The organism is uncultured Citricoccus sp., assembly GCF_937871995.1.
Taxonomy (GTDB): Bacteria; Actinomycetota; Actinomycetes; order Actinomycetales; family Micrococcaceae; genus Citricoccus.
Genome location: NZ_CALMQR010000072.1, coordinates 57,309 through 102,535, shown reverse-complemented (window position 1 = coordinate 102,535; position 45,227 = coordinate 57,309). Strand labels below are relative to the sequence as shown.

Below are 45,227 nucleotides of genomic sequence, written 5' to 3'. Positions count from 1 at the left end.
ACACCATCGGTCGCGCCTGCCGACATCGATGTAATCACCGGCGCGCCCGGCCACGGCCCGGGCACGGCGCTGGGTCCGGGAGGCGCGCAGCAGGGCCATCCCGCCGGTACGCCACAGCACCAGGACCGCGACGCCGGCCAGGGCCAGGACCAGCGCGGCGGCGGCCCAGGGACTGGCCATGGCGGTGGTGATGACGGCCCAGACCACGGCCATGCCGACGGTGCCGTAGATGACGCCCCAGATCAGTGCGCCCACGAGCATGGCGGGGATGAACCGGCGCCAGCGCATCCGGGTGATGCCGGCGGTGCTGATCACAGCGGTCTGGAGGCCGACGGTCATGAAGCACAGGGGGATCGCCCACGGGCCCCAGCGGTCCACGAACCTCATGGCGCGCAGGTAGAGCGGCCCGGACAGGTGCCGGCGCAGGGACGTGCGCTCGGCACCGGCGGCGATCCCGCGCGCGAGGGCATAGGTGGTGGTCGCGCGGACGATCGCCAGGGACCAGAACAGCAGGATGGCCCAGCCGAGCGGCAGGGAGGCGATCCAGTCCATCATGGTTCGAGTCTAGGCGCGGCGCTCGTCTAGGCTCAGGGGCATGAGCTTGACGCGAACACCACGCCGACCCCTTCTCGCCGTCGCCGGCCTGGCCGCGGCGCTCTCCCTCGGCCTGACCGCCTGCCAGGTCGCCGACGTGCCCACCGAGACCCCGGCCCCGGCCTCCTCGCCTGCCAGTTCGAGCGCGAGCTCCAGCGCCAGCCCGTCAGCCTCCGCGTCCAGCCAGGCCGCGTCCCCCACCGAGACGCGGGCCGCCTCCGCGTCGGCGTCCGAGTCACCATCGGCGTCGGCCGCACCCACGTCCGAGGCCCCGGCCTCGTCGTCCCCCACGGCCTCGACACCGGCCGCGGCCCCGTCCTCCGCCGCGGCCGCAGCCGGCGAGGCCACCGTCTACTGGGTGTCCCCGGCCGGGTCCGGTCATCAGGGCGTCGAGTTCCCCGGGTGCGGTGAGCTGCTGGTCGAGTCCACCGTGAAGGCGTCCGGCTCCGGTGAGGTCGGTACCACCGAGCGCGTCGAGGCCGGCATCGAGGCCCTGCTGGAGGACCGGACGTACGAGCACTCCAACGGCCTGATCAACGCCCTGTACCAGTCCGAGCTGAGCGTGGAGGACGTCTCCATCGAGGGTGACACCGTCACCGTGGACCTGACCGGCCAGCCGATGTCCGCCGGCAGCTGCGCCGATCCGCAGATCATCGGCCAGCTCGAGTACACCGCCACCGCCAACGCCGGCACCTACACCGCCGAGGTGCTCGTGGACGGCACCCCCATCCAGGAGTTCATGAGCCAGAAGGGCTGACCCCCCAGCTGGAGACACGACGAACGCCCCGGGCCCTGGCCCGGGGCGTTCGTCGTGTCAGCCCGTCCGGGGGCCGGCCGTTCAGGCGCTGCGCAACCCTGCGGCGGCGTAGCGCGCGTAGTCCTTGGCGGCACCGCTCGAGAGGGTCCGGGTGACCTCGGACGCGGCCTGCTGCAGAGCCTGGACCCACTCCAGCACGGTGGCCCCGCCCACTCCCGAGGGCAGGTGGCACAACCGCAGCACCAGGCCGGAGTTGGTGGGTTCCCCGGCGCCGGGGGCGAAGACCGGGACCACCACGCTCGCCAGGTCGATCGAGTGGTCCGCCGCGCTGACGGACCCGCCGAAGAAGTGCCCCGCCCCCGCGATCGTGGTGCGCACGGCGCGGTCCCGCACCGGCGTCAGCTCGCCGTGGGCGTACTCGCTCAGGGCCTCGCCCAGGGCGGCGTACCCCTCCGGGTCCTGGTCCACCCGGGAGATGGCGTATCCCTGGGCCCGGACGCGCTCGGCCGCCTCGCGGTAGCCGGCGATCACCTGCTCGTCCTGCGGGAAGATGCGGGAGACCCAGCGGTCCACCTGGTCGGGGCTCCAGGCCACTGCGGCCTCACCCAGCGGGGGCAGGAGCGGGACGCGCACGCCGATGCGCTCGTCGGCGTCGGTGTCCCCGCCGTACGAGGTGGCACCGATGGTCTGGTCCACGGCGCTGATCTGCACGAGGGCGGCAGCGGTGCAGCCGAACTGCTGGGCCAGCCGGTCCAGTTGCGGGCGGGCGGCCTCCGCCACGCGCACCGCGGAGATGAGGGACTCGTCGACGTGGGCGGACAGTCCCGTGGCGGAGAAGCCGCCGTAACCGCCCTGGAAGAACAGCAACGGGGTGACCGGGCGGTTCACCGCGATGTCGTCCACCGCGACGAGGGTGATGTAGTGGTCCCCCGCCTCGACCTCCCGGTCGATGCGGCCGTGGATGTGGGCCACGGCGCCGGAGATCATCGGCGCACCCGCCTCCGAGAGCGTCCAGTCGACCTTGTCGAACTTCTGCGGGTCCTTGGAGGCCAGCGTGCGGCAGGCCTGGAGCTGGTCGTGGGCGAAGACGCTGATGCACACCCGGTCGGCGGCGCGCAGCCTCGGGTAGGTCGACGAGGTCGTCATGGGCATGAAGGAGACCAGCGGGGGTTCCAGCGAGACGGAGCTGAAGGTGCCCACGACCATGCCCACGGGGGTGCCGTCGACCATGGCGGTCACGACCACCACACCCGTCGGGTAGTGCCCCATGACGTCTCGGAACGCCCGGGGGTCGAAGGTGGTCGGGGTGTCGAGAGTCGTGTCGCTCACGGGGTCCTCCTCGAGGCTGGTCGTCGCCGGCTATCCGGGCAACATTTTGCACTGTCGCAGTAAGAATATATTTGTGGCGACGATCACGCTACCCCTCGAGTCGAGTTTTTTCAGCAGGCGTCAGGACGGGCCCGTCTCGAGAAATGTTTTCCGTACATATTTTACAAACTCGTTGACAGTGTCTGAGATCACATCCAGTATGGATTCTCAGTCCCCCCGCTCGCGCCGCCCACGGCGAGCGTCCGCCCGTTCCCGGAGAGCCCTCGTGAATCGACTCAGGTCCGCCCAGCCCGCCCTGCTCCTGTTCCTGTTGTTCATCGCCGCGTTCTTCGGCTACCCGCTGCTGATGCTGGTCTACGGTGCATTCCGCAGCGGTCAGCCCGGGACCGCCGGGGAGTTCGGGCTCTCCGGTTTCGTCAACGCCTACGGCGACCCGGCCACCTGGAGCACCCTCTGGGCCTCGGTCCTGTACGCCCTCGGGGTGCAGGCCATCGGCATCGTCGGCGGCTTCGTCCTCGCGTGGCTGGCCACGCGCACGAACACCCCCGGGTCCCGCACCATCACGATCACGATGGTCACGATCTTCGCGATCCCCACGCTCTTCTTCGCCATCAGCTGGGGGATGCTCACCGGCCCGACCGGACTGGTGACCCAGGTCCTGGGCACCGGGCCGGACGGCCAGGTCCGCTTCGACGCCCTGTCCTGGGCGGGACTGATCCTCGTGAGCGGCCTGAAGAGCGTGGCGGTGATGTACCTGCTGCTCATGGGCCCGGTGCGCGCCCTGAACCGCTCGATGGAGGAGGCCTCGCTGCTCTCCGGTGCCGGCAGGGTGCGGACCTTCCTGGAGATCAACATCCCGATCCTGCTGCCCACCCTGTCCGGCCTGGCCATCCTCGGGTTCGTGAACTCGCTGGGCCAGCTCGACGTCGCCCTCATCCTGGGCGTGCCGGCCGGCATCTACGTCTTCCCCACCCAGATCTACGACTTCCTCGCCACCACGCCGATCCGCTACGACTCCGCGAGCGCACTGGCCCTGCTGCTGATCGCGATCATCTACCTGCTGGTGATGATCCGGTCGAAGGCCCTCGGCAACCGCAACTTCATCACCGTCACCGGCAAGGCCTACCGCGTGGAGCGCGAGGACATCGGCCGCTGGAGGTGGGCCGGCCTGGCGCTCTTCCTCGTGTACGCCGCCGTGGCCCTGATCCTGCCGCTGGTGCAGCTGGTCATCGGGTCCTTACAGCCCATCCTCGGCGTCACCGGGTTCACCCTGCGGCACTACACGGAACTGCTCACCACCCCGAGCGTCCTGCGCGCCCTGCAGAACACCTTCTTCGTGGGCATCCTGGCCGGGTTCTTCGCCACGGTGCTGGCCGTGGTCATCAGCTACGTGGCGCTGCGCAGCAAGCACCGGTTGTCCAAGGTCCCGGAACTGATCGTCTGGGCGGTGGTGGCGGTGCCCGGCATCGTCCTCGCCCTGGCCATCACGTGGGCCTACCTGAGCGTGCCGGGCCTGCGCACCCTCTACGGCTCCGTCTGGATCGTGCTGATCGCCCTCGTCATCGTGGTGACGCCCATCGCCCAGCGCGCCACCAGTGGACCGGTCGGCCAGCTGGCCGTCGAGCTGGAGGAGTCGGCCCGCGTCAGCGGCGCCTCCCCGGTCCGCATGATGACCAGCATCGTCGTCCCGCTCATCGGCCCCACGTTCCTGGCCTCCTGGTTCATCACCGGCGTGATGGCCGCCGGCAGTCTCGACATCCCGATCCTGCTGTCCAGCACCAAGACGGAGACCGTGTCCCTGCTGGTCTACAACTACTACACCCAGCTCGGCAACGGCTCCCGGGCGGCCGCACTGCTCTTGCTCCTGCTGGCCCTGCTGGCAGTGGGCGGCGCGATCCTGCTCGGCGCCGGGCGCCTGCTGCGCTGGCGGTCCGAACGCCGGACCCGTTCCCGCGGCGACCTCGTGGCCGCCGTCCGGCCGCCGTCCGGCACCGCCCGGACCGCGGCCCTGCCCCACCCGACCCCCACCCCCGACGACGCCCGCGCGGTCAGCGCGGCCGGCACCCGATAGGAAGACCCATGGCAAGAGTCAGCATTGAGTCCCTCGAGAAGCGGTACTCGCCCCAGGCCGTCCCGGCCGTGCCCTCGCTGGACCTGCAGATCGAGGAGGGTGAGTTCCTGACCCTGCTGGGTCCCTCCGGCTGCGGCAAGACCACGACGCTGCGCTGCGTGGCCGGACTGGAACGCCCGACGGGCGGCCGGGTCTCGATCGGCGACGAGGTGGTCGACGCCCCCGCCCAGCGCACGCACGTCCCCCCGGAGAAGCGGGACATCGGCATGGTCTTCCAGAGCTACGCGCTGTGGCCGCACATGTCCGTGGCCGCCAACGTCGGCTACCCCCTGCGCATGCGCAAGGTCAGCGTCCCGGACCGGGCGCGCCGGGTCCGCGACGTCCTGGAGCTGGTCGGGCTCGATGAGTTCGCCGGACGGATGGCCACGGACCTCTCCGGCGGCCAGCAGCAGCGCGTGGCCCTCGCCCGGGCGCTGGTCGCCAACCCGCGGCTGCTGCTGTTCGACGAGCCGTTGTCCAACCTGGACGCCCGGTTGCGCCAGGACATGCGCACCGAGCTGCGGGACATGCACCGCCGCGTGGGCACCACCTCCCTCTACGTCACCCACGACCAGGAGGAGGCGGTCTCGCTGTCCACCCGCATCGTGTTGCTGAACAAGGGACGGATCGAACAGGTCGGCACCCCGCGGGAGATCTACTGGCACCCCGTGTCCCACTTCGTGGCCGACTTCGTGGGCTACGACAACTTCCTGCGGGCCACCGTGGTCACCGCCGACGACCACGGGATCTCGGTCCGCCTGGACGACACCGAGCTGCGCCTCGACTGCCCGGCCCGCACGGGCCTCGCGGCCGGTGACGCCGTGGAGGTCGCCATGCGCTCGGCCTCGGTGATCATGGGCGAACCGGCCACGGCGATGCCCAACCGGTTCACCGGCACGGTGACCGACATCGTCTACCTCGGCGACGAGTACATCTACGCGCTGGAGGTGGGGCCTCAGCGGTTCTCGGTCTCCCTGCGCACGGCCGAGGTGGCCAACATCTGGCCCAACGGCTCGCCCCTGGTCGGCCAGGACGTCATCGCCGGGATCCCGGTCGACTCCCTGGCCTGCCTGCCGCTCTGACCGCACTCCCCTTCCCCCTTCCCCCGCATCCCCCGCGGGAATCCCCCATGAAAGGTCGATCCATGAAATCACGCACCCTCCTCACCACCCTCGGGCTGGCCTCAGCACTCCTCCTGACCGGTTGCGGCGGTGACGCCCCGGCCTCCGAGGGACTCGGCGAACGCGACGGGGTCGAGGCCGCGGCCGGGCTCGGCGGGGCCGAGGCCCAGGCCCAGTTCGAGCAGATGTACGCCGAGGCGGTGGAGAGCGGTCAGACCACGGTGAACGTCTACACCCCGCTGACGGCGACCTGGCCGGGCGTGTTCGAGGCCTTCCAGGAGCGCTTCCCCGAGATCCGCGTCGAGCCGCTGCAGGTCGTCGGCGCCGAGCTGGACACCAAGGTCTCCCAGGAGCAGGCCTCGGGACAGCGGATCGCCGACGCGGTGATCACCGGTGACGCCGGGGCCGTGGCACTGGCGGGCCGGGACTACTTCGCGGAGTTCCGTCCCTTCAACGCGGAGGACCTCACGAGCGATCCCCAGTTCTCCCTCGAGGCGGGCACCCTGACCGCCGTCTCCGCCTCTCCCCGCGGGTTCGTCTACGACACGCGCCAGGACGTCGGCCTGGTCCCGGCCAGCTGGCAGGACCTGCTCGACCCGGCCCTGAAGGGCAAGATCACCATGACCGATCCGGCCACGGACGGGGGCGGCATGCAGTGGGCCGACCTGGTGCTGCACGACGAGTCCCTGGGCGAGGACTACCTGACCGACCTGGCCGCCCAGGACGTCGTCATCTCCTCCAACACCGCGGAGTGCCACAACGCCGTGGTCCAGGGCCGCGCCTACGCCTGCATCATGGGCGCCATGGGCAATTACCTGAGCCTGACCGGGGACGGGGCCCCGGTGGAGATCACCTACCCCGTAGAGGGCGGCAACTGGGCGACCTACTGGTACGCCGGGGTCATCGACGAGGCGGAGAACGCGCAGGCCGCCGAACTGTTCACCACCTGGCTGAACACCCCGGAGGCCAACGAGGTCAAGGCCGCGGCCGGACACGGCCCGGTGGCCAACGCCGAGGACATGGACCTGCCCTTCGAGAACCCGGTGGACGTGCCGCTGCTGCCCCGTCCGGACCTCGCCGACGTGACGGACCGGCAGAAGTCCAGCCAGTCGGTCATCGCGGGCATCTTCGGCTGACCCCTTCGCACGCGGCCACGGTGGGGGTCACCGGTCAGCCGGTGGCCCCCACCGCCGTCCCCCGACCAGCACCAGCACCAGTGGACAGGACACCCATGGACCAGCATCGGGCGCAGGGCATGCGCGTCGTCACCCTCGGCACGGCGGGAGGCCCGCTGTTGCGCCCGGACGGTGACCCCCGGCACCGCAGCGGGATCGCCACCGCCGTCATCGTCGAGGGCGCCGTCTACCTCGTGGACTGCGGCCACGGCGTGGCCCTGCGCATGGCAGAGGCGGGGCTGCACCCCACCGACCTGGCCGGGATCTTCATCACCCACCACCACTCCGACCACACCATCGACCTGAACTCCGTCATGGTGCTCGGCGGCCTCGCCTTCCGCGGCCAGGGTGAACGCACCGTCCCCGTGCTCGGCCCGGGCCGGCGGGGAGTGCTGCCCCCGGCGAACGGCCACGACGGGACGGCACCGGAGCCCATCTTCCCGGACGCACCCACCCCGGGCACCGCGGACCTGGTCGAGTCGCTCCTGCGGGCCCACGCCACGGACCTGAACGACCGGCGCCGGGACTCGCGCGCGCCGGACCTCTCACGCATCTTCCGGGGGGTGGACATCGCCATCCCACCCCACGCCGGGTTCCATCCGGACGCGGCCAACCACCCGGTGATGGAACCGTTCGAGGTCTTCGCCGACGAGCGCGTGACGGTGACGGCCATCCTGGTCCAGCACCAGCCCATGGCGCCGGCCTTCGCGTTCCGGTTCGACTCCGTCCACGGCTCGGTCACGGTCTCCGGGGACACCGCGCCCAGTGAGAACCTGGTCCGCCTGGCCGCGGGGTGCGACCTGCTCCTGCACGAGGCCATCGACCTCGCATCGGTCGCCGCCGGGTACCCGCAGGCGACCCCGCGGGACCTCGAGGCCAGCATGGGCCACCACCGGCGCGCGCACACCACGCCGGAGGACGCCGGGCGCCTCGCGACCTCCGCGGGCGTGCGGACCCTGGCGCTGCATCACCTGGTCCCGGCCCACGCCCCGTCACAGGCGTGGCAGCGGGCAGCGGACACCTTCGCCGGTGAGCTCCTGGTGCCCGCCGACGGCGAGTCGATCGAGATCGGCGCCCGGCCCGCCGGTGCTCCACCACGGCCCACGGCGGAGGAGGCCCGCCTCCGCTGACGGGGCGCCCACAGCTGGCGGTGTCAGAATATATTCTCTATTGACCTATGCATACACAGCGCATTAGTGTGCTGTATCAAGTGATATGCATTACTTTCCGTCCCCGGGCGGTCCCCTGGGGGATCGGCGCCAGGGGGCAACCGGCACCCCGCTCGGGGCCTGCCGACAGCAAGGAGGCGACAGTGATCAACCGATTCGACCCTGAGCGAGAGGTCATCGTGGTGGGGGCCGGCCCGGTGGGCCTGACCGCCGCCCTGCTGCTGGCCGACGCCGGCGTGCGGACCACCGTGGTGGAGAAGGCCACGGCCCCCGGTGACCTGCCCCGCGCGATCAGCCTGCAGGACGAGTCGTTCCGGGTCTTCGACCAGCTGGGCATCGCCGACGCCCTCAAGGCCGAGTCCCTCCTGGACACCGGCAGCCGCTACTTTGGCCTCGGTGAGTGCCTGCTGGCCGAGGCGCGCCCCATGCCCTCCCGGCTGGGCCATCCCGCCAAGACGCAGTTCGACCAGCCGATCCTCGAGCAGCTGCTCTTCGACCGTGCCCTGGCCCACCCGGGCCTGGAGGTGCTGCTGGGCACCGAGGCAGTCCGGTTGTCCCAGGACGCCGACGGCGTCACCCTCGAGGTGGACTCCCCCGAGGGGGCCCGCACCCTGACCGCCAACTGGCTCATCGGCGCCGACGGCGGGCGCAGCTTCACCCGCTCCGCCCTGGGCATCGAGCTGATGGGCTCCACGCAGCCGCAGCGCTGGATCGTCATCGACCTGCTCAACGAGCCCGTCCAGCGTGACCCGTTCGCCGAGTTCCACTGCGACGGCGAGCGCCCCTACGTCCTCGTGCCGGGCCTCAACGGCCGTCTCCGGCTCGAGTTCATGCTCTTCGACCACGAGGACGGGGACGAGATGACCTCCCCGGACATGATCCGGGAGCTGCTCCGCCCGTTCCGCCCCTCGCTGGACCCCGCCGATGTCCGCCGGGCGGCCGTGTACGTCGCGCACCAGCGGGTCGCACGGTCCTACCGCTCGGGCCGGGCGTTCCTGGCCGGCGACGCGGCGCACCTGATGCCCCCCTTCGCCGGGCAGGGGCTCAACGCCGGTGTCCGCGACGCCTCCAACATCGCCTGGAAGCTCATCGAGGCGGTGCGAGGCGGTGCCACGGAACGGCTCCTCGACACCTACGAGACCGAGCGCCGGGTCCACGGGGCCAAGATGATGACGCTCTCGCGCCGCATCGGCGCCGTCGTCATGGCCACGCATCCCCTCGCCACCCGGGCCCGGGACCTCACGGTGCAGCTGCTGCGCAAGGCCCCGGCCGTGCACGCCTACCTCGCCAACATGCGTTTCGTCACCCCGCCGGACTACTCGGAGGGTCTCGCGGTCCGGCCCGACGCGCGGTCGGCGAACCTGCCGGGGGTGACCGTGGGGCGGGCGCTGGGCCAGCCCAGGGTCACCCCCGTCACGGGCGCCCCCGCCGCCGATGGCTCCCCCGGTTCTCCCGGCACCGCCGATCGGGCCGCGGGCCTCGACGCCTTCCTGGGCCGGGGCTGGTCGGTGATCGGACTGGGCGCCGACCCCGTCGGACTGGACCCGTACTTCACCGCGATCGGCGCCACGCTGGTCCGCCTCGATTCCCCCCGCGGCTCCGGGGCCCCGGCACGCCCGGACGGGGCCGGCGTCGTCCGCGTCCGGGAGGACCGCGAGACCCTGACCGCGGGACTGCCCGCGGAACCGGTGTTCGTGGTGGTCCGGCCGGACCACTACGTGGCCGCGGTGTTCACCCCCGGTGACCAGGACCGCGTGGTGCGGGAACTGCGCACCCACCTCGACGACCGCGTCCGCGCGGCCCGCCAGCCGACCGCCTGATCGCCCGCCCCGCCCCAGGCCCCGAACCACGTTTCCAGGAGGACCCATGACCGTCATCAGCACCCCGCCGGCCGCCCAGCCGACGAACGGCGACCTGTACTGGGCGGAGCACTACCCGCCGATCACCGAGGACGACGAGACGCTGCGCCAGATGGTCGCCGGCGCAGAGGCCCCGGTCCTGCTGGCCGCCGTGGCCACCGCCCTGCAGGACACCTCCCTGCTGCTGCCGGAGCTCTCCCCGCCGCTGCCGCCCATGGGGACCGCGCTGCAGCCCCACGGTGGCCTGGACGCCGAGCAGGTGGCCCGCGCCCAGGACCTGGCCCTGGAGGGGTTGCGCCGGCTGCGGGACGAGCGTCCGGAACCGGTGACGCAGCTCAGCACCGAGCAGGCCGACACGGTCCTGACCTGGTTCACCGGTGGCCGCGCCGCGCGGGACCCGAACTGGATGGGCCAGATGAAGCATGAGTTCGCGCTGGCGCCGGACCGCAACGGTTCCCCGGACTGGCACTACGACGACTACCGCTCGGACGCGGACAGGGCGGACACCGACGCGTTCGAGACCCTGATCGTGGGCGCGGGGATCTCCGGGATCGCCGCCGCCTACCGCCTCCAGGAGGCCGGGCTGCCCTACAGCTGGATCGAGGCCTCGCACCGCGTGGGCGGCACCTGGTGGAAGAACCACTACCCCGGCGTGCGCCTGGACACCCCCACCTACGGCTACAGCTTCTCCTTCGCCCAGCGCGTGGACTGGCCGCACCAGTTCGCCCAGGGCCACGAGGTCCTGGACTACCTGGAGACCGTGGCCGAGAAGGCCGGGTTCACCGAGCAGATCGAGCTGAACACCTCACTCGTGCGCGCCGTGTGGGACGAGGACTCGGCCACCTGGCTGGCCACCACCCGCACCGCCGAGGGCCGGGAGCAGACCCGTCGCTACAACGCGATCATGACCGGCGTGGGCCAGCTGGACCACCCGCACATCCCCGAGTGGCCGGGTCAGGACTCCTTCGGCGGCGCCCAGATGCACTCCCAGGAGTGGGACCACTCCGTGGACCTGCGCGGCAAGCGCGTCGCCGTGATCGGCAGCGGTGCCAGCGCCTACCAGATCGTGCCCGCGATCGCCGACGAGGTGGAGCGGCTGTACCTGTTCCAGCGCAGTGCCCCCTGGATGCTGCCGGCACCGACCTACCACGACCCGATGTCCGAGACCGCGGACTGGCTGCACGCCAAGGTGCCCGGCTACGGCCAGTTGTTCCGCCTCTGGGTGACCGCCGGCGGCGTCGAGGGCCGGATGCACATCGCCACCGCCCAGGAGGGCTGGGAGGGTGCGCCACTGAGCGTCTCCCGGGCCAACGAGGAGTTCCGCCAGGCCATCATCCGGCGCATGGAGGGGCAGTACGAGGGCCGCCCGGACCTGCTGGAGAAGGCCATCCCGCACTACCCGCCGTCCGCCAAGCGCATGCTGCGCGACAACGGCGTCTGGGCGGCCGCGCTGAGGTCCCGGCAGACCGAGGTGATCTCCGAGGGACTGGAGTCCTTCACCCCTCACGGGCTGGTGACCGGGGACGGTCGCGAGCTGGAGGTGGACGTGGTCATCTACGCCACCGGGTTCCGGCCCTCCGACTACCTCGACCCGATCGAGATCATCGGCCGCGGCGGCGTGGAGATCCACGACTACTGGGGCGGTGACGCGAAGGCCTTCGCCGGCATCACGGTGCCCAACTTCCCCAACTTCTTCATGCTGATGGGCCCCAACACGGGCGGCGTGGTGGCCGGGGGCCTGCACTTCATGATCGAGCGGGCCGCGGAGTACACGGTGGAGGCCATCCACCAGCTGCTCGAGCGCCGGGTCCGCGCCCTGGACCTGAAGCAGGAGGCCCTGGACCGGCACATCCGCTGGGTGGACGCCGAGAACTCCCGCATGACCTGGGGCCAGCCCTACGTGAAGACCTGGTACAAGAACCGCTTCAACCGCGTCTCCCAGGTGTGGCCCTTCCAGACCACCGAGTACTGGGGGATCACGGCGGGCGTGGCGGCGGACGACTACGAGTTCCTGGCGTGACGGGACCCGCCGGCCCGGTCACCGGACTGGACGCCGTCTTCCGCTACGCCCGCAGGGCGGACCCCGCCGACCGCTTCTCCGAACCGGCACCGGTGCGCCGGGACGGGGCCGCGTCCGGCACCGCGGAGACCGCCACCGCCTTCCCCCAGGCCCCCGGCGCCCTGAACGCGCTGCTGGGCGGGGCCAACAGCGAGCTGGAGCAGTCCGAGTCTGCGTTCCAGCTGCGGGTCCAGGCCCCGGACGGCGCCCGCGGGCTGCCCGTGGTGGTGTTCATCCCGGGCGGAGGGTTCCTCTCCGGCACCGGCAACGCCCGGTGGTTCACCTCCCCCGCCCTGGTCCAGACCGGGCAGACCGTGCTGGTGACCGTGAACTACCGGATCGGCGCCCTGGGCCACCTGGGCCCGCGAGGTGACGCCCACGAGTCCCAGCGCCCGCTGCGTGACCTGATGGAGGCGCTGCACTGGGTCCGGGACGAGATCGCCGCCCTCGGCGGGGACCCGGGCAACGTCACCCTCGCCGGGGACTCCGCCGGCGCCTGGTACGCCTATGCCCTGGCCGCAGAGCCACGGGCCGCCGGGCTGTTCCGCCGGCTCGCGCTCATCAGCCTGCCCTGGGAACCCCCGCTCACCCCGGAGGCCCTCGGTGACCGGTGGGCGCTCATGAGCGCATCGCTGGTCGACTCGGGCGGGCTGTCCGAGGCTCCCCTCGACGCCCTGCTGGGCGCCCAGACGGACCTGGCCCGGGCCTACGCCGGCCGCGGCATGGCCCTCATGCCCGCAACCGGCGGTGCGCTCACCGCGGACCTGCACGACTACGCTGCCTCCGCGGCCCGGTTGCACGTCGAGTCCCTGCTGCTGCTGTCCACCTCGGAGGAGGCGACCGCGTTCCTGCGGCCCGCTCCCGAGCGGGCCTTCCCACCGGAGGCCGTGGACGGCTTCCTGCACGCCCGCTTCGAGGACCCGGCCGCCGTCGCCGCCTGGATCGACCGCAAGCGTCCCGGGGCCTCGGGCAAGGAGCGCATGGCGGAGGCGATGACCCTGCACCAGTTCCGGCTGGCCCACCTCGAACTGGCCGGTGCCGCCAGCGGCGCGGGCCTGGAGGTGCACCTCGGGGGGTTCTCCGTGCAGAGCCCGCTGCCCGGGGCCGGCAGCCCGCACTGCATGCCGCTGCCCTTCCTGTTCGGTGACCGGGCCTGCTGGGCGGACGCCCCCATGCTCGAGGGGCTGCCCCCCGAGGTCTTCGAGGCCACGGCCTCCGGGCTGCAGGAGTGGTTGCTGGGCTTCGTGCGGGACGGCCGGCCCCGCGCCGCCGGGGAGCAGGTGGCACCCTTCGCCCCCGAGGACCCGCGGCGCCTGGAGTTCGACGGCGACGCCCCGCAGGTGCGGGTGCCCGGGGAGGCGGGCCTGGTGGCCCGGCGCTGAGGACCCCGGAGGGCGACCGTGGCCCAGGACCGGGCCGGTCGGGACCACAGGAACGTCACACCACCAGGAGCGTCACACGAAGGAAGGGCGGGGCCGGACGGCCCCGCCCTTCCTTCGTGTGAGGAGGCACGGGAGACGCGGGGAGACGGGGTGCGGATCGCGCCGCCGACAGGTCCTCGGTGTGTCTCGGTATGTCCGCGCGCGTCCCCGCGCGTCGGCTCAGGCGTTCCCGGCGCCGAACAACCCGGTCAGCCGGCCGACGTCGGGCAGGTCCTGGAACGAGGCCACCGCGGCGGCGGCCTGCTCGGCCCGAGCGGCGTCGAGCCGCCCCGAGAAGGCGGCGTTGAGGCGGTACTTCTCCAGGATCTGCCCGTGGTCCAGGGGCGCATGGTGGACGTCCCCGAGCGGGGAGTCCACGCGCTCGCGGTGCACGGTGCCGTCGGACAACCGGACCTCCACCTCCGCGGTGAGGACCTCACCGTCGTCGAGGGTCCCCCGGATCTCGATGCGGTCCAGGAGCCGCTGGACGCGAGGATCAGCCATCGCCTCCGGGGCCAGGTGCTCGGGCCGGACGGTGCCGAAGGCGAGCGCCGCGGCCGCCGTGTAGTGGATGCTGAAGGCGGCGGACACCTCGGGACAGTCCCCCGCCTCGAACCTCTGCCCCACGAAGCCCGCCGCCGTGCGGGGGGTGACGTGGACGACCACGCGCTCGATCCGCTCGGCGCTCACGCGTGCGTCCCGCAGCAACCGGGTGCAGGCGTCCAGGGACGGCTGGGCCGCCCGGCAGCAGGACCACGGCTTGATCACCGCGTCGGCATAGAACGCCTCCCCCAGCCGCTCGAGCATCACCTCCGGGTCGGGGTCCGCGCAATAGGTCTGCAGGAAGCCGAAACGCCCGCCGATCGGGTCCTCGGGGCCGGTCACCCCGGCCGCCGCCATCTCCGCCGCGGTGATCGCGTTGCGGGCCGCGAAGGCCATGGGCAGCTTGAAGGCGCTGGCGTGGTCGAAGATGCTGGCGACGGTCCCGGCCAGCTGGTTCACGGCGAGGCCGAGGGCGTGCCGGGTGCGCTCCTCGTCGAGGCCCATCAGCAGGCAGGCGACGACGGTCGCCCCCACCCCGTTGACGGTGCCGGTGTTGTCCTGCCCGGAGTAGACGTCGAATCCCGAGCCGAAGGCCAGCCGGGCCGCGATGTCCTCCCCCACGAGCAGTGCGGTGAGGACCTCCCGGCCCGTGGAGCCCTGCCGCTCACCGAGCGCCAGGGCGACCGGCACCGTGGTGCCGGTGATGTGCGCGGCGACCTGCCGCCGGCCCGGCCCCTCGGCACCCACCGGTTCGAAGTCGAAGGAGCGCATCAGTGCCGCGTTGAGCATCGCCGCGTGGTGGGCCGGAAGGCGGCGGCCGTCGCCGAGGACGGTCGAGTCCGGCCGGCCGCCCCAGGCGGCGACACCGTCCACCAGCTCCTGCATGCCGGGGGCCCGGTGACCGGCGACGATGTTCCCCAGCCCGTCCAGCAGGCGATGGCGGGCCCGCCGCAGGACGGTGTCGTCGAAGTCCTCGTACCGCACCCGGTGGGCGTGCCGGACCAGTCGGTCCGTCAGGGTCCGTTCCGCCGTGGCGAGGCCCCCGGCCTCGCCCGCACCGGCCGCCATCTCAGGCGTCCGCCTTCGGCCCGTGACCGGCGTCCACGGTCTGGCGGGGCGTGTTCCGGGTGGCGATGCGCTTGGTCACCTTGAAGCGGGCACGCTCCACGTGGGTGTTCTGCATCCCCTCCGCCCCCTCGGGCACCACGCGGATGCAGACCAGGCCGGCCACGAGCACGGCGATCCAGAAGACACCCACCAGGGGCAGCCCGCCGGCGATCATCAGGCCCGTGACGATCATCGGGGTGAAGCCGGCGCCCAGGGTGGAGGCCAGCTGGTAGGACAGCGAGGCGCCGGTGTACCGCACCCGGGGCGGGAACAGCTCGGAGATGAACGCCCCGATCGGGCCGGCCAGGATGCCCTGGACCAGGCCGTTGCCGATGAGGATCGCGACGACGAACAGCCACGGGTCGCCACTGGTGAGCATCACCAGGATGGGCCACGCCAGCACGACCCCGGCCACGGCGCCGACGGTCAGGACGGTCCGGCGACCGATCCGGTCACTCATCCGGGCCGCCATGAAGGAGACGGCCACGGTGACCACCGCGGCGGCGCCCTTCCAGTTCAGGACCCACTCGCGGCTGATGCCGTCGTTGACCGCCTGGGCCACGCCCCAGGAGGTGAGGATGCCCTGGCAGGCGTAGAAGCCGAGGCTGGCGACCAGGGTCAGGGCCACGGTCCTGGAGTGGCGGGTGACGATCTCGGCCAGCGGGGTCTTCCGCGTCTCCTCGAGCTGTTCCGCCTCGGAGGCGAGCTTCTCGAAGACCGGGGACTCGGCGACCTTGAGGCGGACCACCATGCCGATGAGGATCAGCACGGCACTGAGCAGGAAGGGCACGCGCCAGCCCCACTCGAGGAAGGCGTCACCGGTCAGCGCCGACGTCGCGGACACCACCAGGGTGGCCAGCAGGCCGCCGGCGGGGCCGCCGGCGTTGGCGAATGCCGCCGCGAACCCTCGCCGGGAGGCCGGGGCGTGCTCCAGGGCCATCAGCGTGGCACCACCCCACTCGCCGCCGACGGAGATGCCCTGCACCATGCGCAGCAGCACCAGGACCACCGGGGACAGCCAGCCCAGGACCTCCGGGGTCGGCAGCAGGCCGATGGCGATCGTGGCGATGCCCATCATCATCATCGACACGACGAGCATCTGCTTCCGGCCCACCCGGTCCCCGAAGTGGCCGAACACCACGCCGCCCAGGGGACGGGCCAGGTACCCGGCTGCCAGGGTGCCGAACGAGGCGAAGAGCGCCAGCGCCGGGTCCAGGTCGGAGAAGAACACCTTGTCGAAGACGATCGAGGCCGCCGTCGCGTACAGGATGAAGTCGTAGTACTCGATGATCGAACCGAGCATGCTCGACCCGAGCACGCGGCGCAGGTCCTTGGTGTTCAGGGTGTCATTCGGCGCCGGCGGCTGGGCGCCGGCAGGGGTCTTCGGGGTCTGGTGCATGATGTCCAACTTCCGGGCGCCGGTTCGGCACGGGGGTGGCGGCCGCCGCCCGGGGGTCCGGGCAGCGGCCTCGTCAGGCTACGAGGGGATCGCGCCCGGGACGGGGCGCGCGTGAGGACGTGGGTCAGGCCGACGTCAGGCGGCGGACGACCGGAGGGATGCCGAAGTCGCGGAAGTCCAGGGGACGGTACTCGCTCCACATGTTCCACCAGTTGTCCTCGGCGCCCCAGATGACCGGCTCCCGGCCGTCGTCGTAGATCTGCTCCAGGTCCGTGTACAACTCCACGACGGCGCCGGAGTGCTCTACATAATAGGCCGCGATGTTGTGACCCGCGCCATGGCGGACGGGGCCCCAGATCAGGTCCCGGCCGACCTTGTTCAGCCGGTCACCCAGCTTGGCCAGGTCCGCCACCGACTGGGTCTGCCACGCGTGATGGTGGAAGGTGCCCTTGCCGGGCAGCAGCGCGATGCCGTGGTGGTCCGGGTTGCACCGCATGAAGTAGGCGTAGTCGTCACCGATCACGTCGGAGAGCCGGAAGTCCAGGACACGCTGCAGGAACTCCATCATGGAGCGCGTGTCGCGCGGGTGGAAGTTGAGGTGGCCGTAGCGGTCAGGGCCGAAGCCCTTCAGCGGGGCCACGTCCGGCTGGCGCCCGATCGTGATCTCGAAGACCCAGCCCTCCGGGCCGACGAAGCTGAACCCGTCCTCGACCCCGGCCGTGCGGGTCGACTCGACGAGGACCTCCAGGTTCTCGTCCTCGACGCGGCGGCGGATGGTCCGCAGGGCGTCGCCGTCCCGGGCGACCAGCCCGAGGGAGTCCACGCCGTTGACGTCCGACGCCCGGTAGATGAGCTCGTGGTGGACGTCGCCCGCCGCCAGGTAGGCGGCGTCCCCGGACTGCTCGGTCACGCGCAGTCCGAGCAATTGGGTCGCGTCCCAGATGGAGGCGTCGAGATCCGTCGTCTGGATCCCCACGTGGCCCATCTCGCTGATCAGTCCCCAGGACATGTCTGTTTCCTCATTCCTCTCGTGGCGGGTGACACCGGGCGTCACCCGGCCGGTCCGGCGTGGCTCAGTGGGCGACGGCGACGGGTCGGGTGGCCTGGTCGGCGGCCGGGATGCCGGCCTCCTCGAACAGCGCGCGGTACGCGCCGGTCTCGCCCTTGCCCTGCGCCTTGCGGTGGTCGAGCCCGCGGGCGCGCCCGACGGAACCGAGGTAGAACCGCTCGTAGAGCTCGTTGCGCGAGCCCAGTGCCGACCCGGCGAAGTCCCACGCGGTGCGGAAGATCCGGGCGCGCTCCCGGGCGGTGATGCCCTGGGCGCCGGGCAGGTAGCGTTCCACGAGGGGGCCCAGCCGGGGGTGGTCGAAGGCGGCCGCCGTGGGCGTGGCCAGCAGGTTGTGCGAGCCCAGGGTCTTGATGATGTCGTTCACCCGGGCCATCCACAGCGGCATCATGGTGCGCAGCGAGGAGATGTCGTCGTGGCAGAACCAGGCGCCTCCGCCCCAGTCCGAGGAGTTCACCTCGGCCGAGTGGACCACGGCCCGGGCGATGCGCAGGTAGGAGTAGATCTCGCCCAGCATCGCGGCGGTGTCCGGCTTCGTGTCCGTCCCGGTGGCCTTGGCCATCTGCACGCACAGGTCGTACGCGAACTCCAGCTTCACGCAGGCCCGGATGGCGGTCTGCTGCTGGGTGTTGCCCGTCGCCGTGCCCGCGTTGATCCGGTTGTAGACGTCCAGGTTGCCGTCGATGAACACCCGGTGCCAGGGCACCAGGACGTCCTCGAAGATCACCACGGCGTCCTGCTCGTCGAAGCGGGCGGAGAACGGACGGTCCACCACGTCCATGTCCACGGCGTACGGGTCGCGGCACACGGAGACCACGCCCGGGGTGTTCACCGGGATGGCGAAGGAGATGGCGTACTCCTCGTGGCCCGGACGGATCGGCGTGGCGGGGTAGACGTAGAGCTCATCGGCGATCGGGCCCAGGGTGGCGAGCATCTTGGCCCCGCGGACGACCACGCCGGCGTCGGTCCGGTCCACGACCCGCAGGGTCAGGTCCTCGTTGACGCCCTCGAACTCCCCGACGGACTTGTCGATGGCCGCGTGCACGATGGTGTGGGTCAGGGCGAGGTCGCCGTCGATCACCTCGCGTTGGTAGGCCGCCAGGCGGTCGTGGAACACGGGGTCGCCGTACTGCTCGAAGATGTCCCGCCGGGCGACATGACCGGCCAGCACCACGTTGACGTAGTCCGGCGTACGGCCGAGCATGCCCACGGAGTAGCGGGCGAGGCGGTCGAACGCCGCGTGCCGGCGGTCGATGTCCTGGGCGCTGCGCGGCAGCAGGTGCGAGACGTTCATCTGCCCACCGTGGGGGGCCGGCATGAGGACCTCGTCGGCGTGGGCGTGCTGGTAGTCGAAGTACCCCGCCATCCCCTCGACGGAACGCGCCATGGCCGGGTGGGTGGTGATGTCGACCTGCTCATCCCCCAGCCACACCTCGCGCCCGTCGTCCAGGCCTGCCTTGTACTGGGCTCCAGTCCTCGCGGTCATCTCGTCTCCCGTCCCTCTGTAGTGCATTTTGCACCAGATAATATTTTCTCTAGGCATGAGTGTACGAGTTCGATGTGAGCTAGGCAATACTTCCAAGCGAGCCGTGTGCCTCGGATTTGTGAGAATGCATTCTCCACACGGGCGCGCCAGCATATTTTCTGCTGTCCCATATGCAGAGTTCCCGCCTAGACTGGGTCCATGGCCAAGCGAACCGACGCAGAGACCCTGTCCAAGCACATCCGGGACGAACTGCGCACGAACATCCTCAAGGGGCAGTGGGCCCCCGGGGGCCGGCTCCAGCTCAACCAGCTCTCGGAGCAGTTCAACACCTCATCGACCGTGGTCCGGGAGGCCCTGACGCGCCTGGCCGGGGACCGCCTCGTGGTCCTGCGGCCCAATCGCGGCTTCTTCGTGCCGACGCTGTCCCTGGACGAGCTGCGGGACCTCACGGAGCTGCGCGTGGTCAACGAACAGTTCGCCGCCACGCTGGCGATCGACCGGGGCGACCTGGGCTGGGAGGGCGAGCTGATGGCCGCCCACCACCGGATGGAGAAGACCCCGAGCCGCGACGAGGACAACCGCCCGACCGCGGAATGGGCCGCGGCCCATCAGGCCTTCCACGCCCAGTTGCTGGCCGCCTGCGGCGTGCCGGTCCTGATCGACCTGACCAACACGCTGTCCGACCTGCAGCAGCTCTACAACCGCTGGGCCACGAGTGCGACCAACTGGTCCGGCCGCGACCTCTCGGCCGAGCACCAGGCGATCCTGGACGCCGCCCTCGCCCGGGACGCGGAGACTACCTGCAGCCTGCTGGCGGAGCACTACCGCGGCACCATCGAGGCGATCACCCAGCTCGGCGTGGAAGTGGGCCTGCCCGCGGCCTCGGCCTGAGCCGCCGGCAGGACGGGCACGCGCGGCCCCCACGACGATCCCCGCCCGGCCGGACCTGACCGGCCCGCCCGCCCGGACTGCACTACCCGCCCGGACCGCACCAGGGGACGGCGGGGACGGCAGGGGCCGGGAGTCCGTGCTCCCGGCCCCTGCGTTCCGGCTCGACGCGCCGGCCGCCTGCTCCCGGGACTAGCCCTCGGCCCGGTAGCGGGCCGGCCAGACGCCCTGCTTGCCCGGGGCCAGGATACCCGCCGGGTCGACCGCGTCCTTCAGCCGCTCCTGGAACCGGCGCACGGCGTGGTCGTTGTAGTCGAACCCGTCGGCGATGCGGTCCATGTAGTCCACGTGGCTGCGGTACGGGGCGTATCCCCGCCGGCGTGCGGCGTCGAGCAGGCGTTCGTACAGTGCACGCGCGCGGCCGAGCATCTCCTCGTTGCCGTTCTCGAAGTAGATCATGGTCACGTGCACCATGTGGCGCGGGTAGAGGTGGTAGCCGATGTACAGGTCGAACCCGTACTCGGTGTAGAGCTCCTTGACCTCCTGGTAGAAGTCCCACACCTCCTCGCCGCGGGCGGGCAGGATCGGCGCGGCGTCGATGTGCCCGCCGTTCTCCGCGAGGTAGTTGATCGTCCCCAGGGGCTTGAGCGTGGGCACCCCCGCCATCTGGGTGCGGTCCTTCTCGGCGATGTCCTGGTAGGCCACCCGAGCGCCCTCGGCGCCCTCGTACAGCCGGGCCGTGACGGTGAAGCCCTCGAGCCCGGCGAACCGCTCCCGGATGATCTCGAGCCGGCGCTCCGCCAGGCCCTTGTCGCCGTAGATGCCGAACTTCGCGTTCCACTGGCCGATGCCCAGCTCCTGGCGGATCTCCTCCAACCGCTCCGGCGGGATGGAGCCCTCCCCCTCGTACCAGCGGGACCGGGGGCCGTTCATGGTCACGGCACGGACCACGTTGCCGCACAGGGCGTTGTTCTGGATGACCTCCTCACGGCGCAGCTGGGTGAGGATGTCGATCAGCACCGGCATGTCCTCCTCGCGCTCCACGGTGACCTCACCGTTGACGTAGACCTCCGGCCAGGGCATCAGCCACAGGCCGATCCGGGTCACGACGCCGAGGTTGGACTGGGTGAACAGCCCGTCCAGCGTGGGCCCGAAGCCGCCCTGGAAGATCGGGCCGAGGCCGGTCCCCTCCATGGCACCCATACCGGTCCGCAGCAGCTCACCGTCCGGCAGGACGACCTCCATGCCGCAGATCTGCTTGGAGTGGTCGCCGAGCGGCGTCATGCCGTACCCGCGGTCCAGCGCGTTGCCGAGGACCGAGCCCCAGCCCAGCGCGGGCACGGAGAGCCAGACCTTCAACCCGCGCTCCTGGACGTACTCGTACAGGTCGAAGAAGGTGACCCCGGGCTCGACCACGGCATAGCAGAGCCGGTCGTCGACCTCGATGATGCGGTTCATCCGGCCCAGGTCGAGGGCGACCATGCGCTCCCCGCGCGGCTCCGGCCCGCCGTAGCCCAGGTTCTTCCCGCGGGAGAACGTCCACAGCGCCGTACCGGTCTCGGCGGCCAGCCGCACGAGCGCCTGCACCTGCCCGGTGTCCGCCGGACGCACGCCGGGCCAGGTGGAGCGGCCGGGGACCAGCGGGTACGGGTCCCGGTAGCCGTCCTCGGCGCCGGGACGGATCACGTGCTCGGCACCGACGATCTCCTCGGCACGGCGCAGGAACTCCTCCTGGCGGTCCTCGACCTCGGGCCCGCGGGCCACGGTCAGTTCAGTCATCTCCATACCTCTCTTACGGCAACTGGTGCGGGTCGCCCGCCGCGCGTCCTGCAGTTCAGGGGGCCCGGGACCGCGGTCCCGGGCCGGGGTGGGGGTGCGGGCCTCAGGCCGGCAGCAGCGAGGTGGAGACCTCGGGCAGCCCCAGGTTCTCGCGGAACGTGGCACCCTCGTACTCGGTACGGAAGTAACCCCGCTCCTGCAATTCAGGGACGAGCTTGTCGCAGATCAGCTGGAAGCCGCCGGGGTTGAAGGGCGAGTTCAGGTTGAAGCCGTCACAGGCCTTGGACTCGAACCAGTCGACCATGCGGTCGGCCACCTGCGAGGGCGTGCCGGCCATCCACTGGTGGCCCGTGGAGCGCGCCAGGTCCACGATCAGCTCGCGCAGGGTCATCCCCATCTCCACGGACTTCATCCGGTAGATCTGGTAGCGGCTGCCCAGGGACTCGTCGTCGCGGAACCACTCCACCGGGATGCGCTCGTCATAGTCCAGTTCCGACAGGTCCATCCGCAGGTCCGCACCGACCTGCGCGCGCCCGTTCTCCAGGTGCACGTGGCGGCCCAGCTCGTCGGCCAGTTCCTGCGCCTGGGCCTGCGTGTCCCCCAGGATCGGCAGGATGCCGGGGATGATCTTCACGTGGTCCGGATTGCGGCCCTTGCCCTTGGCCAGCTGCTTGAACTTCGCGTAGAACTCGATCGAGGGCTGCTTGTTGGGCTGGGCCGTGTAGATCATGTCCCCGATCGAGGAACCGAGTTCCATCCCCGGGCCCGAGGAGCCCGCCTGCGCGAGCACCGGGTGCCGCTGCGGGCTGGTCGGCATGTTCAGCGGGCCCTGCACGCGGAAGAACTCGCCCTCGTGGTCGAGGGGATGCAGCCGCGTGCGCTCGAGGTACTCCCCCGACTCGCGGTCCACGATCACGGCCCCCTCGTCCCACGAGTCCCAGAGCCGGCGCACCACGTCCACGAACTCCGTGGCACGGCGGTAGCGGGTGGCGGGGTCCGGCGCCGCCTCCATCCCGAAGTTCTGGAAGCCGTCGGAGGAGGTCACGATGTTCCAGCCGGCGCGGCCGTTGGACATGTGGTCGAGACCGCACAACTGGCGGGCCACGTTGTACGGCTCGGCGAACGAGGTGGAGATGGTGCCCACCAGGCCGATGTGCTGCGTGCGGGCGGCCAGGGCCGAGAGCACGGAGACCGGCTCGTAGAAGCCGTTCATCTTGATGTCCCCGCGCAGCAGCGTGTTGGCGTGCACCACGTCCCCGAAGAAGATGGCGTCCAGCTTGGCCGCCTCGGCCATCTGGGTGAGCTCGAGGACGAAGTCCAGGTTGCCCAGTTCCTCCGCCCGGCTGCCCTCCATCCGCCAGCTGTCCTTGTGGTATCCCGCAGGCAGCATGAAGGTCGTCAGGATCATGTGCTGAGCCGGCTTGGAAGTGCTCATCTGGGGGTCGTCCTTTCCTAGACTCTGGTCCGGCACCCGGTCACGCACGGGGTCGGTGTGGCGCACGAGCCGCTGAGACGGCTGTCACACCTCCAGCATGACGCAACGGACGGCATTTTTCCACCCTGTTCGCAATTCTTACTTAAGAATATTTTCTTCTTGCGGAGTGCATGATCCATGGATACCGTGTGTCGGGATGCGCGCGGCAGGACGCCGCGACCGGCGGACCGATGGTGCGCCCCTGGCTCGACTCGTTGGGAGACCCTTGTGAACTACATCAGCTACGTGACCCCTGAAGGCACGGCCACGTGGGGCGTTGCCGCACAGGGCACCGTCCACGACCTCGGCCCCAGCGGGGCGAACCTGGCCGCCTCCCTGCACGAGGCCGTGGTCCGGGGCCTGTTCGGGACGCTGTCGGCCGCCGACCTGGCCTGCGCCCCCACCCATGACGAGCAGGACATCTCCTACCTGCCGTGCCTGACACAGCCGGGGAAGATCATCTGCATCGGCGTCAACTACCGCACCCACCAGGAGGAGTCCGGCAAGACGGGACAGACCGCGCCGACCGTCTTCACCCGTTTCGCCGACACCCAGATGGGCCACCTGGAGCCCGCGATCAAGCCCGCCTCCACCGGCAAGTACGACTACGAGGGCGAGATGGCCCTGGTCATCGGCAAGGAGGCCTGGCACGTGGCCCCCGAGGACGCCTTCGACCACGTCGCCGGCTACGCCAACTACAACGACTTCTCCGTCCGCGACTGGCAGAAGGCGGCCAGTCAGTGGATCCCGGGGAAGAACTTCCCCGCCTCCGGCGGCTTCGGCCCCTACCTGGTCCCGGCGGCGGACGTGGGCGACGTGCGGGAGCTGACGCTCGAGACGCGGGTCAACGGCGAGGTCCGGCAGCACGCCTCCGTGGCGGACCTCTACTTCGACATCCCCACGCTGATCGCCTACGTCACCGGCTTCACCCGCCTGCACCCCGGAGACGTGATCGTCACCGGGACCCCGGGCGGCGTCGGGCTGTTCTGGGGCGAGGACGGCCTGCTGGACGCCGGCGACGTCGTGGAGGTCGAGGTCACGGGCCTGGGCGTGCTGCGCAACACGGTGCAGGATGAGGCCGGCGACGGCGCCGCACCGGCGGAGGGCGCGGCGGCGCTGGCGCACGCCGGCTGACCGCCGCAGGATCACCGAGCGCCCCGGCGGGGCGCCCGGCGGACCACTCCGCCCGGGCGGCTCCCCGCCCGGAGGTCACGGCTCCCGGCGGACCACCCGGTCCAGGAAGTACCGGTGGAAGGACCAGTCGCCGGTGACCTCCGGGTGGAAGCTGGTGGCCAGCAGGTTGCCCTGCCGCACGGCCACCGGCACCGATCCCGTCACCAGCCCGCAGTCCACCCCGGACTCCAGCCGTTCGGACGGGACGGAGGCCAGCACCTCCACGCCCGGCCCGGCCTGCAGCACCGCGGGGGCCCGGATGAACACGGCGTCCACCGGCTCGGCGGACACCGCCGGGGCGGAGAGCCGGGCCTCGAAGGAGTCCACCTGGGAGCCGAAGGCGTTGCGCTGCACCGTGATGTCCAGCCCGCCCAGGCTCTGCTGGCCGGCGATCGGGTTCGCGATCCGGTCGGCGAGCATGATCATCCCGGCACAGGTCCCGTAGACCGGCAGGCCGTCGTCGATCGCGGCCCGCACGGCCGGGGCCAGGCCCAGCAGGCGGGAGAGCTTGTCCATCACGGAGGACTCCCCGCCGGGGATGACCAGGCCGTCGAGCCCCGCCAGGTCCCCGGCACCGCGCACCGGGGACGTGTGCGCGCCGAGGGCCGTGAGCACGCGCTCGTGCTCACGCACGTCCCCCTGCAGGGCGAACACCCCGATCGCGGGGGCCCGCCCCGCGGGGACGTCCTGGGGGCGGGATGCACCGGTGACGTGGGTCATGAGCCGGTCATCCCCGCCCCCGTGGGAGCGAGGGGTCGGACGGGGTGCCCGACGGCGCCGCTCACCACCCGCGTTCGGCCAGGCGGTGGGGAGCGGGCAGGTCGCCCACGTTGATGCCCACCATCGCCTCGCCCAGGCCGCGGGAGGCGTCGGCGACCGCGGCGGCGTCGTTGAACTGGGCCGTGGCCCGCACGATCGCCGCGGCCCGGGCCTCCGGGTTGCCGGACTTGAAGATGCCCGAGCCCACGAACACGCCGTCCGCACCGAGCTGCATCATCAGGGCGGCGTCGGCCGGGGTGGCGACGCCACCGGCGGTGAACAGCACCACGGGCAGCTTGCCCTCGCGGGCGACCTCGGCGACCAGCTCGTACGGGGCCTGCAGTTCCTTGGCCGCCACGTACAGCTCGTCCTTGGACAGCGCGGAGAGCTTGGCGATCTCGCCGCGGATGGTGCGGATGTGCTTGACCGCCTCGGACACGTCACCGGTGCCGGCCTCGCCCTTGGAGCGGATCATGGCCGCGCCCTCGGTGATCCGGCGCAGCGCCTCGCCGAGGTTGGTGGCGCCGCAGACGAACGGCACGGTGAAGTCCCACTTGTCGATGTGGTTGACGTAGTCCGCCGGGGAGAGCACCTCGGACTCGTCGATGTAGTCGACCTTCAGGGCCTCGAGGACCTGGGCCTCCACGAAGTGGCCGATCCGGGCCTTGGCCATCACGGGGATGGAGACCGACTCGACGATCTGGTCGATCAGGTCCGGGTCGGACATGCGGGCCACGCCGCCCTGGGCGCGGATGTCCGCGGGGACGCGCTCGAGGGCCATGACGGCCACGGCGCCGGCGTCCTCGGCGATCTTGGCCTGCTCGGCGGTGACCACGTCCATGATCACGCCGCCCTTGAGCATGTCCGCCAGGCCGCGCTTGACCCGGGCGGTGCCGGTGCGGGGCGAGCCCTGGCCGGAGTCCTCGATGGCCCCGGGGGTGGGGTCGGCGGGGTTGGAGGTGTAGGAGGCCGCGGACGACTCGGTGGTGTTGGACATCTGTTTCCTTTACGGGGGTGTGGGTGGAGTCTGCCGCCGAGGACGGGGCAGCGGGTGGGGGTGCTCGGTCAGGCGTTCCAGAGGCCGTAGGAGTCGGCCAGGTCGGCGATCTTCTGGGCGCGAGCCAGTCGCGGCAGGTACGAGCCGTCGCCCACGGAGGCCCCGGCCTGGTGTGCCTGCAGCATCTCCACGGCCCAGGAGACCTCATCCTCGGACGGGGACAGGGCGCGGTTGATGGAGTCGACCTGGTCCCGGTTGAGGCAGAGCCGGCCGGTCATGCCCATCGAGGCAGTGGTCCTGGAGGTCTCGACCACGGCCTCCTCGCCGTCGGCCGCCGCCGGGGGGCCGTCGATCGCGCCGGGCAGCTTGCCCACGCGGGAGGCGATGACCAGCCGTGACCGCGCGTAGGCCATGGCCATCGGGTCGTCGGAGATGCCGGTGTCCTTGCGGAAGTCGTTGGTGCCGAAGGCGAGCCGGAAGGTGCCGGGGGCACGGGCCACCGCCGTGGCGTTCTCCAGGCCCAGGGCCGTCTCGATCAGGGCGATCACGGGGGTGCCGGCCCGCATCCGCATGGCGGTCAGGGTGACCTGCTCGGGCTCCTCGGCCAGGGCCAGCATGACCCCGCGGAGCCCGGGGGCGCCCGAGAGCGCCTCGAGGTCCTTCTGCCAGTCGGGGGTGTTGATGCCGTTGATCCTGACCCAGGCGTCCATGCCGCCGTTGAGCGCGTCTACCACGGACTGCCGGGCGGCGTCCTTCTTCTCGTCCGGGACGGCGGCCTCGAGGTCGAACAGGACCGAGTCCGCCTCCGAGGCCAGCCCGGGCGCGAAGTCCTCCGGCCGGGCTGCATTGACCAGCAGCCAGGACCGGCTCAGCTTGGCGGGCAGGGCAGCAGCTCGTCGGTTACGCAAGGGCATGGCCTCCAGCCTACCGCCGCCGAAAGTTACTCACCCGTGTTCTGCCTCACGGCGCCGGTAGGCTTCGGGCCATGGCCGACGAGATCCCGATGCTGTCCCGCAGCGCCACCCACGGCCCCCTGCCGGAGGACGAGCTCGCGATCCTGCGGCGCATCCCCGGGCTGGGCCCGGACCGGGATCCGGGCCGGGGCGCCGAGCAGGGCGCAGGGCCTGGCACGGCCCCGGGCCCGACCCCGGATGCGACCGTGGTGCTCGACGGCACCACGGTGCGGCTCGGACCGGCGGCGACGGCGGCGGTGCTGGACCTGCTGGACCGCCTCGCCGCGGGCGGCCAGGTCTCCGTGGCGCAGCAGGACCGCTGGCTGAACACCTCGCAGGCGGCCCGGCTGGCCGGGGTCTCGAACACCTACCTGCGCCAGCTGGCCGATCGCGGCGAGATCCCCGTCACCTACCGCGGCACCCACCGCCGGATCCATCCGGACGACGTCCAGTCCTGGGTGCGCCGCCGCGCCGAGGCCCGCGCCGGCGAGGCAGGGCAGGACGCCGCCGCCGACGCCGGGGAAACGGACGACGCGTCCCAGGACTGAGGGTCCGCGCAGGTCAGGGCGGGGTCGCCGCAGAGGCCCCGGGAAGGGGCCGCGCAGGGGGCGGGGACACGCCCGCGCCGTGGGTTCCGCCGAGGGCGGACGACCCCCTCCACCCGGCGGAAGACCTTGGCCGGCGGGCCTCGGCATGAGAGGATTGATTTCTCAACCAAGTTTCCGCAGGCCACCGGCCCGCGGTACAGAGTCTGGTGAGAAAGCCGGTCTACTCATCCCCCCTCCGAGGGCCGGATCGCCGCCAGACCGGCCGGGGCCCACCCCGTTCTTGGGCCCCGGCCACCTCCTTGCCCGTGCCGTGCCCCGCGCCGGAGTACGATGGTCGGGTCATCCCGCGGACGCCTGACCACCCGGCCCGCGACCTTCCGCAGCACAGGAGTTCCATGAGCGCGTGCCGACCCCTGCGCCCCGTCGCGATCGCACTGGGCGCCGTGACGGCCTCCGTCGCCCTGGCCGGCTGCAACCTCTTCCCCAACCCCGCCGAGTCGCCGGCCGGTGGTGACGGCCCCCTGCCGACCGTCTCCGCCGAGGGGTACGTGGAACTGCCGCTGTACTTCGTGGCGCTGAACGGCGACTTCCCGCCGAACACGACCGGTCGCGACGTCGCCTGCCAGGACCTGCTGGTCCGCGTCACCTCCGTGCCGGTGCAGACGGAGGATCCCGTGGCCTCGGCCATCGGCTTCCTGCTCACCGATGAGCAGTACAGCCACGGGGACCCGGCCGTCACGAACTCCCTCGACCCCTCCGAGGACGACCTCGCCTACGCGTCCCACCGCGTCGAGGGGGACACCGTGGTGCTGGAACTGACCGGCGACCTCGTCAGCCGCAGCCAGTGCGAGTCCTACCGCATCCGCGCCCAGCTCAACCAGACGGCCGCCGCGGCCGCCGGGGTGCCGAACGCGGAGGTCTACGTGGACGGGGTGCTGATCGAGGACCTGTTCGGCCTCACCCCCCTGGAACTCGGCGAGGAGATCACGACCCCGGCCCCGGATGCGGAGCCGACCGACGAGGTCACCGAGGGCATGGGGGCCACCGGTTCCTGAACCGGCCCGGCCCTTCTCACCGGTGCGGTGGCGTTGCTAGCATCGGCCCGGTGATGGATCCTTCAGCGTTCCTTTCAGACCGCGCCCGCGGCGTGCGCCAGTCCGCCGTGCGGGACGTGTTCGACCTGGCCATGTCCCCCGGGCTGGTCTCCCTGGCCGGCGGCAATCCGTGGCTGGACGACCTCCCGCTGGAGGAGCTGGGACGCGTCGCCGACGAGCTGGTCTCCCGCCAGGGCCACCTCTCCCTGCAGTACGGGGCGGGCCAGGGGACCGCGGAGCTGCGGGACGCCGCCTGCTCGGTGATGGCCGCGGACGGCATCGAGGGCGCGGACCCGGAGCTCGTCGTCGTGACCCCCGGCTCCCAGGCCGGGATCGACACCGCGGCGCGGATGCTCGGGAACCCGGGCGACGTCGTCGTGGTGGAGGACCCGACCTTCGTGGGCGCGCTGAACACCTTCAACACCTGGCAGCTGGACGCCGTCACCACCCCGACGGACGAGGAGGGGCTGATCCCCGCCTTCCTGCGCCAGACCCTGCAGCGGCTGCGCGCCGAGGGGCGCCGGGTGGCCTTCCTGTACACGATCCCCTCCTACGCCAATCCCTCCGGTGCGCTCATGCCCGCGGCCCGGCGGGACGAGGTGGCGCGGATCTGCCGCGAGGAGGGCGTGCTGATCGTGGAGGACAACCCCTACGGCCAGCTCGGCTTCGAGGACGCCCCGGTCCCGCCCATCGCGGCGGAGCACCGGGACCAGGTCATCTACCTCGGCACCGCCTCCAAGATCTTCTCCCCCGGCGTGCGCATCGGCTGGGCGCTGGTGCCGCCGGCGCTGCTGCGCGAGTTCTACCTCTCCGCGGAGTCGGCGTACATCTGCCCCTCGGTGCCCAGCCAGATGCTCGCCACGGCCTTCCTCACCCGCTTCGACTGGCAGGGCCACGTCGCCCGCTGCGCCGTCGAGTACGCGCGTCGGTGCGACGCCCTGGTGGACTCCATGGAGGAGTCGCTGGACCCGCGGATCATGTTTGCCCGGCCCGGTGGCGGCTTCTTCGTCTGGGCCCGCATGCCGGACGGCATCGACACGCTGCCGCTGATGCACACCGCCGCGGAGGCCGGCGTCGTCTTCGTGCCCGGCGCGGCGTTCACGCCCGACGTCGGCCCGAACCCGCACTTCCGGCTCGCCTTCTCCTTCGTGGCCCCGGAGGTGTTGCGCGAGGGCATGCGCCGGCTGGCACCGGTGCTCAACGCGGCCCTCTAGCCCGGGGACAGGACGGGCCGCCCGTCCGGCCGGGGGCCGCCGCCGGGCCCGACTCTTACCTATCCTCATAGTGGCGTTCCCCGGGCGGGCGGTTACAGTGGAGCGGACCGGCTGCCCCAGCGGGAAGGACCCACGCCATGTCCCTGCGCAATGCACTGCTGGCCCTGCTCGTCGTCGAGCCCATGACCGGCTACGACCTCGCCAAGAGGTTCGGCTCCTCGGTGGGCAACGTCTGGCACGCCCCGGACTCCCAGATCTACCCGGAGCTGCGACGGATGACCCAGGACGGCCTGCTCGAGGCCGAGGAGGTCCCGTTCGGGCGCAAGGGCCGCAAGATCGCCTACACCATCACGGACGCGGGGCGGGAGTCCTTCCGGGAGTGGATGGACTCCGACCTCCAGTGGGCGCGGGACCGCGACCCCATGCACCTGCGGGCCGCCTACTTCGAGTACGCCCATCCACAGCGGGCCCGCGCCCAGCTGGAGGCCTACCGCGAGCACACCCGGCAGATCCAGGCGGCCTGGCAGCAGCAGATCGACGAGATCGACGCCGGCACCTCCGAGACCCTGGCCCGCCGCCTGCGGTCCGTGCCGCCGGAGGAGCACCACCGCACCGCGGCGTTCAAGCGCTACACCTACGAGGGGCTGGTCGCCCGGGCCGAGACGGAGATCGGCTGGGCCGAGCGCGGGCTGAGGCTGCTCGAGGAGCTCTATCCCCAGGAACTGTCCCAGGAGTCCTCCGCCGGCGCCCCGGCCTGAGCGGTCAACCGGCGGGCTTCACCGTGACGGCGCGGCGCCCGCCCGTCGCCCGGTAGGCCCCGGGGTCCACGGGGACGAGCCACCCGGGCCGCAGGGGCGAACCACCCGGGCCACGGGGACCCGCGCCTCAGCCCCCGTAGCGGCGGCGCAGGTCCGGTTTGCGGATCTTGCCCGAGGCGGTGCGGGGCATCTCGTCCACGAACACCACGGACTTGGGGACCTTGTACCGGGCGAGCCTGCCGTCCAGGTGCCGGATGACCTCGTCATCGGTCAGCTCGTGGCCCTCCCGGACCACCACCACCGCGCGGGGCACCTCGCCCCACCGCTCGTCCGGGACACCGATCACGGCCACCGCCGCCACGGCCTCCAGCTGGGCGATCTCCTGTTCGACCTGCGCCGGGTAGATGTTCTCCCCACCGGAGATGATCATGTCCTTGAGCCGGTCAGAGATGAACAGGAACCCGTCCTCGTCCCGGTAGCCCATGTCCCCCGTCTTCAGCCAGGTGCCGTCCTCGGCCTGCTCGAAGGACTCGGCGGTCGCGTCGGGCCGGTTCCAGTAGGCGGTGATGACGTTGGGGCCCTGGACCTGGATCTCCCCGACCTCCCCGGGAGGGCACACCTGCCCGAGCGGGTCGACCACGCGCACCGCGGTGTGGAAGTGCGGCAGTCCGCCGGACCCCTGCTTGGCACGCGAGTAGCGCGCCGGCAGGACCGTGGCGCCGGGCGAGGTCTCGGTCATGCCGTAGCCCATGGCGATGGACAGCCCGCGCTCCTCGTAGGCCTCCAGCACCCGCATCGGCACGGCGGACCCCCCGCAGGTCAGGATCCGGAGCGAGGACAGGTCGGTGGCCTTCCAGTCGGGGTGCTCGGCCAGCAGCTGGTAGGTGGTGGGCACCCCGGCCATGCTGGTGATCCGGTGCCTGCCGATCAGCTCGAGGACCCGCCCGGGCTCGAACCGGGGTTCCAGGACGAGGGTCCCGCCCTTGAGCAGCGTGGGCAGCGCTCCCATGCCGAGGGAGGCCACGTGGAACATCGGGGCGATCATCAGTGCCCGGGTCTCGCTGGTCACGTCCAGGTCGGTGAGGACGTTGAAGGCGTTCCACGTCAGGTTGCCGTGCGTGAGCATGGCGCCCTTCGGTTTGCCCGTGGTCCCGGAGGTGTAGAGGATCAGCGCCAGGTCGTCGAGGTCCACCGCCACGTCCGGGCGCACCGGGTCGCCGCCGGCCAGCAGTTCCTCGTAGTCGAGGGCCTCCAGGTCCCCGTCGCGGCGCTCGACGGCGGCCGGCGGGCCGTCCTGGACGGTCGCCAGGGTCCCGACGCCGGCCCCGCGGCTTCCGGCGACGGCCAGCGGTTCCAGCGTGGCCGAGGCGATCAGCACCGTGGCCCCGGAGTCCTCCAGGGCGAAGGCGATCTCCGGCGGGGCCAGGCGGGTGTTCAGGGGCACGAAGACGGCGCCCAGGGAACCGGCCGCGAACAGGGTCTCCAGGAACGAGGGGTGGTTCTCGCCGAGGTAGGCCACGCGGTCACCGCCCCGCACGCCGCGGTCGGCCAGGGCGTTCGCCAACCGGTCGATCCGGGCCGCCCACTCGTCATAGGTCAGTTCGCCGGCCGCGCTGATCACGGCGGTGCGCCCTGCGGACTTCACGCGCCTTCGGTGGATCCAGTCGCCGATCCCACGGTTGAACATTCCCGACTCCTCTGCAGCTTGACGTGCCCTGTCCGCACTCCCCTCAGTGTGGAACATTTAGTTGAGTAATTCAATAGTTATTGTGGACATTCAAGCGTCGCCCAGGGGGACACGCAGGCGTTGGGCACCACCCCTGACACCACGGTGCGGGTGGTCCTGCCCGGCGGCCGAGGCCACCGGGCAGGACCACCCGCACCGTCGGGGATGGGTCGTCGGGGATCGGCCGTCAGGGATGCACCGTCCGGGCCGTGCCACCGGTCACTGGCGGACCAGGTCCTCCACGGACGGCGCCTCGTCGATGAGGCCACCCTCCACGGAGAGGTCGATGACCTTCTGGAGCGACTCGATGTCATGCTCCTGCGGGAAGCGCGGCATGGTCAGCTGCTCGATCACGTCCGCCTCGAGGGAGGTGTACTCGGGCAGGATGGCCTTGGCCGCGTCCGGGTTGTCGGTGGCGTACTGCTGGGACTCCTTCATGGCGGTCACGAAGGCGTCCACCAGCTCGGGGTCCTGCTCGATCATCTGGTCCGTGGTGAAGTAGCCGGCCACCGACAGGTCCGGGATCGGGTCCGCGTACTGGGCGAAGATCCGGCGCGCACCCGCGGCCTCGGCGATGGTCACGAAGGGCTCCACGGCGCCGATGGCGTCCACGTTGCCGGCCTCCAGCTGGCCGACCATGTCCGGGAAGGCCATCTCCACGTACTCGATGGTCTCGGCGTTCCCACCGTCCTGGCGGATGCCCTCGGAGATCACGGTGTCGTTGATGTTGTTCAGGGTGTTGACGGCGATGCGCTTGTCGTCGAGGTCGGCGGCGGTCTTCACGTCCGAGTCCTCGGGGACCATCACGGCGGCGAAGTCGTCCTCGGAGTCGCCCGTGGTCTGCGGGCCGGTGGCCACCAGCTTCAGCGGCAGCCCCTGGGCGCGGCCGATGGCCAGCGAGGTGACGTTGGAGAAGCCGAAGTCCATCTGCCCGGACTGCACGGCCGGCACGATCGCGGCCCCGCCCTGGGCCAGGGTCAGGGTGACGTCGAGGCCGTGCTTCTCGAAGATGCCCTCCTCGACGCCCAGGTAGATCGGCGCGACGTCCACGATCGGGATGACCCCGACCTCGACCTGCTTCAGGTCACCGGCGGCGGCGGACTCGCTGCCGGACCCCTCCGTGGCGGCCCCGGTGGTGGCGCCACCACCGGACGGCGAACCGGATCCACAGGCGGTCAGGGCCAGCAGTGCGGCCGCGCCCACGGCGGCCAGTCGGACATTCCTCATCATCGGGTGCTCCTGGAGTGTGACATGCGGTGATCCGCGACCGCAGGAGCGGCCGCGAGGCTGGGGCGAGGGGGTCGTCCAGCCTGTAAGGTGACTCACACTCTACTCAGCCGTCACAATGGCCAACAAGAGAATTCCATTAACGATCTCAACTGTTCTACGGATGGAGAGCCATGCAGGACGACGGTCAGACACTCGCCACCGCCGAGGAGTTCCACAGCCTCGCGGTGCGGCGGTTGCTCAGCCGCCACGGCCGTCTCTGGACACAGCAGGTCTCGGCCGACCACACCTCCATCCAGTTCGGCCTGTTGCTGTGCCTGGCCAGGTCCGTCGGTGGACTGTCCCAGTCCGAGATCGCCGAGCAGCTGGCCGTGGACCGGGCCACCCTGACCGAGCTGGTGCACCGCATGTCCGCCCAGGGCCACGTGACGGTCTCCCGCGACCCCCGGGACGGCCGCCGCCGGGTGGCGACCCTGACCGACTCCGGGCGGGACCTGCTCCGGGAGCTGTACCACCCCGCGCTCGAGGTCAACGACCAGCTCTTCACCCCCCTGACGGCCGAGGAGACGGAGCAGCTCACCGCGCTGCTGCGGCGCGTCCTGGCCCACGACACCGGCGCCCCTCCCCACCACGACCCGGCCTGACCGGGGCCGCCCGGCAGCCCGGCGGTCCGGCAATCCGGGAGCGGTGGAACCAGTCTGCCGGGCAGCGGGCTGTCCGGCCCGTGCCGCCCCGGCGTCCTGCGCAGACCGCGACGCCCCCGCCCGGTCGGTCCAGGGCGGGGGCGTCGTGGTGGTGTGAGCGGGTCACGTACCGGGGGCGTGGGCGTCAGCTCACTGGGAGCCCTCCCAGTACAGGTTCTCCACGTCCGGGTCGTTGCTGATGAAGCCGTACTTCACCATCAACCGCCCGGCCTCCTCGATCTGCTCCTTGCGGATCTCGCCGGAGAGCTTCTCCATCTTCAGGTTCTTCGCCGCCTCCTCGGGCAGGCTGATGAACTCGGGCAGCAGGGCACGGGCGCCGTCCGGGTCCTCGTCGGCGGCGGCCAGCGTCTCCGTCATGGCGTCGACGAACCGCTGCGTGAGTTCCGGGTTCTCCTCGGTGAACTTGCCCGAGCTGAACGTCACCATCGTCGGCATGCCGGCCACCGAGTCCTGGAAGGAGTACCCCACCAGCTGGTTGTTCTCGTTCGCCAGGGAGCTGGTCAGGAAGGGCTCCGGGACCCAGATGGCGTCCGTGTTGCCGCGCTCGAGCTGGGCCGGCATGTCCTGGAACGGCATCTCCGAGAACTTGATGGCCGAGGGGTCGCCCCCGGCCTTGGCGACGGACTCCATGATGGTCAGGTCGCCCTGGGTCTTGAGGGCATTGACCGAGACCGTCTTGCCGGCCAGGTCCTCCCAGCCCTGGATGCCGCTGTCCTTGGTGGTCACCACGCCCGCGATGTCCTCGCCCTCCTCCAGGGAGTTCGAGTAACCGGCCACGATCTTCATGTCCAGGCCGCGGTCGTTGGCGTTCATGACCGAGTTCGGGTTGCCCACGCCGAAGTGGATCTGCTCGTTGGCCACGGCCGGGAGCATCGCGGCACCGGCGTTGGACGTGGAGAGCTCCACCTCGATGCCGTGCTCCTCGAAGATGCCCTCCTCGATGCCGTACTGCACGGCCACGGACGGGGCGATCGGCAGCACGCCGACGATCACCTTGTCGAGCTCACCCGAGGCGCCGCCGGACTCGGTACCGCCGGACGCGGCGGCGCCGGGCGAGCTCTCCCCGCCTCCTCCGGACGGTGAACCGGAACCACAGCCGGTCAGGGCCAGCCCCGCGACGGCGGCGGTGGCCAGCAGTGAGACGAGCTTCTTCTTCATGGTTTCTCCTGCGGGGGTGCGTACCGGCTCGGGCCGGGAGGGGGTGGAGTGGGGCGGAGTGCCTGGAGGCGGGTGCCTCAGGCGTAGAAGCGGGCGAGGAAGGTCGCGACGACGGCGGGGCGCTCCTCGCCCTCGATCTCGATGACGGAATCGACGACGATGTGCAGGCCGTTGCCCTTGACCTCCTGCACGTCGGCGATCGAGCCCTTCATGCGGATGCGGGAACCGACCTTCACCGGGGAGGTGAAGCGGACCTTGTCCAGGCCGTAGTTGACCTTGGTCCTGACGTCGGAGACGTCGAAGAGCTCGGACCAGAAGGGGATGATCATGGACAGGGTCAGGAACCCGTGGGCGATCGGGGCGCCGAAGGGGCCGTCCTTGGCGCGCACGGGGTCCACGTGGATCCACTGCTGGTCGTCGGTGGCGTCCGCGAAGGTGTTCACCATCTGCTGGGTGACCTCGCGCCACTCGGTGACGCCGAGGTCCTTGCCGGCCAGGGACTTGGCCTCCTCGAACGTGACGACGAGCCTGGACGTGGGGGTGGTGGTCTCGGTCATGGTTTCCTCCTAGGAATGTGTTCTACATCACAATGGTTGATGAGCGCAATGGTTTTGGGTCACGAGCGGCGGACCGTGACCGTCCGGTGATGGATGGGGCGTGGCCCTCAGACGAAGGCGCCGACGCCGGTGACGGCGCGGCCCACGATCAGCGCGTTGATCTCGTGGGTGCCCTCGTAGGAGTAGATGGCCTCGGCGTCTGCGTGGAACCGGGCCACGTCCGTGTCCAGGGTGATGCCGTTGCCGCCGCACACCTCGCGGGCCAGGGCCACGGTCTCCCGCAGCCGCAGCGAGGTGTACATCTTGGCCAGCGCGGAGTTCTCGTCCTTGAAGACCCCGGCCGCCTGCTGTTCGGTCAGCTGCACCACCATGCCCAGCGAGGCGGTGAGGTTGCCCAGCATGATCGCCAGCTTCTCCTGCACGAGCTGGAACCCGGCGATCGGCCGGCCGAACTGCTCGCGCCCGCGGACATACCGCAGGGCCGCCTCGTAGGCACCGGCCTGGGCCCCCACGGCCATCCACGCCACGTCCGAGCGCATGTTCCGCAGGCAGCGGGCCACGTCCTTGAACGAGTTGATCCCGTGCAGCCGGTCGGCCTCGGTGACCCGGACGTCCCGGTACTCGATGTGGGCGTTCTGCATGATCCTCAGCGAGGCCTTGTGCGGGATGATCGTCATGGTCACGCCCTCGGCATCCCGCGGGACCAGGAAGCACTTGACCTGGCCGTCGGCGGTGTCCCGGGCGAAGGTCGCCACCACGTCGGACACCGAGGCGCCGCCGATCCACCGCTTGGCGCCGTTGATGACCCACTCCCCCGTGGCCGCGTCCCGGGTGGCGGTGGTGGCCAGCCCACCGGCCACGTCCGAGCCGTGGTCCGGCTCGGTCAGCCCGAACACGCCGGTCAGTTCATAGGTGCGGATCCTCGCGTCCAGGTCCCGTGCCTGCTCCGGGGAGCCGCCCAGGGTGCAGACCGTACGGAACAACCCGGCCTGGGCGTTGTACAGCGTGCCGACGTTGATGTCGCAGCGGGCCAGCTCGAAGTTGCGGAACCCCGTGAGGATGTCCCGGACGGGCTCCCCGGCCTCGCGCAGCACCGGCGGGTCCATCAGCTCGAGGCCGCGCACCGCCTCGAGCAGCTCCGTGGGCAGCTCGGCCCTGTCCCAGGCGTCGTTGAGGTGCGGGTGGACGGTGGAGCGCAGTTGCTCGCGCAGGTCCGTCAGGACCCTCCGCTCGGCCTCGGTCAGCCGCTCGGCGAAGCCGTAGAGGTCGGACGGGATCACGGCCCCGACGGCGACCGGGCGCCCGGCGCTCATGCCGCACCGCCGGCGGCGGTGCGCTCGCCTGCGGAGGCGCCCCGGCCGGCGTCGCCGGTTCCGCGTTCCGCGCCCAGGCCGAGCAGCGTCACCGCGTTGTCCTTCAGGATCCGCGGGCGCACCTCGTCCTTGAGCGGCAGGTCGGCGAAGGCCTTCAGCCACTGGTCCGGGGTGATGAGCGGGAAGTCCGTGCCGAACAGCACCTTGCGGGAGAGCACGTTGTTGGACTGGCGCACCAGCGACTCCGGGAAGTACTTCGGGGACCAGCCGGAGAGGTCGATGTACACGTTGGCCTTGTGCGTGGCGATGGAGTTCGCCTCGTCCTGCCACGGCACCGAGGGGTGGGCCATGATGATCGGCAGCCCCGGGTGCTCGGCGGCCACGTCGTCCAGCAGCAGCGGGTTCGAGTACTTCAGCTTGATCCCGCGCCCACCCGGGAGCCCGGCGCCCATGCCGTTCTGCCCGGTGTGGAAGATGCACGGCAGACCGATGCGCTCCAGTTCGGCCCACAGCGGGAAGTACTGCTCGTCCGAGGGGTCGAAGCCCTGCACGGAGGGGTGGAACTTGAACCCGCGCACGCCCAGTTCCTCGGCCTGGCGACGGGCCTCGGTGATCGCGTCCGGACCGGTGCGCGGGTCCACGCTGCCGAAGGGGATGAGCACGTCGTTGTGCCGCGCGCAGCCCGCCACGAGGTCGTCGATGGAATTCGGCAGGTGTCCCAGCTGGGTCCGGGCGTCCACGGTGAAGACCACCGCGGCCATCCCGTGACCCCGGTAGGTCTCGGCGATCGAGTCGATCGAGGGAGTCCGCTCGGCGGCCTTGAAGTACTTCGCCGAGGCCTCCATGATGTCGTCCGGCATGGCCACGTGGCCGCAGTCGTCGACCTCGAGGTGGACGTGCATGTCCACGGCGGTGATGGCGTCCACGTCGACGGCGCATTCATAGCGCACGGGGGTCTGTCCCATGGTTCCTCCTGGGTGCGATTGCTGGGTGATGACGGGCGGTGGCGCCCGGTCGGCAGGCGCCTTGTCGACGGGCGCCCGGCCGGCGGGCACCCGGCCGGCGGGTGTCCGGCCGGTGGGTGCCGGGCGGACTACTTCCCGGCGGGCTCGGGCCGCAGCTCGGCGGGCAGCTCCGGCATCCGCTCGCCCACGGACTGCAGGTTGGCCTCGAGGATGGCCTTGCCCTCGGAGAGCATGGTCTCGTAGTCCCAGCCGCCCTCGTGGTAGTCGGTGGTGACGGCCTCGGGGTGGGACCAGACCTGCAGGCGGTCCCCACCCACGCCGATGGCCTGGCCGGAGATGCCCGCGGCGGCCTCGGAGGACAGGAAGGCGACCAGCCCGGCCACGTCCCGGGCGGGACCGAAGCCGAGGTCCTTGCGGAAGAACTCCGGCATGGCCTCGCCGCGCTCGTCGGCCTCGACGGCCTTGGCGAAGAACGGGATGGTCTTGGTCATGGCGGTGGCGGCCACCGGGATGACGGCGTTGACGGACACGCCGGCCTTCTTCATCTCCAGGGCCCAGGTGCGGACCATGCCCACGATCCCGGCCTTGGCGGCGGCGTAGTTGGTCTGGCCGAAGTTGCCGCGCTGGCCGGTGGGCGAGCCGATCGTGACGATGCGCCCGGCCACGCCGTTCTCCTTGAAGTACGCGAAGGCGGAGCGCACGCAGGTGAAGGTGCCCTTGAGGTGGACGTTGATGACCGCGTCGAAGTCGTCGTCGGTCATCTTCAGCAGGGACTTGTCCCGCAGGATGCCGGCGTTGGTGACGAGGATGTCCAGCCCGCCGAAGGTGTCCACGGCGGTCTTCACCAGCTGGTCGGCGGTCTCGGACGAGCCGACCGGTGCGACCACGGCCGCGGCCCGGCCGCCGGCCTCGGTGATGGAGGCGACCGCCTGGTCGGCGATCTCCTGGTTGACGTCGTTGATGATGACCGCGGCGCCCTGGCGGGCGAGCTCCTGGGCATAGGCCAGGCCGAGTCCTGCGCCGGAACCGGTGACGATGGCAACCTTGCCGTTGAGGGACATGGCTTCTCCTTCGGGGGTGACGTTCGTGGGGTGAGGTTCGCGAGGTGTGCTGCTGGCACCATGACAGCCCATACCGTTGAGAAAGTCAATGATCTAATTTCGCCATGGCCTGAGGGGACCGCACCCGGAGGGGTCCGGACGGGGCGGCGGCGGATCGAGCGCCGGGCTGCGCTCCGGTCCGGCGCCCGGCCGAACGCCTGTCCGAGCACCCCTCCCGACGGCGGTCGATCCGGGGCTCACCAGCCAGCGCGCATCACCGGGAGGGGGTCTACACTTGAGAACATCAATGGTTGGCCGAACGTCACGAGGACCCCTATGTCGACATCCACCCACCGGGGCGCGCCCGCCCCGGACGCCTTGGCGGATCAGGGCACCGAGCGGTTCCTCGCCGGTGAGCTGGCCCAGCAGATCCAGTTCCTCACGGCCCGCGCCCGGGGCCGTGGCTCAAGTCACGCCAACCACATGCTGGCACCGCTGGGCATCAAGGTCCGCCAGTACTCGGTGCTGTCCCTCGCGGCCAGCGGTCTGAAGCCCTCCCAGCGCGAACTCGGTGAGTTCCTGGCCCTGGATCCCAGCCAGATCGTGGCCCTGGTCGACTCCCTCGAGGCCCTCGGCGCGGTCCAGCGCGAGACGGACCCCCGGGACCGGCGCTCCAAGATCATCGTCGCCACCGACGCCGGCCTGGAGCTCTTCGGGAAGGCCCGGGAGATCCTGCTCGAGTCCGAGGACGTCACCCTCGGCACCCTCTCCGCCCGGGAGCGGAAGCAACTGCGCGGCCTGCTGCTGAAGATCGCCTTCTAACCTCACCGGCACCCCCACACGCCACGACGCCGGCCGCGCACCCAGGGTGCGCGGCCGGCGTCGTTGTCCAGGGGCCAGCCCCCTGCCCCCAGCCGTCAGCGTGGGGACACGGCACCGCCGCCCGTGAGGATCTCCTCCATCCCCGCCCGCTCCGGCGTGGACAGGTAGCGCTCCAGGGAGTCGTCGAGCTCCTGCAACCACGGGGTGTGGTGCTCGCAGGCCATGGTCCCGGTCATCACCGAGCGGTGCGGCTTGTCCCGGTAGGTGAGGATGTTCTCCTTCTTGTCCTGCTTCCAGGCCAGGAAGATCCGCACGACCTCGTCCAGGTCGAACATCGGGTAGTCCGTGGCCTCGATGAGGTCACGGATGTAGTCGGCCTGGAACCGCACGTCGTCAGCGTCCCCGTCGAGTCCCTGGAAGCGCGCGCGCCACTGCTTCAGGTGGGCGGCCCGCTCCTCGGCCGGGGGCAGCTTCGCCCGGCCCATGATCAGGTCACGGACGTACCAGGCCTGGGCGTCGAACATGTTGAACGTGAACCACTGGTCCTGGGCACCCAGGTAGTACAGCTTGGGATTCTTCTGCCACACCACGCCTCGGTACAGGCCGGCGGGATAGATGGTGTTCGGCGAGGACAGGGCCAGGTCCGAAGACAGGAACGGGTACTTGTGGAGGTAACCGGTGCACAGGATCACCGCGTCGAACTCGCGGGTCTCGCCATTCGAGAAGCGGACCGTCTCACCGTCGACGCGGTCGATGCCCGGCAACTCCTCCATGCCCTCGGGCCAGGCGTAGCCCTGGGGGCGGCTCCGGTAGCTCATGGTGACCGAGCGCGCGCCCATCTTGAAGGCCTGCACACCGATGTCCTCGGCGGAGTAGGACGAACCGATCAGCAGGACGCGCTTGTCCGCCAGCTTCTCCGCACCGCGGAAGTCGTGGGCGTGGTGCAGGGCGCCCGGGAAGGTCTCGATCCCCGTGATGTCCGGGACGTTCGGGAAGGAGAAGTGGCCGGTGGCCACGATCACCCGGTCGAACTCCGAGGAGGAGGTCGTCTTCGAGCGCAGGTTCTCCACCGTGACGGTGAAGTTGTCATCCTCGCGGTTGTACTGGACCCAGCGCACGGCGGTGGAGAACTGCACCTTCTCCTTGACGTCCGACGTCCGGACCCGGCCGTCGATATAGTCCCAGAGGGCCTCACGCGGCGGGTAGGACGAGATCGGTCGGCCGAAGTGCTCGTCGAACGTGTACTCGGCGAACTCCAGGGCCTCCTTGGGCCCGTTCGACCAGAGGTTGCGGTACATGGAGGAGTGGACCGGCTCACCGTACTTGTCGATGCCGGTGCGCCAGTTGTAGTTCCACTGCCCGCCCCAGTCGTCCTGCTTCTCGTAGCAGACGACCTCCGGGATCTGCACTCCCTTGCGCTGGGCGGACTCGAAGGCCCGCAGCGCGGCAATCCCGCTCGGTCCTGCCCCGATGATGGCGATGCGCTGTTTGGACACAGCTTCCCTTCCGGCCCCACGGCCTTTGTCTCTCTCCTGCGGTGACGGGTCGGGTGGAGGCAGTCCTCTCCGGGCGCACCGGCGCCCGGGCCTCAACACCGCGACCTCACGTCGCGCCCCGGCCCACCACCCGGTCAGGGCGGCACTGAAGGCCGAGGACGGAGCACCCCTTCGGGTGCCGTTATGTCAACCACCCTACCAAGAATTCGCCATTGCAAAGGAATCGTGTCGCGCCAGCGGCCGAGGCGCAGGCCCCACCGGGCAGTTACGACCTAATATCAATCGTTGACATTCTCAACGCTTGAGTGTTGCATGGGTCTTATCGTGATCCAGCCCACAGAGCGAAGGAGTCCCATGAACATCGGCATCGGCACCTACCCCCGTCGTCGGGCCACCGTGCGACCGGAGGCCGTGGCCATCGAGTTCGAGGGCGCCACCACCACCTACGGCGAGTTCAGCCAGCGGGTCACCCGCCTGGCCAATGCCCTGCAGGGGCTCGGCGTGGTGCGCGGCGAGCGCGTGGCCTACGTGGGGTTCAACCACCCCTCCCTGCTGGAGACCTTCTTCGCCGCCAACCTCTTCGGCGCCACCCCGGTGCTGGTCAATCCCCGGCTGTCCCCCACCGAGGTCGAGTTCATCGTGACCGACTCCGAGGCCAACGCCGTCGTGTACGGCCGGGAGGTGGCCGACGTCGCCGCCCACCTGGCCGAGCGGCACCCGCGGTTGACGCTGGTGGCGGCCGAGGGCCCGGAGGGACCCGGGCTGCGCTACGAGGACCTGCTCGCGGGGGCCTCCACCGCCGAGGTCGAGGCCGACGTGGACGATGACGACGTCGCCCTGTTCATGTACACCTCCGGCACCACGGGCCGCCCCAAGGGCGCCATGCTGACCCACCGGAACCTGACCTACCAGTACCTCAACGCGTTCACCGGCACGGACCTGCGCCAGGACGAGGTGATGCTGTCCGTGGCGCCGCTGTTCCACATCGCCGGGATGAACATGACCACGATGCCCACCTTCATGATGGGCGGGCGGATCATCATCCACCGGCAGTTCCGCCCGGCCGACGTGCTGGCCGAGATCGAGCACTCCCGGGTCACCGGCACGTTCATGGTCCCGGCCATGATCGACCTGCTGGCCGAGGCCGCCGGTTTCGCCGGCACGGACCTGTCCTCGCTGCGCTCGATCATGGTGGGCGGCTCGCCCCTGAGCGAGCGGTCCATCCGGACGTGGACCGAGCGCGACGTCAAGATCGTCCAGGGCTTCGGCATGACCGAGACCGCCCCCGGCGTCTGCCTGCTCGAGGCCCAGGACGCCCTGTCCCACGCGGGCACGGCCGGCCGCCCGCACTTCTTCTCCGAGGTCCGGCTCGTGGACCCGGCCACGGGCGGGGACGTCGGCACCGACCGGGCCGGTGAGGTCTGGGTCCGCGGCCCCCAGGTCATGAAGGGCTACTGGAACCGCCCGGAGGCGACCGAGTCCGCCCTCGCGGACGGCTGGTACCACTCCGGGGACATCGCCGTGCGGGATGCCCAGGGGTACTTCACCATCAAGGACCGCATCAAGGACATGTACATCTCCGGCGGTGAGAACGTCTACCCCGCTGAGGTGGAGAACGCCCTGCTCTCCCTGCCCGCGGTCCTGGAGGCCGCCGTCGTCGGGGTCCCGGACGAGCGCTGGGGCGAGACCGGGCTGGCCTTCGTGGTGCTGCGCCCGGAGGCGCGCACCGGGGCCGACGTCCCCGGCGGGCCCGGGCTGCGCGACCAGCTCAGCGCCCGCCTGGCCCGCTACAAGCTGCCCCGGGAGGTGCTCGTGGTGGAGGAGCTGCCGCGCACCTCCACCGGGAAGATCCGCAAGAACGTCCTCCGGGAGCGCACCCAGCCGGTGCCGGCCTCCTGACCCCGGCCCGTTCCTGAACCCCGCCCGTCCCTGAACCCCGCCCGTCCCTGAACACCGCCCCTTCCCGACTGGAGAGCATCATGACGACCGTCTCCGCACAGCACACCGCGCCCGACCTCGACGCCCTCGATCCGGGGGTCAAGCGCCGCGAGGCCCGCCGGGTCATCCTGTCCAGCTACCTGGGCTCGACGATCGAGTTCTACGACTTCCTGCTCTACGCCGCCGCCTCGGCCGTGGTCTTCCCGGCGGTGTTCTTCAGCGGCCTGGACCCGTTGACCGGCACGATCGCCGCCTACGGCACGTTCGCCGCCGGCTATCTGGCCCGGCCTCTCGGCGGGGCGATCTTCGGCCACTTCGGTGACAGGCTGGGGCGCAAGAAGATGCTGGTGCTGTCCATGCTCATCATGGGCGTGGCCTCCACCCTGATCGGCCTGGTCCCGGGTGCGGCGCAGATCGGCGGCTGGGGCGCGGTCATCCTCGTGTTCCTGCGCGTCTGCCAGGGCATCGCGGTGGGCGGTGAGTGGGGAGGCGCGGCGCTGATGGCGCTGGAGCACTCCGAGTCCGGCAAGCGGGGCTTCGCGGCCTCCTTCACCAATGCCGGTGCTCCCACCGGTGCGGCCCTGGGCACCTTCATCCTCGGCACCTTCTCCGCAGCCCTCCCGCAGGAGCAGTTCCTGGCCTGGGGCTGGCGCGTGCCGTTCCTGCTGTCCTTCGTGCTGCTGATCATCGGCATGGTGATCCGCGCCCGGGTCAGCGAGTCCCCCGTGTTCACCGCCGCCCTGGCGAAGGCGGAGGCCGAGGAGGCCTCGTCCGCCCCCAAGCCGAAGATGCCGCTGCTGCAGGTGCTGCGCCGGCCGAAGGCCCTGTTGCTGACGATGTTCGGCGGTGCCTCCGGGTTCGGCCTGCAGGTGCTGCTGTCCACCTTCTCCGTGGGTTACGCCACCGACGCCGGCAACGCCCGGTCAGACGTGCTCTACGCCTTCGCCGTGGCCTCGGTCATCTCCATCGCCTTCGTGATCGGCTTCGGCCGCGTCTCGGACCGCTTCGGCCGCCGCCCCGTGATGATCGCCGGACTGGTGCTGTTCGTCATGTTCCTCACCCCGTTCTTCACCATGCTGCAGTCCACCAACTGGTTCGTGCTGACCCTGGCCTTCACCATCGCCCTCGGCCTGCACGGGATGCTCTACGGCCCGCTGGCCGCCTTCATCTCCGAGCAGTTCGGCACCGGCGCCCGCTACACCGGCGCCTCCCTGGGCTACCAGCTGGCCACCCTGATCGGCGCCGGGTTCACCCCGACCATCCTGGCCACGCTCTACGCCGGCCCCGGCGGCGGCACCTCCGTGGTCCCGGTCATCGGCTTCCTGGCCGGCATGGCGCTCGTCTCCGTCATCGCGATCGTGCTGACGCGGGAGTCCAAGGACCTCGACCTGACCACCCACGAGCACTGAGTTCCGGGCCCGGTACGGTGCGCCCTCTCGACCCCCGGCC

Annotated in this window: 37 protein-coding genes; 18 read left to right on the top strand and 19 right to left on the bottom strand. The window is 71.1% G+C overall.

Going from position 1 to position 45,227, the window contains the following annotated elements:
* Positions 1-555: DedA family protein (locus Q0283_RS08510; RefSeq protein ID WP_298044196.1), on the bottom strand; the 555-nt coding region annotated here is incomplete at its 3' end.
* A 40-nt stretch (positions 556-595) separates the two neighbouring features.
* Between Q0283_RS08510 and Q0283_RS08505 the strand changes: the two genes are divergently transcribed.
* Complete coding sequence (locus Q0283_RS08505) at positions 596-1,351, top strand: GerMN domain-containing protein (RefSeq protein WP_183528994.1); 756 nt, start codon at positions 596-598, stop codon at positions 1,349-1,351.
* 81 nt (positions 1,352-1,432) lie between these two features.
* Here the strand turns inward: Q0283_RS08505 and Q0283_RS08500 are convergent, their stop codons facing one another.
* The gene (locus Q0283_RS08500) at positions 1,433-2,680 is read right to left on the bottom strand and encodes a flavin reductase family protein (RefSeq protein ID WP_183528996.1); all 1,248 of its coding nucleotides are present in this window, start codon (positions 2,678-2,680) and stop codon (positions 1,433-1,435) included.
* A 265-nt stretch (positions 2,681-2,945) separates the two neighbouring features.
* Between Q0283_RS08500 and Q0283_RS08495 the strand changes: the two genes are divergently transcribed.
* From Q0283_RS08495 to Q0283_RS08465, 7 genes are all read left to right on the top strand, one after another.
* Complete coding sequence (locus tag Q0283_RS08495; protein WP_298044195.1) at positions 2,946-4,751, top strand: iron ABC transporter permease; 1,806 nt, start codon at positions 2,946-2,948, stop codon at positions 4,749-4,751.
* 8 nt (positions 4,752-4,759) lie between these two features.
* A complete protein-coding gene (locus Q0283_RS08490; protein ID WP_183529000.1) occupies positions 4,760-5,872 on the top strand; it encodes an ABC transporter ATP-binding protein in 1,113 nt (370 codons plus the stop codon).
* A gap of 62 nt (positions 5,873-5,934) precedes the next feature.
* On the top strand, positions 5,935-7,047 hold the full coding sequence (locus Q0283_RS08485) for an ABC transporter substrate-binding protein (protein ID WP_298044194.1): 1,113 nt from the start codon (positions 5,935-5,937) through the stop codon (positions 7,045-7,047).
* 95 nt (positions 7,048-7,142) lie between these two features.
* Complete coding sequence (locus Q0283_RS08480) at positions 7,143-8,216, top strand: MBL fold metallo-hydrolase (protein WP_183529004.1); 1,074 nt, start codon at positions 7,143-7,145, stop codon at positions 8,214-8,216.
* A gap of 182 nt (positions 8,217-8,398) precedes the next feature.
* Positions 8,399-10,075 (top strand): FAD-dependent monooxygenase, encoded by a 1,677-nt coding sequence (locus Q0283_RS08475; protein ID WP_298044193.1) that lies wholly within the window; start codon positions 8,399-8,401, stop codon positions 10,073-10,075.
* 46 nt (positions 10,076-10,121) lie between these two features.
* Positions 10,122-12,134, top strand: a complete 2,013-nt coding sequence (locus Q0283_RS08470; RefSeq protein ID WP_298044192.1) for an NAD(P)/FAD-dependent oxidoreductase — start codon at positions 10,122-10,124, stop codon at positions 12,132-12,134.
* The gene (locus Q0283_RS08465) at positions 12,131-13,555 is read left to right on the top strand and encodes a carboxylesterase family protein (protein WP_298044190.1); all 1,425 of its coding nucleotides are present in this window, start codon (positions 12,131-12,133) and stop codon (positions 13,553-13,555) included. Before Q0283_RS08470 ends, Q0283_RS08465 begins: the two co-directional genes overlap by 4 nt.
* Positions 13,556-13,774: 219 nt before the next feature.
* On the opposite strand, the gene Q0283_RS08460 is transcribed toward Q0283_RS08465, so the two are convergent.
* The 4 genes from Q0283_RS08460 to Q0283_RS08445 form a co-directional block, all read right to left on the bottom strand.
* Positions 13,775-15,205, bottom strand: a complete 1,431-nt coding sequence (locus Q0283_RS08460; RefSeq protein ID WP_298044189.1) for an MmgE/PrpD family protein — start codon at positions 15,203-15,205, stop codon at positions 13,775-13,777.
* Position 15,206: 1 nt separating this feature from the next.
* Entirely contained in the window at positions 15,207-16,643 is a 1,437-nt protein-coding gene (locus tag Q0283_RS08455; protein WP_183529014.1) for an MFS transporter, read from the bottom strand.
* A 124-nt stretch (positions 16,644-16,767) separates the two neighbouring features.
* The gene (locus Q0283_RS08450) at positions 16,768-17,652 is read right to left on the bottom strand and encodes a VOC family protein (protein WP_183529016.1); all 885 of its coding nucleotides are present in this window, start codon (positions 17,650-17,652) and stop codon (positions 16,768-16,770) included.
* 64 nt (positions 17,653-17,716) lie between these two features.
* The gene (locus Q0283_RS08445; RefSeq protein ID WP_183529018.1) at positions 17,717-19,195 is read right to left on the bottom strand and encodes a 4-hydroxyphenylacetate 3-hydroxylase N-terminal domain-containing protein; all 1,479 of its coding nucleotides are present in this window, start codon (positions 19,193-19,195) and stop codon (positions 17,717-17,719) included.
* 198 nt (positions 19,196-19,393) lie between these two features.
* On the opposite strand from Q0283_RS08445, the gene Q0283_RS08440 reads away from it, so the two are divergent.
* Positions 19,394-20,086: a GntR family transcriptional regulator gene (locus tag Q0283_RS08440; RefSeq protein WP_183529020.1), complete on the top strand. Its 693-nt coding sequence runs from the start codon at positions 19,394-19,396 to the stop codon at positions 20,084-20,086.
* 189 nt (positions 20,087-20,275) lie between these two features.
* Here Q0283_RS08440 and Q0283_RS08435 read toward each other — a convergent pair whose 3' ends face one another.
* Together Q0283_RS08435 and Q0283_RS08430 are read right to left on the bottom strand one after the other, a co-directional pair.
* The gene (locus tag Q0283_RS08435; protein ID WP_183529022.1) at positions 20,276-21,862 is read right to left on the bottom strand and encodes an FAD-binding oxidoreductase; all 1,587 of its coding nucleotides are present in this window, start codon (positions 21,860-21,862) and stop codon (positions 20,276-20,278) included.
* A gap of 103 nt (positions 21,863-21,965) precedes the next feature.
* Entirely contained in the window at positions 21,966-23,297 is a 1,332-nt protein-coding gene (locus Q0283_RS08430; protein WP_183529024.1) for an LLM class flavin-dependent oxidoreductase, read from the bottom strand.
* A gap of 267 nt (positions 23,298-23,564) precedes the next feature.
* On the opposite strand from Q0283_RS08430, the gene Q0283_RS08425 reads away from it, so the two are divergent.
* Positions 23,565-24,470: a fumarylacetoacetate hydrolase family protein gene (locus Q0283_RS08425; RefSeq protein ID WP_183529026.1), complete on the top strand. Its 906-nt coding sequence runs from the start codon at positions 23,565-23,567 to the stop codon at positions 24,468-24,470.
* A gap of 75 nt (positions 24,471-24,545) precedes the next feature.
* On the opposite strand, the gene pdxT is transcribed toward Q0283_RS08425, so the two are convergent.
* From pdxT to Q0283_RS08410, 3 genes are all read right to left on the bottom strand, one after another.
* The gene (gene pdxT / locus Q0283_RS08420) at positions 24,546-25,229 is read right to left on the bottom strand and encodes a pyridoxal 5'-phosphate synthase glutaminase subunit PdxT (RefSeq protein ID WP_183529028.1); all 684 of its coding nucleotides are present in this window, start codon (positions 25,227-25,229) and stop codon (positions 24,546-24,548) included.
* 61 nt (positions 25,230-25,290) lie between these two features.
* Complete coding sequence (gene pdxS, locus Q0283_RS08415) at positions 25,291-26,265, bottom strand: pyridoxal 5'-phosphate synthase lyase subunit PdxS (protein ID WP_010143810.1); 975 nt, start codon at positions 26,263-26,265, stop codon at positions 25,291-25,293.
* 68 nt (positions 26,266-26,333) lie between these two features.
* Positions 26,334-27,179 (bottom strand): CoA ester lyase, encoded by an 846-nt coding sequence (locus Q0283_RS08410; protein WP_183529030.1) that lies wholly within the window; start codon positions 27,177-27,179, stop codon positions 26,334-26,336.
* A gap of 71 nt (positions 27,180-27,250) precedes the next feature.
* On the opposite strand from Q0283_RS08410, the gene Q0283_RS08405 reads away from it, so the two are divergent.
* The 4 genes from Q0283_RS08405 to Q0283_RS08390 all read left to right on the top strand — a co-directional run bounded on the left by Q0283_RS08405 (position 27,251) and on the right by Q0283_RS08390 (position 30,832).
* The gene (locus Q0283_RS08405; RefSeq protein WP_298044188.1) at positions 27,251-27,766 is read left to right on the top strand and encodes a helix-turn-helix domain-containing protein; all 516 of its coding nucleotides are present in this window, start codon (positions 27,251-27,253) and stop codon (positions 27,764-27,766) included.
* 395 nt (positions 27,767-28,161) lie between these two features.
* Positions 28,162-28,821: a hypothetical protein gene (locus tag Q0283_RS08400; RefSeq protein ID WP_183529032.1), complete on the top strand. Its 660-nt coding sequence runs from the start codon at positions 28,162-28,164 to the stop codon at positions 28,819-28,821.
* Between the two features lie 53 nt (positions 28,822-28,874).
* Positions 28,875-30,074 (top strand): PLP-dependent aminotransferase family protein, encoded by a 1,200-nt coding sequence (locus Q0283_RS08395; RefSeq protein ID WP_183529034.1) that lies wholly within the window; start codon positions 28,875-28,877, stop codon positions 30,072-30,074.
* A 137-nt stretch (positions 30,075-30,211) separates the two neighbouring features.
* Positions 30,212-30,832, top strand: a complete 621-nt coding sequence (locus tag Q0283_RS08390; protein WP_183529037.1) for a PadR family transcriptional regulator — start codon at positions 30,212-30,214, stop codon at positions 30,830-30,832.
* A gap of 127 nt (positions 30,833-30,959) precedes the next feature.
* On the opposite strand, the gene Q0283_RS08385 is transcribed toward Q0283_RS08390, so the two are convergent.
* Together Q0283_RS08385 and Q0283_RS08380 are read right to left on the bottom strand one after the other, a co-directional pair.
* The gene (locus Q0283_RS08385) at positions 30,960-32,519 is read right to left on the bottom strand and encodes a long-chain fatty acid--CoA ligase (protein WP_183529039.1); all 1,560 of its coding nucleotides are present in this window, start codon (positions 32,517-32,519) and stop codon (positions 30,960-30,962) included.
* 258 nt (positions 32,520-32,777) lie between these two features.
* Entirely contained in the window at positions 32,778-33,788 is a 1,011-nt protein-coding gene (locus Q0283_RS08380) for an ABC transporter substrate-binding protein (protein WP_183529041.1), read from the bottom strand.
* A 170-nt stretch (positions 33,789-33,958) separates the two neighbouring features.
* Here Q0283_RS08380 and Q0283_RS08375 point away from each other — a divergent pair, with 170 nt between their 5' ends.
* The gene (locus tag Q0283_RS08375; RefSeq protein ID WP_183529043.1) at positions 33,959-34,429 is read left to right on the top strand and encodes a MarR family winged helix-turn-helix transcriptional regulator; all 471 of its coding nucleotides are present in this window, start codon (positions 33,959-33,961) and stop codon (positions 34,427-34,429) included.
* A gap of 189 nt (positions 34,430-34,618) precedes the next feature.
* Here Q0283_RS08375 and Q0283_RS08370 read toward each other — a convergent pair whose 3' ends face one another.
* The 5 genes from Q0283_RS08370 to Q0283_RS08350 form a co-directional block, all read right to left on the bottom strand.
* Positions 34,619-35,647, bottom strand: a complete 1,029-nt coding sequence (locus Q0283_RS08370; protein ID WP_183529045.1) for an ABC transporter substrate-binding protein — start codon at positions 35,645-35,647, stop codon at positions 34,619-34,621.
* A gap of 77 nt (positions 35,648-35,724) precedes the next feature.
* On the bottom strand, positions 35,725-36,204 hold the full coding sequence (locus Q0283_RS08365; protein ID WP_183529047.1) for a MaoC family dehydratase: 480 nt from the start codon (positions 36,202-36,204) through the stop codon (positions 35,725-35,727).
* A 107-nt stretch (positions 36,205-36,311) separates the two neighbouring features.
* Complete coding sequence (locus Q0283_RS08360) at positions 36,312-37,517, bottom strand: acyl-CoA dehydrogenase family protein (RefSeq protein ID WP_183529049.1); 1,206 nt, start codon at positions 37,515-37,517, stop codon at positions 36,312-36,314.
* Complete coding sequence (locus tag Q0283_RS08355; protein WP_183529051.1) at positions 37,514-38,482, bottom strand: amidohydrolase family protein; 969 nt, start codon at positions 38,480-38,482, stop codon at positions 37,514-37,516. Before Q0283_RS08355 ends, Q0283_RS08360 begins: the two co-directional genes overlap by 4 nt.
* Before the next feature lie 128 nt (positions 38,483-38,610).
* Positions 38,611-39,543 carry an SDR family NAD(P)-dependent oxidoreductase gene (locus tag Q0283_RS08350; protein WP_183529053.1) on the bottom strand — a complete coding sequence of 311 codons (933 nt, stop codon included), beginning with the start codon at positions 39,541-39,543 and terminating at the stop codon, positions 38,611-38,613.
* A 315-nt stretch (positions 39,544-39,858) separates the two neighbouring features.
* On the opposite strand from Q0283_RS08350, the gene Q0283_RS08345 reads away from it, so the two are divergent.
* Positions 39,859-40,344, top strand: a complete 486-nt coding sequence (locus Q0283_RS08345) for a MarR family winged helix-turn-helix transcriptional regulator (protein ID WP_183529055.1) — start codon at positions 39,859-39,861, stop codon at positions 40,342-40,344.
* 95 nt (positions 40,345-40,439) lie between these two features.
* Here the strand turns inward: Q0283_RS08345 and Q0283_RS08340 are convergent, their stop codons facing one another.
* Positions 40,440-41,840, bottom strand: a complete 1,401-nt coding sequence (locus Q0283_RS08340; protein ID WP_183529057.1) for an NAD(P)/FAD-dependent oxidoreductase — start codon at positions 41,838-41,840, stop codon at positions 40,440-40,442.
* Between the two features lie 354 nt (positions 41,841-42,194).
* Here Q0283_RS08340 and Q0283_RS08335 point away from each other — a divergent pair, with 354 nt between their 5' ends.
* On the top strand, positions 42,195-43,739 hold the full coding sequence (locus Q0283_RS08335; protein ID WP_183529059.1) for a long-chain fatty acid--CoA ligase: 1,545 nt from the start codon (positions 42,195-42,197) through the stop codon (positions 43,737-43,739).
* An 80-nt stretch (positions 43,740-43,819) separates the two neighbouring features.
* Positions 43,820-45,187 carry an MFS transporter gene (locus Q0283_RS08330; protein ID WP_183529061.1) on the top strand — a complete coding sequence of 456 codons (1,368 nt, stop codon included), beginning with the start codon at positions 43,820-43,822 and terminating at the stop codon, positions 45,185-45,187.
* Positions 45,188-45,227 lie beyond the last annotated feature (40 nt).

Coding starts and splice junctions, on each gene's coding strand:
- Q0283_RS08355 (WP_183529051.1), bottom strand. CDS start 38,482: ATGGGACAGACCCCCGTGCGCTATGAATGCGCCGTCGACGTGGACGCC.
- Q0283_RS08445 (WP_183529018.1), bottom strand. CDS start 19,195: ATGACCGCGAGGACTGGAGCCCAGTACAAGGCAGGCCTGGACGACGGG.
- Q0283_RS08440 (WP_183529020.1), top strand. CDS start 19,394: ATGGCCAAGCGAACCGACGCAGAGACCCTGTCCAAGCACATCCGGGAC.
- Q0283_RS08390 (WP_183529037.1), top strand. CDS start 30,212: ATGTCCCTGCGCAATGCACTGCTGGCCCTGCTCGTCGTCGAGCCCATG.
- Q0283_RS08490 (WP_183529000.1), top strand. CDS start 4,760: ATGGCAAGAGTCAGCATTGAGTCCCTCGAGAAGCGGTACTCGCCCCAG.
- pdxT (WP_183529028.1), bottom strand. CDS start 25,229: ATGACCCACGTCACCGGTGCATCCCGCCCCCAGGACGTCCCCGCGGGG.
- Q0283_RS08345 (WP_183529055.1), top strand. CDS start 39,859: ATGTCGACATCCACCCACCGGGGCGCGCCCGCCCCGGACGCCTTGGCG.
- Q0283_RS08460 (WP_298044189.1), bottom strand. CDS start 15,205: ATGGCGGCCGGTGCGGGCGAGGCCGGGGGCCTCGCCACGGCGGAACGG.
- Q0283_RS08400 (WP_183529032.1), top strand. CDS start 28,162: ATGAGCGCGTGCCGACCCCTGCGCCCCGTCGCGATCGCACTGGGCGCC.
- Q0283_RS08405 (WP_298044188.1), top strand. CDS start 27,251: ATGGCCGACGAGATCCCGATGCTGTCCCGCAGCGCCACCCACGGCCCC.
- Q0283_RS08455 (WP_183529014.1), bottom strand. CDS start 16,643: ATGCACCAGACCCCGAAGACCCCTGCCGGCGCCCAGCCGCCGGCGCCG.
- Q0283_RS08505 (WP_183528994.1), top strand. CDS start 596: ATGAGCTTGACGCGAACACCACGCCGACCCCTTCTCGCCGTCGCCGGC.
- Q0283_RS08430 (WP_183529024.1), bottom strand. CDS start 23,297: ATGAGCACTTCCAAGCCGGCTCAGCACATGATCCTGACGACCTTCATG.
- pdxS (WP_010143810.1), bottom strand. CDS start 26,265: ATGTCCAACACCACCGAGTCGTCCGCGGCCTCCTACACCTCCAACCCC.
- Q0283_RS08360 (WP_183529049.1), bottom strand. CDS start 37,517: ATGAGCGCCGGGCGCCCGGTCGCCGTCGGGGCCGTGATCCCGTCCGAC.
- Q0283_RS08335 (WP_183529059.1), top strand. CDS start 42,195: ATGAACATCGGCATCGGCACCTACCCCCGTCGTCGGGCCACCGTGCGA.
- Q0283_RS08485 (WP_298044194.1), top strand. CDS start 5,935: ATGAAATCACGCACCCTCCTCACCACCCTCGGGCTGGCCTCAGCACTC.
- Q0283_RS08395 (WP_183529034.1), top strand. CDS start 28,875: ATGGATCCTTCAGCGTTCCTTTCAGACCGCGCCCGCGGCGTGCGCCAG.
- Q0283_RS08435 (WP_183529022.1), bottom strand. CDS start 21,862: ATGACTGAACTGACCGTGGCCCGCGGGCCCGAGGTCGAGGACCGCCAG.
- Q0283_RS08480 (WP_183529004.1), top strand. CDS start 7,143: ATGGACCAGCATCGGGCGCAGGGCATGCGCGTCGTCACCCTCGGCACG.
- Q0283_RS08330 (WP_183529061.1), top strand. CDS start 43,820: ATGACGACCGTCTCCGCACAGCACACCGCGCCCGACCTCGACGCCCTC.
- Q0283_RS08385 (WP_183529039.1), bottom strand. CDS start 32,519: ATGTTCAACCGTGGGATCGGCGACTGGATCCACCGAAGGCGCGTGAAG.
- Q0283_RS08450 (WP_183529016.1), bottom strand. CDS start 17,652: ATGTCCTGGGGACTGATCAGCGAGATGGGCCACGTGGGGATCCAGACG.
- Q0283_RS08410 (WP_183529030.1), bottom strand. CDS start 27,179: ATGCCCTTGCGTAACCGACGAGCTGCTGCCCTGCCCGCCAAGCTGAGC.
- Q0283_RS08370 (WP_183529045.1), bottom strand. CDS start 35,647: ATGAAGAAGAAGCTCGTCTCACTGCTGGCCACCGCCGCCGTCGCGGGG.
- Q0283_RS08365 (WP_183529047.1), bottom strand. CDS start 36,204: ATGACCGAGACCACCACCCCCACGTCCAGGCTCGTCGTCACGTTCGAG.
- Q0283_RS08380 (WP_183529041.1), bottom strand. CDS start 33,788: ATGATGAGGAATGTCCGACTGGCCGCCGTGGGCGCGGCCGCACTGCTG.
- Q0283_RS08470 (WP_298044192.1), top strand. CDS start 10,122: ATGACCGTCATCAGCACCCCGCCGGCCGCCCAGCCGACGAACGGCGAC.
- Q0283_RS08375 (WP_183529043.1), top strand. CDS start 33,959: ATGCAGGACGACGGTCAGACACTCGCCACCGCCGAGGAGTTCCACAGC.
- Q0283_RS08350 (WP_183529053.1), bottom strand. CDS start 39,543: ATGTCCCTCAACGGCAAGGTTGCCATCGTCACCGGTTCCGGCGCAGGA.